This is a genomic window from Streptomyces sp. NPDC058685, assembly GCF_042714725.1.
Lineage (GTDB): Bacteria > Actinomycetota > Actinomycetes > Streptomycetales > Streptomycetaceae > Streptomyces.
This window is the reverse complement of the sequence record NZ_JBHXSL010000004.1, coordinates 57,672-113,589: the sequence shown is the minus strand read 5'-3', so window position 1 is coordinate 113,589 and position 55,918 is coordinate 57,672. Positions and strand designations below refer to the sequence as shown.

Genomic DNA, 55,918 nt, shown 5'->3' with positions numbered 1-55,918 from the left:
GTCCGCGCATACGGGGATGCTGGTGACCATCGGCAGCCTGAAGGGTCTGACCGTCGAGAACCAGGTTGTTGCCGACGGAGACGATGCGCACCTCTTCCTTGTGGCCCGACGGCTCGAAGTTCCAGAGCTGGTGCGGTTGGCCATGTGTTCCCCACAGGTGAGGATGGCTGCCGTCCGACCGTTCCAGAGCAGTGTCCAGCGCCAGTCCGCTGGTGACGGACAGGAGCAGGAAGGGCCCCGTGGAGCGGCGTTCGCGGCGCTTGAAGAACGCACCCACGTCATTGGTGCCGATCTTCAGGAAAGGCAACCCGATCTCGGCGCTGATCTGACGGTCTCGTGGAGGCATGCGCGCCATGCTAGAAGGGCAGAGCGGTGCTCCGGGTGGTGATGGCCAAGGTGCCGACGTCGGCTGCACCCCACCAGCATCTTCCTCAACAGGACTGGCCGGCAGCCTCAGTCACCGGCTCCTGACGAGCGATGCGGGGATGCCTCACCGCGGCCCCTCGCCTGGCTCCAGCAGACGACGCCCCCGGTTCTCGTCACTGTCCCACCCTCCCGTCGACGCACTCCCGCAGCAGGTCCGCGTGCCCGCAATGGCGGGCGTACTCCTCGATGCGGTGCACCAGCAGTTCGCGTACCGCGATGTCCTCCCTGCCCACGCGCGCGCCCAGGTCCGGGTGCTCGGCCAGGATCGCGTCCGTGGCGGCCTGTTCGCGTTCCAGGTCCGCGTACGCGCCGTCGACCACGGACTGATCCGCGACGGCTCCGGTGAAGTCCGCGTCCCGTTTGCCGTACAGCTTCGGTACCGGATCGCCGTCGGTGATCCAGTTGCGCCAGTCGCGTTCGACTTCGGCGAGGTGGCGGAGCAGGCCCAGCAGCGACATCGTCGAGGGCGGGACCGAACGGCGGGCCAGTTGTTCCGGGGTCAGGCCCTCGCACTTCATCCGCAGGGTCATGCGGTAGTTGGTCAGGAAGTCGTCCAGCGTCGCGAGCTCGCCGTCCGGGCTCGCGCCCTCGCTGTTGCGCGGGTCGTCGTTCGGGTCGGCCCACATGTCGGGGTAGACGGTTGCCTGGGTCCATCGTGCGGGTTGGTCGCTCATGCGCTCCCTGTTCGTCCGTGGGACCGCCCGAGCACGCGGGTGCCCCGAGTCTGCCGCCCAATGTGTCAGGGACGAACGCCCGGGCGCTCCTCAATTTCCGCGGGCGGAGGCGGAGGTCGGCTCGGCAGGGCCGGATCGCGTCGAGAAGCCCCGCTCCGCTCCGACGTCTCCTGTGAAAGGGCTGCCGGGGTACCCCGGGGTCACACCCTCGAATGCTCGTGGGGGAAACGGGCCGTGAGCCGTTCTTCGCGGGGGTGGCGTACGCCGAGCTGGAGCTCGTGGGGCACCGGGCCCTGGACGGGCGGGTGCTGCTGGTCGAGTACCGGCCGACCGGGCGCGGCATTCAGCGGGCCTGAGCGACCGGCGTCCGCGCCGGACACGGACCAGGGCCGGGCCCCTGTCAGGAGGGGTCCGGCCCTGGTGTCATACGGTGCGGCCCGGTTCAGGCCGGAGGTGCGCCGCGGCTATGCGGCTGTGCGCGGTGTCAGCGACGGTTCCACGACTTGCTGTCGACGACGTGGCCGCGTCGGTCCTTGAGGATGGCCTTGTCCTTGTTGTCCCAGACGTAGTTGCGGCGGTCCTGGAACACGTCGGTCCGGGTGTCGTGGCCGATGCCCGTGTGGACGCGGACCGTGGAGCGGCCGGCGAGGGTGAAGTGGCGGAACGTGTAGCGGTGGCCCGCCTTGTCGGTCAGGGTCCAGCCGTTCAGCTTGACCGGCTTGCGGGAGGTGTTCTTGATGTCCACCCACTCCGCGTTCCGGGACCGGTTGGAGTTGTCCTCGCGGCCGGGGCTGTCGTACTGGATGCGGCCCAGCTCGATCGCCGAGTTGGCGGATCCGCGGTCGTGCCCGCGGTCGTGTCCGCGGTCGGCCGCCACGGCCGGCATGGCCAGGGCGGTCACCACGGCGCCGGCGGCCATCGTGGTGGCGACGAGAGTGCGAGCGGTACGAGAAGCAGACAAGAGAAAGCCCCCTCGAATCAGGGGCACAACGGTCCGTTCGGCCCGTTGTGCTGTACGGGTTCTCGGCCGTCCCCGGGCCGAGGACCCAAACTCTGCGGCTCCGAGGCGCCGGTCCGCAGGTGCTCCGCTTCGTGTTACTGAATGCGGACATTTCCGTAACAGTTGATTGCGTCGTTCAACTAACCAGCGCTGTGATGTTCCGGACAAAACGTGCCTGTTGCACCAACCCGGACGGTCACTGACAGCAAGCCTTTACCGGCTCCGGCGCACCACCCCCCGCGCCACCCCGCTCGCCACCCAGGGCAAAGCTTCGCTCCAGGTAACGAAGCGAAGCGGCCGATCCTCGAACGGTCTGTCCCATGTCGCATGCAGGTGCGAGAAATCGCCGGTCGAACGGGCTCGCGTCGCATCCATGCGACCGGGTCACTAATTCGGATGCCGTCGCGAACGTCGGCGGGTAGCGTCACGTCCCGCGCCTTCCGATGCGCTGCGCCCCGGTTACTTCCTGAAAAGAACACCCACCGGTGCGCATATCCGATCTCGGAAGGCGCACACCGCCGAGTCCTCGACCCACGTCCTCGACCCGTGCCCCTCGAACCCTCACTCTCCGGTCCGACGACTGCCGTCCCGCGCCCGCGCACCGCAGTGGCCCAACGACGTGACCCACCTCTTCGACCCGTCGCTCCCCAGGGGGACTTCTGCATGACCCGGTTCAGCCGCCAGCGGACCAAGGCCGACGCCCGGGCGGAGATCCAGGCCGAAGTGCCGGGCCTGACCGCGCGCGGAGTGACCTCCCCGCTCTCCACCGACGGCCGGTGGGCCACACCGCCGCGGGGGGCGTCCGCGCCGGTGGTCGCCCCGTGGCTGCCGTGGATCACCAACCACCAGGGCGGTGCCGGATACGTCCGGGAGCCGAAGGACGCGCTCTTCCTGCTCGCCGTCTCCAACATGGTCGGGCGGCACACCTTCCACGAGAGCGCCGATTCACGCGACGACCGCTATCTGCGGCTGATCCGCGAACTCGCCCTCAGCGAACCGGTGTGGACCCTCGGGCTGCTCGGCTGGCTGCGGACCGACGCCCGGATGCGGACGGCCTCGCTGGTGGGCGCGGCCGAATTCGCCCGTGCGCGGCTGGAGGCCGGAGAAGCGGGATACAGCCGGCAGGCGATCAACGCCGTACTCCAACGTCCCGACGAGCCGGGTGAGTTGCTGGCGTACTGGATGTCCCGGTACGGCCGGAGGCTGCCCCAGCCCGTCAAGCGCGGGGTCGCCGACGCCGTACGCCGGCTCTACACCGGGCGGGCGCTGCTGAAGTACGACAGCGACTCCCGGGCCTACCGGTTCGGTGACGTGCTGGAGTTGACGCACCCCGCACCGGCCGCGGACCGGCCCTGGCAGGGAGAGCTGTTCCGGTACGCGCTGGACCGGCGGCACCGGCCCCACCGCGCCGTGCCGCCCGTCGGCGAAGCGCTGCTCGGCGCGCACCACGCGCTGATGGCCGTGCCGGTCGCCGAGCGGTACGCCCTGGTCACCGGGCCCGACGGGGCCGATCGGCTGGCGGCGGCAGGGATGACGTGGGAGGCGCTGGCCGGCTGGCTGCACGGGCCGCTCGACGCGGCGGTGTGGGAGGCCGTGATCCCGTCGATGGGGTCGATGGCCCTCGTCCGCAACCTGCGCAACTTCGACCTCGCGGGCGTCAGCGACGAGGTCGCCGCGCAGGTGGCGCGACGGATCTCGGATCCGGACGAGGTGGCCCGCTCACGGCAGTTCCCGTTCCGCTATCTGGCCGCCCACCGCAACGTGCCCTCGCCGCGCTGGGCACGGTCCCTGGAGACCGCCCTCAACCACTCGCTCGCCCATGTGCCCGCGCTGCCCGGCCGGACCCTCGTCCTGGTGGACCGCTCGGGCTCGATGTTCTGGCACACCAGCGAGGGGAACGACCTCACCCGGGCGGATGCCGCCGCCATTTTCGGGACCGCCCTGGCCACCCGGGCCGAACACGCCGACCTGGTCGAGTTCGGCACCGGCAGCCGCACGGTCGAGATCGGCCCGGGTGAGTCCGTCCTGGGGGCGGTCGACCGGTTCCACGACCTCGGCGGCACCAACACCGCCGCGGCGGTCAAGCAGCACTACCGCGGGCACTCCCGGGTGGTCGTCGTCACCGACGAGCAGGTGCAGTCGACCCACTGCAAGGACCCGCTCGCCGCGGTGCCCCGCGATGTTCCGGTCTACACCTGGAACCTGGAGGGGTACGCCACCGGGCACTCCGCCTCCGGGCCGCACCGCCACACCTTCGGCGGCCTCAGCGACGCCGCCTTCCGGCTGATCCCGCTCCTGGAGGCGGCGCGGGACGCGAAGTGGCCCTGGGAGCAGCCCGCCGACTCCCGTCTCTGATGTGCACCGCGTGTGCGGCAACACCGCACACCCGGTTCACGACGTCACCGATCGCGCTGCGACGCCGACGAGCCGCCGACCGTCAGCTCGTCACCACCACCGTCGTCGTCACCAGGACCGCCACCATCGCCGCCTCCATGTTCCAGATGGCGGTGCGCACGCTCTCCCCCGCCCACTGGCCGTTCGCGATCTCCTCCATCCGCGGTGCGACCTCCTTGCGCGGCAGGTCCGGGAAGGCGAGCCGGTGCAGCTTCGCCGCGTGGATCAGGGCGATCAGGCCCGCCGAGCGGTCGTCCGGAGTGGCGTTGTGCAGAACGAGGGCGGCGAGGCGGCTGCGCAGCTCACGCTCGGCCGAACCATCGGCCTCGGGGTAGCGGCGGACCGGGAACAGGCCGAGGACCTTGCGCTGTTCCTCGCTCACCAGGCCCCGGTCGCGCAGGCTGTCGATCGTGGCCGTGACGGCCTTGTCGTGGTCCCTGGTCAGCCAGTCGGTGATCTTGGGTGCCCTGCTCTTCTTCGACGCCCAGGCGTCGATCAGCGCGAGGCGCTCGTCGAGCAGCCGGGTGCCGGTGGGCGTCGTGTCCTTCACGGTCAGCCGCTCGCGGTCCACCGCTATGCGGCCCGCGAGGACGAGTTCGAGCACGATGCCGCCCGCGACGGCCCAGCCCGCGGCCTGCCGCTCCTTCGCCGCTCCGGACTCGTCGTCCAGCGACAGCAGCATGATCTCCTCGCCCAGCGTGACCGTCATGCGTCGGTTCCCTTCCGTCGTTCCCCCTGCTCTGTTCGACGCCCGGGGGCGGCGGCCAGTTCCCGCGCCGGTCCCCGCAGCGGCGAAAGGCGTGTGATCGCCACGCCGTCCGGTCATCTCGGCCGCCCCTATACGCTGGGAGATTCGCATTGACGAGTCGACGAGTTGCAGAGTTGCCGAGTTGACGAGTCATCCACGAGTTGGGGGGCCATCCATGGCACTGTTCGGGAACGCGCACACCATTGACCCGGCGGCGGCGCAGCAGGACTACGCGCGGCTGCTCGGGCAGGGCGAGCAGGTGCACGCCGCGTATCTGCTGATCCGCGACACCATCCTCTTCACCGACCGCCGGCTCCTGCTCATCGACAAACAGGGCATCACCGGCAAGAAGGTGGAGTACCACTCCGTGCCGTACCGGAGCATCACGCACTTCGCGGTGGAGACCGCCGGGACCTTCGATCTCGACGCCGAGCTCAAGATCTGGGTGTCGGGCACACCGGCCCCGATCCAGAAGACGTTCACCAAGGGCGTCGACATCTACGAGGTGCAGGCCATCCTGACGCAGTTCGTGGCGCGGTAGCCCGCCACCGCGCGTCCCCGGAACCACGCGACCGGGCCGGCTCCGCGCCGGAACGGGGACGCGCGGCCGGGAGGCCGCCGTGCGCCGAGGGGGGTCGGCGCGAGAGGGTTGGGACGTGTCCTCCTCCCTCGCACCCGCGGCCCAACAGCCCGTGCCCGCCGGGCAGATGATCGTCTGCGGTGACGACGCGCTGGCCACACGGCTCGCCGGTGAACTGCACAGCGTGTACGGCGAGCGGGTCACCCTCGTCGTACCGCCGGCGCGGTCGTCGGCGAGCAGCCCGGCGGCCGCCGTGCCGAACCGCATCGCCTCCGCGCTCTTCGGGCGGGTGAGCGCCGCGATGAACCGGCCGGGGACGGCGGACGCGACCGGCTCCAGCGGCGAAATCCTGTTGCCCGTACGCGAGATGGAGGCCGCCGAGCCGACCGAGGAGGCGCTGCGGCTGGCGGGTGCGGAACAGGCCGCCGCCGTCGCTCTCGTCCATGACGACGACGAGACCAACATCAGGGCCGCGCTCGCCGCGCGTCGGCTCAACCCGCGGTTGCGGCTGGTGATCCGGCTCTACAACCGCAAGCTGGGCCAATACCTGGAGGCGCTGCTCGACCAGGCCGCCGTGGTCGCGACGCCCGGGCTGGACGCGTCCGAGCTGGACGCGTCGACCACCGTGCTGTCCGACGCGGACACGGCCGCGCCCGCGCTGGCCGCGACCGCCGTGGCCGGTACGAGCAAGGTCGTCCAGGCCGACGGTCTGCTGCTGCGGGCCGTGGAACGGCCGCCGCACCGGCAGGGCGAGGCGCCCGACTCCGGTCTGTGCACCCTCGCGCTGCTGTCGTCCACCGGCCACGGCCCCTCCGGCACGGCCGGTTCGGACATCGGCGCGGACAGACCGCTGCTGCTGCCCGACGACGCGACCGTCGCCGCCTCGACCCGGAGGGGCACGGTGGTGCTGGAGGCCGTGTCGCACAGCGGGGCCGCGGTGCCGTCCCGCCAGCTGGCCGGACGGGGAGCGCCCCTCGGCGAGATCTTCTCGCGGCGGCTGCGCTGGGCGCTCGCCGGGATGGGGGCGGCCGTGCTCGCGCTGGCCGTCGCCTCCTGGCTGACGACCGGCGAACACCCGCTGCGGGCCGCGTATCTGACCCTGCTCGACCTGTTCGCCATCGGCGACCCGGCCGTCGGCGAGCCCACCGCCCGTCAGGTGCTCCAGCTGCTGTCGGGACTGGCCGGGCTGGCGCTGCTGCCGGTGCTGGTCGCGGGCGGGCTCGAGGCACTCGGCGCGTTCCGCGGGCCGGCGGCGCTGCGCCGTCCTCCGCGAGGCCTGTCGGGGCATGTCGTGCTGCTCGGGCTGGGCAAAGTCGGCACCCGCGTGCTGGTGCAACTGCGGGAGCTGGGCATCCCGGTGGTGTGCGTGGAGGAGGACCCTGATGCGCGCGGCATCCCCCTCGCGCGGCGGCTGCGCGTTCCCGTGGTGCTGGGCGATGTCACGCACGAGGGCGTCCTGGAGGCGGCGAAGATCCATCGCGCGTACGCGCTGCTGTCCCTGACCAGCGTCGACACCACCAACCTGGAGGCGACGCTGTACGCACGGACGGTCAAGGCGGATCTGCGGGTCGCCCTGCGGCTGTACGACGACGACTTCGCCACCGCCGTCTACCGCACCCTGCGCGTGGCTCATCCCGACGCGATGACCCGGAGCCGCAGCGTCTCCACGCTCGCCGCTCCCGCGTTCGCCGGCGCCATGATGGGCCGGCAGATCCTCGGCGCGATCCCGGTCGAGCGCAAGGTGCTGCTCTTCGCCGCGCTGGAGGTGGCCGGGCACCCGCAGTTCGAGGGGCGGACGGTCGCGGAGGCGTTCCGGCCCGGCGCGTGGCGGGTGATCGCCCTGGACACGGCGGAGCCCGACGACCGTCGCCCCGACCTCGCCACCGCCCGCCGCGACATCCGCCGCGAACACGCCGGCCGGCTGCTGTGGGACCTCCACCCCGGGTACGTCCTGCGGCCCGAGGACTGTGTCGTGGTGGCGGCCACCCGGAGAGGAATGGCCGAACTCCTGGGCCGGCAGCCCGAGTCGCGTACCGTGCGCGGCACGACCCGGACGGACGGGTGACCTGCGACGGGGCGTTTCCGTCCGGGCCGGCCGTGCGGTTCGACTGGGACCCGCACAGGTTCGTCCGCCATACTGCCTGCCGTGGAGCAGCGCATAGGTTCGATCATCCCGCCGACGGCCGCCGCCGGACTCGACCCGGCACACATCCCCGGGCTGGTGCCCCCGCGCCCCGCGGAGGGTGACGAGACGGACGCGGCCGTCCCCGAGCAGGCCACCGACGCGGAACAGGCCGACGAGGCACCGCCGGAGGATGCCGCGCCCGAGGGCGTGACGTCCGAGGACGAGGGCTCCGACGCGGAGGGGTCCGCCCCCGAGGATCCCGGGAAAGCGAGGCCGGTCGAGGACGAAGGGCCCGTCTTCGAGGCATCCGACCGCCGGGGCGCCATCGTCGCCGACGCGGAAGGCATCACGTTCCGTCTGGACGAGGAAGAAGCCCACTTCGGCTGGGACGAGATCGGGGCGGTGGAGATCGGCACCCCGCGGTTCGGCCGGCGGTTCGGTGTCACCGTCTACGTGTCCAGTCAGCGCTGGTTCGAGAACGACGTCGAAGCCTCGTCCAAGGCGGAGTTGAAGCAGTGGGCGGCGGAACTCGACGCGGTGCTGGACGCCCGGTTCGAGGACTCCGACGCGTAGGACCTGAACGCGTAGGACCTGACGCGCAGGTCCTGGCGCGCGGTTCACGTACTTGACGCCGACGGCCTCACACGGAGGACCCGACGTCCCGGTCACGCCCTAGCGTGTCCGACCTCAGCACAGAGCCCCGGGCCGCCGGCCCGGGGCTCGTTGCCGTCCACCGCCCTGTCACACCCCCGTCGGCACGACACTGCGACCGGTCTCGTGCGCGTACAGCGTCGCCCGGTCGTGCAGGGCCGCATGGACCGCCATCCGTGCGTCGCGGCGGCGCTGCGCCGGGCCGTCGGGCAGATGCAGGACTCCGGCGTTGCCGCGGGAGCCGCGCTGGATCTCCGCGGTGCGCGGAATGCGCAGCGACTCGTAGTGCGCGAGCCGGGATACGACCGATGTGCCGGAGCCTTCGGCCAGGCAGGCCGCCAGGTCCATCGCGTCCTCGATCGCCTGGTTCGCGCCCTGGGCCATGAACGGCAGCATCGGATGCGCGGCGTCACCGAGCAGCGTGATGTGGCTGCTGGACCAGGTGCGCAGCGGGGGCCGGTCGTGCAGCGCCCACTGGTGGGTGCTCTCCACGGCCCGGACGATGTCGCCGACCAGGCCGTTCCACGCCCCGAAGGCCCGTGTCAGGTCGTCCGGGTTCCCCGGTGCCGACCAGGACTCGGCCGGTGCCTCGGTCATCGGCACGGTCGCCGCGTAGCTGATGTACTCGCCCGACGCGACCGGGTAGCAGACGAAGTGCCCGCCCGGGCCCAGCCACAGACGCACCAGCGACTCGCGGGCCTCCGCGGGCAGACGGTCCACCGGAACGAGACCGCGGTAGATGCCGAGGCCGGCGAAGACCGGGGCGTCGCGGTGGAACGTCTCGCGGACCGTCGAGTGGATTCCGTCCGCGCCGACGACGACATCAGCCGGGCGGACGGTGCCGTCGTCGAAGGTGAGCCGTGCTCCCTCCGAGGTCTCCTGTGCGGCGCGCAGCCGACGGCCCAGGTGCAGGCTGTCGCTGTCCACCAGGGAGAGCAGGGCCTCGTGGAGATGGGCCCGGTGGATGGTCAGATAGGGCGCGCCGAACATGCGCTCGCAGTCCCCGCCGAGCGGGGTGCGGGCGATGGGGCGGCCGGTCCAGCCGCGTACCTCCATCGCCTCGATGCGTACCGCGTGCTTGCGCAGCGCGGGTTCGAGACCGAGGCGGACCAGGGGGCGGATCGCGTTCGGGGAGAGCTGGACGCCCGCCCCGACCTCGGCCAGCTGCCGGGTCTGCTCGAAGATCTCGTACGGTGTGCCGTTCGCGGACAGCGCGCCGGCGAGTGCCAGGCCCCCGATGCCCGCGCCGACCACGGTGATCCGCGGCCGTTCCACTTCGTCCACTTCCCCGAACTGCACGTCTGTGACCGCCTTCCGCGTCGCCGCACCTGTCGGCGGAGCGGCTGTCGCACCGGCCCCGCCCCATGAGAATGTGCGGCCGCCACCCCGGCGGCAACGCGGGTCACGCCCTCCCCTGACAACTGTCGCCGGTTCCATGACGTCCGTCACCGGCTCCCCTCCGCGCCCTCCTGGAAGCCCGTGGCCCGGTCCTAACGTCCTGAGTGCGCCCCGGAGTTCTGTCCGTGGGCGACCCACAACGCCGGGAGGAAAGACAGTGAAGGAACCGGAGGGACCGCGGTGACCGCGGTGGCCGTGGAGGGCCTGCGCAAGCGCTACGGAGACCACGAGGCCGTACGCGGTGTGGACTTCACCGTCTCGGAGGGCGAGATCTTCGCCCTGCTGGGTCCGAACGGCGCGGGCAAGACCACCACACTGGAGATTCTCGAGGGCTTCCGTGAACGCGACGGCGGCCGGGTCGAGGTGCTCGGGCGCGACCCGGGGAAGAAGGCGGACGGCAAGTGGCTGCGCGGCCGGATCGGTCTCGTGCTCCAGGACATCGCCGTCGAACCGTATCTGTCGGTACGGGAGACCATCGCGCGGAACGCGGGCTACTACCCGGCGCCGCGCGGCGTGGACGAGGTGATCGACCTCGTCGGTCTCCAGGAGAAGCGCGGCGCGAAGGTGAAGGACCTCTCAGGAGGGCAGAAGCGGCGTCTGGACCTGGCGTTGGGCGTCATCGGTGACCCGCAGCTGCTGTTCCTGGACGAGCCCACCACCGGTTTCGACCCGGGCGCCCGCCGCGGTGCCTGGGACGTGGTGCGCAATCTCCGGGACGCCGGCACCACGATCGTGCTGACCACCCACTACATGGACGAGGCCCAGGCGCTCGCCGACTCGGTCGTCGTCATCACCGGCGGTGAGATCGTCGCCACCGGCACACCGGAGACCCTCGGCGGCCGGGACAGCGCGCTGGCCCGCATCAGCTTCGCGCTGCCGCGCGGTGCCGTGCCGTCCGACATCCCGCTCTCCGTCACATCGGTGGCGGACGGTCTGGTGACGGCGGAGGCCGAGGAGCCGACCGCGGCCCTGCACAAGCTCACCGACTGGGCGCTGCGCCGCGGCACTCCGCTGGAGCGCCTCAGCGTGGTGCAGCCGACGCTGGAGGACGTCTACCTGGACCTCACCCGTGATTACGCGGACCTCACAGACAAGGAAGCACCCTCGCCGTCCTCGGGCCGAGGGCCGCGCCGACCGAGGCGGAGCCGCTCATGACCACCCTGACCCCGACCACGGCCACGCGCGCCGACCGTCCCGCGGTCCGCGGCGGACATGGCCAACTGTCCCTTCTCGTGCACCAGATCCGCTTCGAGCAGCTGTCGTTCTGGCGCAACCCGCAGTCGATGGTCTTCACCTTCGTCCTGCCGATCGTCATCATCGGGATCTTCGGTGCCGTCTTCAGCGGCGGCAGCGGCGAGACCTTCTTCTTCGGCCTCACGGGCATGCAGTACTACACGCCCACGATCGCCGCGGTGTCGGTGCTCGGCGCCTGTTACGGCCAGCTGGCGATCGTGCTGGCGATGCGCCGCCAGCAGGGCATCCTCAAGCGGCTGCACGCCACCCCGCTGCCCGCCTGGATCTACTTCGCCGGGCTGCTGGTCCACTGTGTGGTGGTCAGCGTCGTCGACGTCGCGCTGGTCATGGGGATCGGCTCGCTGTACGGCGTGACGCTGCCCTCCGCCTGGGGTCCCGTCGTGCTGACGCTGGTGCTGGGTGCGGCGAGCTTCTGCGCCCTGGGTGTGGGCGTCGCCTCGCTCATCAGGAACTCGGAGGCGGCCCCAGCCGTCGTGCAGTTCATCCAGTTCCCGCTGGTCTTCATCTCCGGCAGCTACTTTCCGATCCACGCCGACGTGTTGAACACGATCGCGGGTCTGCTGCCGGTGAAGCCGTTCAACGACGCCATGCTGGCGCCGTTCGCCAACGACGCCGGCTACCAGTGGAAGGAACTCGCCGTCCTGGCGGCCTGGGGTGTCATCGGCGCCCTGATCGCCGTGCGCCGCTTCCGCTGGGACCCGCGGCCGGAGTGAGGAATCCGCGCGACACCGCACCGCTCACGACAAGGGGGGCCTCCCGGGGAGGCCCCCCTCGGTGCGTCGGCGCTCAGCGCTCGCGGGTCGGCGGAAGCCGCGGGCGGCAAGGGACGTGGGAGAGGAAAGGCCCGTGGGCGCGCGAGAAGGCCCGGCCGGAGGGGGATCCGGCCGGGCCCTGTCGTCCCGCGGGGGGTCAGGCGGTCCGCGTCAGCTCCCCGGGACCGTGCGCACCCTCGGGGAGGGGGAAGACATGCGCGAGCCAGGCGTAGGTGCGCAGTTCGTCCAGCAGGCTCAGGCCGAGCCGGTTGTGGAGCATGTGCGCGTGCGAGAAGAGGATCATGCCCGGGTGGGTCGGAGACTTCTCCTCGATCAGCTCCTTCAGGGACACCAGCGCCGCGTGCCAGCCGGCGAAGGGGCCGTGGCCCGCCGGGTCGGCGTCCTTGGCGGAGCCGTCCCGGTTGACGGTGGTGATCCGGTCGAGCAGGTCGTCCGGGTAGCCGGCCTCCGTGGCCCAGGCGCGCCACGCGCCCAGGCCGTGCGCGTAGTAGTACGAGCGCTCCGCCGGATCGCCGAGGGCGCCTGCCGCGGCCATCGTGCCGCGCAGGGCGAGCATCGCGCGGTGTCCGTCGGTGGAGATGCGGGGGACGAATCCGAGGACGAGCTCACTGGCGAGCCGGAAGAGCCGCTCGGTGGCGGGCATCAGGGCCGCGCCGCCGTAGCGCTCGGTCTCCGGCTCGTAGACGGCCCGGTGGACGCCCGGCTCCCGCAGTTCCCGCACGAAACGGTTGTCGCCCGTCTCGCCCGCCGCGGCCAGCCGGCCCGCGCCGAGCCGGTAGGCGTCCGCGTCCAGCGGCTCCTCGCCGCCGGTGAGCCGGCCGGCTACGGCCAGCCGCTCGGTGAGGGCCTGCTCGACCCGGTCGTACGTCCGTGGGTCGAGATCGCCGATCCGCAGCCGGACGTGCGGTCCGGACTGCCAGTACCGCATGAAGAACCAGGGTCTGTCCGGGGCCAGTTCGCGCACCACCGGGCCCACGACCTCGGTCAGTACCCGGTCGTGGGCCGATCGTGCCGTGGTGGCGAGGTGCAGGTGCCACGCGTTCCAGTCCGTGGTCCCGCCGGGCGGGGTGGTGTGCCCGGTCGTGTCTCGCTGCGTCATGTGTGTCGCTCCTTCGCGCTCCGAGCCGTCAGACTCTGAGGTCGAGCAGCGCGCCACCGGTGTCCTGAGGGACCCCCACGACCGCCGACAGGACGATCGCCTCGTCCTCGTCGAGGCCGATGACGCGTTGCGTGGGTATCTCCTTGAACGCCCTGACGGGGCGTGCGAACAGGCCCGACGCGGCCGCGGACAGACACAGTCCGTGGACCGCCCAGCCGCAGGCGTGCTGGGCGGCGCTCCAGCCGGCGGGGCCGAGCCGGGCGAACAGCTCCCGAGGCCGGATCGAGAAGAAGACGGTCATCGGGGCGTGCCGGATGCGGCAGCCGTTGACGGGTGAGACCCCGTATCCGTAGTTCTCCTCCAGCGCCCCGGGCGCCGAGGTGTCGGCGCGCACCAGGCGGGCCGTGCCGTCCTCGATGCGGTGGACACCGTCGTCGTACCCGTCGATGCCCTGCACGACGGCGGTGACCTTCACCGCGTCGAAGGCGGCGGCGAGTTCGGGGCCCGGCGGCGGGACGGCGAGCCAGCTCATGGCGGTGTGCAGGGCCTCGGCGGGCAGCCGGGCGGGCCGGCCGCTCATGCCGTGCAGTCCGCGCGGCATCCGTCCCGAGTGGCGGCTCCACAGCAGCTCGGCCCAGTTCGGCGTCCGTCCGGAGGTCGGAAGGCCCGCGGGCACGGCGGTGGTCATGGGCACGGGTGAACCGCCGTACGTCTGGCTCCGGTTGACGCTCACCAGGTCGGCGAACGCGGGGTCGCCCGCGCCGATGCCGCCGGGTACGGGGTCCGGGCCGCCGGGCGTACGGGGAGTGGTGACCACAGGGGCGCCGGGCGTACGGGCCGCGGGGGCCGGGTCGCCGAGGTCGAGCACGAAGGGCAGCGACCACTCCCAGGCACGTTCCGGCCCGAGTTCGCCGATCAGCGCATGCGCGTCGGCGTCGGGCAGCCGCAGCCTGGCGGGCACCCCGAAGACCTCCAGACCGATGCCCAGGGCCCGCAGCACGATGCCCAGTTCGATGGCGACCAGCGAGCCGCGGAACCACTGGTAGGCGGCCGGAATCGCCGTATAGCGGCCGGTCAGCGCGATCCGCCGGATCTCCCCGGGGTCCGGCGCCCCGGTGAGGGCGTGCAGATCCGGTTCCAGCAGCCGCCAGGGGTCGCCGCCGCCTCCGTCCACGAAGGCGTGCACCGGGAACAGACAGCGCGGCGAGGCGTAGGTCCGGTGGTCGTTGTACGGGTTCTCCGGTTCACGCCGCTGCGGGCCGAACGCGGTGACCAGGGCCCGGCCGGGCCGTTCGGCGTCCGGCACCGCGAGGGCGGGCGGCCCGCACGGGACCGGACGGGCTGACGGGACCTGGGGGAACGCCATCCGCTCCAGCAGGCCCGCCGTGCCGAGCGGCAGGGTGGTGCGGGCGCCCGCGCCCGTCGGGGGCGCGGGCGCGACATGCGTGTCCGGGGGCGGGGTGGCGTCCCAGGTCCAGGACGGCGGCTCGGGCCGGTCGTCGCCGGCGCCGTACGCGTACCAGAGCGGTTCGCGCGCGATGCTGTTGTCCCCCTCGGGGCCGGGCAGATCGACGGGCGAGCGCCGCACCGGCGCGGCTTCTCCCGCCACCGGACCCTGCGCTGCCGAAGCGGCCTCGGCGACCGGGGCCGTCACGGGAACGGGTGGGGGTCGTAGGGAATCGCCCGGTGCTCCTGGCCGGTGCCGCGCAGGGCGGCCTCCAGCCGGGGCAGCCCCGCGAGGCGCTGCTGGGCATGGCCGAAGCACATCGGCAGAATGCCCGGCACGACGGCACGCGCGACCGAGATACCGGCGTCGGCGTGCTCGCGGCTGGTCTGGTCGACGAGGACGATCCTGTCGAGACCGGCGTCCGCGAACAGGCTGCGGACGAACTCCAGCGCTCCGCGGACATCGCCGCCGGACGCCTCCGCCAGGCGCCGGGGCCAGTCGGGGAAGGCCTCGTCCAGCGTGACCCGGGTGCCGCCGAGGGCCGCCGTGGCACGGGTGGCCGTCTCGGGCAGCGAGGAGAACCGGACGTGGTCCTCCAACTCCTGGACCAGCCATGGGTCATCGACCATCGGTTCCACCTGCTCGCGGGTCCAGTCCACCGGGTTGGTGACGAGCTGGGCCACCTCGCGCAGGGCTCCCCGGATCGCGGACTGCGGGTCGGCGCCGGACCCGGCGGACGAGAACGTCGCGGGGAAGGGGTTCAGCCGGTTCACCGCGAGCACCCACACCACGGGCAGCGCGATGTCCTGGGTGGCGACCAGCAGATGGACGTCGAAGCCGCGCGCCCTGATCAGTTCGATCATGCCGCGGCTCGTCGGGTCGGTGATGGACGCCTCGGGGATGTACGGCAGGGGCGCCGCCCGGTACCAGGAGGTGAGGAACGCGTCGCGCTCCGCCAGCTCGAACAGCGAGTGCAGCGCGGCCTCTTCGAGGCCGGAGCCGACCGCACAGCCGCTGGAGGACTCGTAGAAGTAGTGCTTGCGCTCCGTCGGACCGACCTCGCGCGCGGCCCGCCGGTCCCGGCGGAACGCGTACTCGTACTGGTAGAAGGCATGGTCGGCGGGGACGAGGAGAGCCCTGCCGTCCGCCAGGTCGTGGCCCCACACCCAGTCCATCGGTGTGTGTTCGTCCGACGGCGTCACCCGCGAGGTGGGGTGCGCGAGCTGCTCGGCCGTGTACCCGCCGAGCGTCGCGGGGTCCACGGCGTGATCGGCGATCTCCGTGTACGCACGGCCCGTGAGGACCGGAATGTCGTACGGGAAACCACCGAGGCGTTCGTACGCCTCCAGGACGGCGACGGGCTCGGTCTCGGCGAAGGTCTGCGCGCGGCCGTGGCCCATGGCCGGGGCGTCGGGCACCACGGCCATGCTCATCGCGAACGGGGCGTGGGACTCGCGCAGGATCGCGCGGACCGGGCCGTAGCGGTCGTCGACGAGCCGGTCGCGCAGCAGCCCGCGCTCCACGAGCCGGCTGTGCGCCGAGCGGGTGGGGTCGCCGGGCGAGGCGGGCCGGGCGCGCAGCGCGAGCGGCAACGGCACGGCCGTGCCGTCCAGTTCGGCCTTCGTCGGGCCGCACAGCGGGCAGTGGAAGCTGCGCGCGATGCGGTGCCGGCGCAGACCGCGCGGCGAGACGGCGTACAGCTCGCCGGGCCCCAGCGGCCGCTGTGCCAGATGCTCCAGGGTCGCCCGGAGCAGTTCGGGCAGCAGCGGCGCGCTCGGGGACGGGGCCGCGGTGGCATGGGTGAGGTCCCCCACGAGGGGGTGTTCGAGGACGGTGCGGTCGCGCACCTCGGCACAGCCCGCACATCCGGCGTCGCTGCCGGGCATCCACAGCGGGCCGACGAGGACCTCGTCGCCGTGCACCCGGACGGAGAGGTGGGAGCGGCCCCGGGCGGCGGCCTCGTCGAGGCGCCCGCGCTCGAAGGCGAGGTCCCAGCCGCGGTTCACGGCGACCGCGCCGTCGGTGGCCCCGGCCAGGGCGGCGAACGCGGTGTGCCATGCCTCGTCGTCGTACGGGGGTGAGAGCCCGGGGCCGTACGCCGGTGCGCCGGCCCGGCCCGCGGGGAGGTCAGTTCGCATCCTGGGTCTCCTGCGTGTCCTGGGTCTCCGGTGTGCGTGCGGACGACTCCACCGGCCCGTACCAGAGGGGGAGTTCGCCGAGGACGGCATCGGTCCGCACGGCCCGGCCGCGGTGGACGAGGCCCGATTCCCCGGCGTGGGCGGTGAGTTGCTTGCGCAGGGTGCCGAGGACGTCGGTACCGGTGAACAGCAGCGCGTCGGTGGACACGTCCGCGACCCGCTCCTCGCCGCCCTCGGTCGTCTGCAGACGGGCGAGGGCCGTGCACAGCGCGGTACGGGTGGCCTCCTGCGCGCTCGCGCCCCAGCCGAGGCCGAGCGTGTCCCCCGCCCCGGCCACGCGGGCGAGCCGCCAGTCGAGGCCGGGGACGTGCAGGAGTTCCAGGGTGGGCGCGGCGGGCAGCAGCGGGCGCACCGCGGCGAGGATCCGCGCGGCCTCCGGGTCGAGGTCGTCCGGCGTGACGTCCGCCAGGGGTGCGGCCGACGGCGTGAGCCCGCGCAGGGCTCCGTCCAGGAGCCAGTGCTCCTCGGTGAGACCGGCGGCGGGCGTGCCGCCCTCGGGCGACCTCGCGCGCAGGGCCTGGAGGGCGGCGGCGATCGTCGCCGTCTCCTGGTGTCCGGCCCAGCCGACGACGGCGCCGGTCCGGTCCGCGCGGTGCTCGGCCGGGCGCAGGGCGAGCGGCATCTGCGGCAGGTCCTCGCCGGTTCCGGAGGCGAACAGCCCGGTCCAGCGGCGGGTGAGGGCGCCCGCGGCGGCCAGCGCGTCCTCGGGTTCGGGCATCGGCTCCGCGGGGGCGTCCTCGAGGGAGCTCGGCCGGCCGGTCGCGGCCGCCATGTGAGCTCCCTCGACGGTGACCCGGTCGGCGACCAGGGCCGTCCCGTGCACGACATGGGCCTCGCCCATGTCCGCCGTGCCCGTCAGGGCGTCGAAGACAAGTTGTCCGGCGAGCGCGCCGGCAAGGGCGTCGGCGACCGGGCGGGCCGCCGGCTCGGTGTTCTCCGCGGCCGCCCAGCCGAGTGCGCGGTCCCGGAAGACCTGCCAGGTGCGGCCGCCGTCCGGGCCCGTCACGGCGGGCCCGACGACGGCGACGCGCTCGCCGAGCAGCACGGGGACCACCGGGACGCCGTCGGGGACACCGTCCGGGACCGCGGCGGTGACGCCCGCGCCGCAGACGACGACGGCGTCCACGGTCTTGGCCGAACCGCCGTACGCGGCCGGGGAGTCGGCGACCGTCACCTGCCCGACCCCGGCCCGGCGCAGGCCGCGTGCCGCAGGTCCGGTCGCCGTGGCCGGCCCGGTCAGCAGCACGGTCGCGGCACGCAACCGGGCGAACGCGGCATACGGATCGTCGAGCAGGGTCTCCAGCCGGGCGATCGCCTCGGGGTGGCGGGAGCGCACCTCGGCGTCCGGCGGGAGAACGGTGAACGCGGCCGGGTCGAGCAGCATGCGGTTGGCCCGCAGCCGGTCCACGAGATGGCGGACGGCGGGCCGGGCCCGCTCGGTGCCGATCGCGGTGACGAGCTCGTCCTCGGTGGCGCCCTGCTCCAGGAGGGGTACGCACCCCTCGGCGACGGCGAACAGCAGCTCCGATCCGCGCAGCACGAACTGCCCGTGCGTACCGCTGAAGTACACCCCGCCGGGCACCGGCGCGAAGTGCAGGTCCGGGCGTGCGACGAGCCTCATGACCGCTCCCCCGCGTCGTAGGTGAAGCTGCCACCGGGCTCGCGGCCGACCTCGACCACCCACTCGGTGGCGTGGGTGCCGTCCACGACGGCCGGCAGGGCCTCCTCCAGATAGCTCCCGCCGGTGTCCGCGCCACGGCGGTCCAGCATCCGGGGCAGTACCCGGGCGCTCAGGGCGCTGGTGAGGTCCACGTACTGCGGCTTCTGCTGGAGCCGCTTGGACTGGACGTCGGGTGCGCCGACCGAGAGGGGGCCCTCGTCCTCGGGCGTGGTCTTGATGACGACCTCCTCGGGGACACCGTGCCGGGCCCGCCAGGCGTTCAGCGCGAGCAGCCGGTCGAGTTCGTCGGGACCGGCGGCGACGGCGGTGGCCAGCTCCTCACCGCCGTACCAGCGGCGCCGACCGATCAGGACCTCGCCGACCGCCATCCGGGGTGCCGTCCTGGTGGTGCCGCGGTCCCAGGGGGTGGCGGCGTGCCAGCTGTTGGGCAGGGCGTTGAAGAGACGGCCGCTGATGACCAGGCCGGAGGCGACGGACAGCGGCGGCGGGAAGAGGCCGGGGTGACCGGTGCCCAGCGGCAGGACCCGAAGGGGTCTGCCGTCCGCGTCCTCGACCCTGAGGGTGTCGGTGTCCGGGTCGTGGGCGAGGCGCAGTCCGAACCAGTCCTCGGGCCGGAGCCCGCCGGGCAGGATCGGCGTGTGCGCGTTGACGTTGAGCCGGTGCAGGCCGAGGTCCTCGGTGACGCGGTGGCCGTCGGAGCCGTAGGCACGCTGGAGGTGGTCGGCGAGTAGCGGCAGGGCGCGGCCGCCGAGCCGCCGGTCGGCCTCCAGGAAGCGGGCGTAGAGCATGCCGTGGCCCGGCAGTCCGTCGTTGAGGATCAGCTGCTCGCCGGCCTGCTGGAGCAGGACGCCGTAGATGAGGCGGTCCTGGCGGAACCGGTCGGGCAGGGCCGCCGTGAGCTCCCGGACGTCCTCGGCCGTCAGGCGGAGGGTGTCCTCACCGGCGTCGACGGTCTTCGACAGCCGGGCGTGGACGGCCTCGGTCAGCTCGCGGCGCAGCAGGTACATGCGCTCCAGGGAGCCGTCGGCCGGGCCGATGCCGTCGAGGGCGGCGACGTCGCCGGTGCCGTCGGGGCCGTAGGCGGCGGCCATCGCGGCGGCGCGGCGGGAGACCTCGCCGACGACGAACGGCGCGTTGGCGGCGAGCGGGACATTGGCCCCGGCGCCGAACCGCTCGACGAACGCGGCGGTCATCAGGACGCGTACGTCGTGCAGCCAGTCGAAGACGGTGAGCAGTTCGACGGCCGGTCCGAGGTCGGCCAGGGGGCGGTGCCACCGCTCGGTCGCCACCGTCAGCGGCGGCATGACGTAGTCCTCCTCGACCGTGATCTGCGCGGGCCGCCCGGCGAGGTGGCTCAGCTTGCCGAGACTCCCGCGCAACTCGTCCAGCACGGCGCCGCGTTCGGATGCCGGCGCGGCGGCCAGCGCGGGCAGTCCCGCCCGGATCGCCGCGGTCAGGTCACCGGCGCGCGGATCGTCCGGCGTCAGCAGGTCGTCGTAGTCGGCGGAGCCGTCCTCGGCCTCGTGGAAGCTGCACAGCACGCCCTGTCCGAGGGCGTGGCGTACGCGCCGCTCGGCGTCGTCGGCGGAGCAGCCCGCGCGTTCGGCGACGTGCGCCACGACGGACGGGTAGGGCCGCGGTCCCATGGACACCGCGTCGAGCAGGTCGCCGACGGGCCCGTCCAGGGGCACCGCGAGACGGCGCATGCCCGTCTCGCCGAGCTTGAGGAAGAACAGCTTGCCGGCCGCCTCGTCGGGGGCCGAGGTGGGCGGCAACCCGATCCACAGTTCGCGGAGTTCCGCGTCGCCGGGGTCGGGCAGCCCGCCGAGGACATAGCCGAGCATGACGCGGTCCAGGCCGGGGAAGGCGGTCGCGCCGTCGAACGGCACATCGCTCGGGTCGACGCCGTCCGGGTCCGGCTCGGCGATGCCGACGGCCGTGAACCGGGACAGCGGGCTGGTGCGCACCATGGCCCGGGTGACGTACTGGATGAGTCCGCGCTCGGACTTGCGGGTACGGGCGGTGATCTTGCCGGGGCCGAGGACGGCCGCGCGGTAGCGCACGGCCTCCTGGTGGACCTCGGGTGCGATCAGCGCCAGGGAGCGCAGCAGGTCGTCGTCGCCCAACAGAGCGGCCAGACCCTCGCGTTCACGGTCGGCCGCCGCCGCGTAACCGGCGGATATCTCGGCGCGCAGCCGCTCCCTGCCGTCCCGCGTCTCGAGCCACCGGGTCACGGCGGGGGTGGCGGGGTCGGGCGCCTTCTTCGGGGCCCGGCCGTTGTGGATGGAGCGGCGCAGCGCGATGAGGTCGCGCCGCTCGGTGTCGTCGGTGGCGGCGGCGATGCGGTGGTAGAGCTCCTCGGAGCATTCCTCGGCGGCGGCCGTCAGCGTCTTCTCGACGGCGGCGAGTTCGTCGAGGAGACGGCGCTGGGCCGGATCGCTCAGCCGGTTGCGGCGCAGCGGATTGACGCGCAGGAACCACAGGGGTTCGCGGGCGGGTGCGGTCGTGGTCATCGCGGGGCTCCCGTGGTGTCGGCTGTCGTGGCGGCGGTCATCCGGTCCCGCTGGGCGTTCAGCCGGTCCTGCCAGGACACGCCGAGGACCTCGTCGACCGTTTCGGCGATCGCGAAGCACATGTAGTAGCGCTGCATGGGAGAGACGGTGAGCAGCGGCAGTTGCTCGTAGAAGAGGTTCGTCAGCAGCCGGAAGGCGGCGAACCACCGTGAGGGGCTGGCCACCACCCCCGACGCTCCGACGGCCCGGTGGAAGTCGGTGTCGGGCTGGTCGCCCTGCGGCACGGTGCGGGTCGCTCCGGGCGGGCCCATCTCGCTGCGGTCGACGCCGTCGGTGACGGAGTCGAGCAGGTCGAGCGTGAGGGTGCCGGAGGCGACCGCGCTCTCCAGGGTCCCGGAGCTGTAGGCGAAGGCGGTGCGCCACTCGGCCGCGGCCGGCGACACCTCGCCGCTCAGGCGCTGTTCGACCACGGCGCGCAGCCGGGGTACGTCCCGGGTGAGCCGCTCCTGGAACAGCGGCCTGACGTCCTTGGTCGGGGCGGCCCACGCGAGGAACGCCTCCACGTGCGAGCGCGGCGAGAACACTCCGTGCGCCGGGCCGAGGAGATGGGTGTCGGCGAGTGCGGCGAACGCCTCGGCCAGGCGGACGGCCGCGGTGGCCGGCTCGGCCGTGATCCCCTCGATCGTGCGCAGCAGCGGCTTGGTGAGGGCGCCGAGGACCACGGTGCGGAAGCGGTCGAGCCGCGGTTCGCGGGAGGCGGTGTCGGCGGGCCCGAGGCGGGCGACGGCGCCGTGCTCGCGCAGCGGAAGGTACGGGGGCTGGACGGCTTCGAGGCGGCCGAACTCCCGTGCCTGCTGGAGGTATGCCTCCTCGGTGAGCGCTCGGGGCGGGTCGAGCGGTCCCGCGTCGAGCGCGGCCGCCGTCGCGTCCCAGTCGGCGCCGCCGGGCATGCCCGGGACGTCGAGGGCGAGGATGTCGACGTGCGGACCGTGCAGCCAGCCGCGGCGCAGCTGGACGGCGGGTGCTCCCTGCTCGCCGAGGGCGCGGGCGACCGGCACGATGCGCTGGGTCAGCCACGCCGGTGTCACCGGCATCCGGGTGTGGAGCCGTACTCCCGTCAGGCCGGCGGAGTCCGGCTTCACGGCAGTGCGCTCCGGCGCTTCAATCCCCATGCTTTCGCACCTTCCGAGAAATCGAAAACAAACGTCTGAGAGGAATCTTCTGGCGATTCGTCCGGCCCGAGAAGGGAATGCGAAGGGGCCGCTTACATACGTCACGGTTTCCGTGACACCGGTACGCGGCCCGGTGCCGGGGCAGCCGATTGCGCCCTCTCGGGGGTTGGCCGAAACCCGTCAGAATGAACGGAATGGCGTTGTACTCTCGCGCAATGACTACGGAGCCGGAGTGTCAGACACTCACGCAGAATCTGCGCCGCCGCGGCGCGATCGTTCTGGCGGTGTTCGCCCTTGTTTGGGCATTCGCCGGCGGGTCGGGGATAGAAGCGGTGCCGCTGTCGGTCGCCGTCGGCGTGGTGGCCGCCGCGCTGAGCGTCGCAGGTGTGGTGCTGGCTTTCCGCGGGGCCGCGGGTCCGGCGGTCCGCAGCGTGCGCCTGCCCGAGAAGTGGAACCGCGGCGTGGGCATCGTCAACGCGGCGGAGGTGGTGGCCGTCTTCGCGGTGATCGCCGCGTCGAACGCGACCGGCCGGCCGGAGCTGATCCCGCCGGGCATCTGCCTCGTGGTGGGGCTGCACTTCTTCCCGCTCGCGCGCCTCTTCGACCAGTGGCAGTACACCTGGACGGCCGTCGCGCTGAGCGTCGTCGCGGTGGTGGGGTTCGTGGCGCTCGCTGCCGGCACGACCGGCGAGACGGCGCGCGTCGTGGTCGGCCTGGGGGCCGCGGTGGTGCTGTGGCTCTCGTCGTTCCACGTCGCGGTGCGGGGCTGAACCGCCGGGATACGGAATCCGGCCCGCGGCCGCGGGCCGCACCTGGCCCGGCGACGGGACTCGCGGCGGAGAACCCGTCCGGACACAAGGATGTACCCATCCAACCGGCCGGCTGGATGGGCGCATCCTTTGGTGCAACTTCCGATCAGCAACCCGAGCAGGTCGACGACGAGGACGAGGTCCCGATCGAGCCCGTCGAAGCGCCCATCTCGGGAAGCGCGACGCCTTGCGCGACTTCGAGGGTCTCGAGTTCTTCGACGTCGAAGCTCTCGAATGCCGCCGCCACGTCTTCCCCGTACTCCCAGTCGTTCCTGCTCATTCCAGGTTCCTTCCGGTGATCCGCGGAGCGGGTTCTCAGCAGGCGGAGCAGGTGGAGGACGAGGACGACGAGGTGCCGATCGAACCGCTGGAGGCGCCCATCTCCGGGAGAGCCACACCCTGCTCGACCTCAAGGGTCTCCAGCTCGTCCGCGTCGAAGCCCTCGAACGCCTTGGCCGCGTCGTCGCCGTTCTTGATGTCGTTGATGCTCATTTTGAATTCCCTTCCGGATTCTTTAGCCGCCGTGTTCGGCTGCTGAATTAATAATGCGCTCACCGCCCATCCGTGGCTAGTGTTCCCGACTCCGTCCTGACATTTATCACGGCGGATATAACCGCTGTCATGCCGATGCAGCCGCCCACCGAATACAAAAGCGCCGCCGCACGGGGAGGAAAAGCGGCGCTTTCACGCAGGTCGGGGCCGGGCGGGCCGTTCTCATCGCCTACGAGTCCGCCGGGAGCGACCACTCCGGGCTGTTGAGCAGCCGCCAGCCCTCCTCCGGCTCGCCGGCCACCGAGTCGCCGGGGCTGCGGCTGCCGAGCAGGAAGTCGCCCACGGAGGACTCCCGCAGATAGTCCAGGCCGAGCACCCGCGCCGACATGTCGGCGTCGCCGTTGCCGAGCCCGCACGGCGCCAGGCCGAGCGCCGTCGCCACCAGATACATCGTCTGGTAGAGGACGCCGGTGTGCCGCAGCGTCGTCGCGTAGGCGATGGCGCGGTACTTCCACGACATGCGCTGGAAGCGTGCCGTGACGGTGACGAGCACGTCGGGACGCGCCTCCATACCGGTGGCGCGGGACGCCACATGGAACAGCGACTCGCGGTCCACGGCATCGCTGTTGACGAGGACGAGCCGGTGACCGACGGGGTCGTAGTAGTAGATGCCGGCAGCAAGGTCCGCGCAGCGCCGCACCGTCACATACAGCTCCAGCTCGTAGCCCTGTCCGCCGCTGGGGTAGGGACGGGAGACGACCTCGTCGCGGTCGCTGCCGTCGCCGGGCGTGAAGTGGGCGCGGACCCGGGCGACGCGGTAGAGGAACTCGCCGAGCTCCGCGGCCGTCAGCTCCCGCTCACCGTAGGAACGGATGGAGCGGCGCGTCTCCAGCGCGGTGGTGAGCAGCGGGTCGCGGCTCTCGATCTCCTCCAGCGTCGGCCGGTACAGCTCGGTCACCGGGCCGTCCGGGACGGGCTTCACGGCCGGCTGCGGCTCGATCTCCCCCCGGTGGGGATAGACGGCGCCGAACAGCTCGTCGTAGCGCCCTGAGCGGATACGGGAGTGGAACAGCAGGTCGTGGAAGTCCCACTGGCGCAGCGTCGGGTCGCTGTCGGAGGCGAACGCGCCGTCGGGGTCCGCCGGTTCGACGAAGCCGGCGCCCGTCAGATGGCCGAGCACGTCCAGCACCTCGTCACCGCCCAGGGCGACGCGCTGCGCGAGACGCGCCACGGTGGTCGGGGTCCCGAGCTCGGCCACCAGGTCGCGCGCGGCGCCGTCCACCAGGACGGCGCGGTACTTCACCAGAGGTGACTCCAGCACCAGGGCTCCGCTTCGGGAGCGGCAGAACGCGAACCGGGACAGCCGCACGGTCGCATCGGGCCCGAGCGTCGCGACCCGGTGCTCACCGTCCCGTGCGACCGCTTCCAGACGGACGAGTTCACGCCGCTTCGCGCCCTCGTCCCGGCTGAGGACGCCGTGCGCGAGCAGATGACCGGCCCGGTCCAGGAACCGCCGCACCTGGACCTGTTCGGCGGGCAGCAGCCCGTCGAAGAGCTCGTCCAGCGGCGCGGGACCCTCGGTGAGCCGGACCAGCGCGGTGCGGATGCCGCCGCGCACCGGGCGCAGCGTGAACGAGGTGACCGGGCTGGTCAGCGTGGCCGACTCACCGTCGAACGCGACCCGTACGTCCTCGCGGAAAACCGGTGCGCTACGGGGCGGTGGAGCCTTCTCTGTCGTCATTCGGATCTCCGGGGTACGCAGGGAACAGACGTCGAAAAACACTCTGACGCCGCGCGGGAGTGGTGGTGACGGCCGCCGGAGAACCGGTGACAGAGACCATGTCCGGCCATGACAACCGTCACCCGGAAAGGCCCGTTCCGCTGAGGTGATCGAGGTCATGAATGACGTGACAGATGACAGCAGCAGAACCCTTTCGCTCGGACATTCACCGGTTCCGCCGCATGCTCGTGGCACGAATTCACCTCGCCACTAAGGAAATCTCGTGCTCACTCGTCGTCATGCAATACGACTCGGTCTCACCACGGGTGCCGTCGGCGCGGTCGGCGCGGCCGGCGGGGTGTTCCGGACCCTCACCACCCCCAGCGGCGCCGCGAAGGCGGCAACGGCGGCCGGCGCCCCGGTCGTTACCCCCTTCGCGGTGCCGCTCCCCCTGCCCAAGGTCCTGAAGCCCTATCTGCGGACGGGGACCGCCGACTTCTACGCGGTCACCATGAGCCGCACCAGCCACGAGATCCTGCCCGGCCGGCGTACGGACGTCCTCACCTACAACGGGTCGTTCCCCGGCCCCACCATCAGGGCCCGTTCCGGGCGCACGGCGGTGGTCAAGCAGATCAACGCGCTGGAGATGCCGACCTCGGTGCATCTGCACGGCGGCAACAACCCCGTCGCGCACGACGGCGGCATGATGGACACGATCGCCCCCGGGCGCAGCAGGACGTACGTCTATGCCAACAAGCAGCCCGGCGCGACCCTGTGGACCCACGACCACGCCCACCACATGGAGTCCGAGCACGTCTACCGCGGGCTGTCCGGCCTCTACCTCCTCGGCGACGCGGCCGAGGACCGATTGGGGCTTCCGTCCGGTGCGTACGAGGTGCCGCTGATCCTGCGGGACGCGCAGTTCGACGACGCGGGCGCGATGGTCTACACGATGGACGACGCGTTCAACCGCACCACGATCATGGTGAACGGCCGGCCCTGGCCGTACATGAAGGTCCAGGGACGCAAGTACCGCTTCCGGATGCTCAACTCCTCCAACCTGCGCATCTTCATCCTGCGGCTGTCCGACGGCAGCCAGATGACCCAGATCGGCTCCGACGGCGGACTGCTGCCGGCCCCCGCGCCGGCCCCGGTGCTCGTCCTGTCCCCCGGTGAACGCGCCGACTTCGTCATCGACTTCGCGCAGTACGCCCCCGGCACCCAGCTGGTCCTGGAGAACCTGATCGGCCCCGGCCCGGTCGAGCAGGTCGGCAAGGTGATGCGCTTCGACGTGGGCGAGAAGGTGGCCGACCCCAGCCGCGTCCCCGACGTCCTCACCACCCTGCCCGCCCTGGCGAAGCCGACCGTGGAGCGCGCCTTCGAGCTCCAGATGGACGAGCCGGAGACCGGAGGCCACCAGGCGTACATCAACGGGAAAACGTTCGACGCGAAACGCATCGACACCGAGATCCGGTGGGGCACCACGGAACTGTGGACCGTCACCAACAAGAGCGCGACCATTCCGCACAACTTCCATACGCATCTGGTGCAGTTCCGCATTCTCGAACGCGACGGACAGCCGGTCTATCCCGCCGAGGCCGGATGGAAGGACACGGTGCTGCTCTTCCCCGGTCAGACGGTGAAACTCCAGCTCACCTTCGATTCGCACCGCGGGGTCTTTCCCTATCACTGCCACATGATCGACCACAGCGCCATGGGAATGATGGCGCAAATGAAGATCACCTGACCGGCCCGCATTTCCGGGTCCGTCACCGACATCCCTCATCCGACCTGTGATGTACCGACTTTGAAGATTGGAGGGTCATGGCCACCCGTGACAGCACCTATGCGCAACGGATTCTGAACGCACTGGAACGGGATCCGGCCCGTGCCGTCGTGCACGGGCCGGGCACCACCGTCGCGGCGGGTGAACTGGGCGACTCCGTCCTCGGCACGACAGCCGTACTGCACGCCCGCGGCATCGGACACGGCGACGCGGTGGGCGTGCTCACCGGGCCGAACCACCCCCTGATGCTCAGCGCCCGCTATGCCGTCCACCTCCTGGGGGCCACGTCCGTCTACATCCGGTCGATGAACCCGCGGACCGACACCGAGACGTTCTCCCTGGCCACCCAGACCGAACTGCTGCGGGACATCGGAGCGTTCCTGCTCCTGGTGGACGAGGAGAGCGCCCAGCGCGGGCGCTGGCTGGCCAGACGGCTGCCCGGGCTGACCGTGCTGCCGATCCCCCGGGAGGCGCCGGCGCGCGCCGCCCTGCCCACGCACTTCCCGCCCGTACGGCCGGAGGCGCTCGCCTCCGTCGAGTTCACCAGCGGCAGCACGGGCCGCCCCAAGATGGTGGCCCAGCGCTACGGCACCCGTGAGGAACTCGTCGACCGCCTCGCCCATGGCCTCGATCCCCGGGGACCCGCGACGCTGTTGTCCGTCACACCCATCAGCCACACCACCGCGCCGATGGCGGACGCGGTGCTGTCCACGGGCGGCACGGTGGTCCTGCACGACGGCTTCGAGACCGAGGCCGTGCTGCGTGCCTTCACCGACCACCGGGTCACCGACGTCTATCTCGCGGTGCCCCACCTCTACCGGCTGCTCGACCACCCGGGCATCACCACGGCCGACCTCACCTCGCTCCGCCGCATCACCTACAGCGGGACCCCCGCGGCCCCGGCCCGGGTCGCGCGGGCGGTCGAGATCTTCGGCGACGTCCTCATCCAGGTCTACGGCTCCACCGAGGCGGGCGGCATCGCCTGTCTGACCCCGCTGGACCACCGCGAACCCGAGCTGCTCGGCACCGTCGGCCGGCCCTTCCCGTGGGTGGCGGTGGAGATCCGGGTGGCCGGCGGCCCGGTCCCGGCCGAGCGCGGGCAGACCGGCGAGATCTGGGTGAAGTCGCCGACCGTGACGGCCGGTTACCTCGACGACGAGGAACTCACCGGCGCCACCCTCAAGGACGGCTGGCTGCGCACCGGCGACCTCGGGCACTGGGACCGCTACGGCTATCTACGTCTCGACGGCCGCGTCGGCGACGTGATCAAGCACGGCGGTCTCAAGCTCGACCCGGCGGCGATCGAGGACGCCCTGCTGCGGCATCCGCAGGTCCGCCAGGCCACCGTCTTCGGGGTCCGCGACAGCGACCTCGTCGAGCAGGTGCACGCCGCCGTCGAGCTGCGCAACGGCGCCCCGCGCACCTCCTGCGACCTCCGGGGATTCGTGGCCGCGACGCTCACCCCGGAGCACACCCCGGTCCGGATCTCGGTGTGGCCCCAGCTTCCGCTCACCCCCTCGGGCAAACCCGACCGCGCCTATCTGCGCGCCATGACCACCCCGGCCCACGACACCCGGACGCCGCCTCGCGCCCGGTCCGACCACGGAGGTGCACCACGACGGAACGAGCAGCCGACCTCAGGAACACCGCCCACGATCACGCCCACCCGCGAACAAGAAAGGGCGCTTCATGACCACATTCGGCCATTTCGCCCGGTCACTGCGGCTGCGACGGCTCTATCGCCACAGCACGGCCGGCCTGATGATCACCCCTCTCGACCACTCGATCCATGACGGCCCGGTCGTGCCGAAGGGCACCACCCTCGACCAGCTCGCCGGCCGGCTCGCGGCCGGCGGTTCGGACGCCGTCGTCGTGCACAAGGGCAGTGTGCGGCACATCAGTCCGGAGCGGTTCGCCGCGATGTCGCTGATCATCCACCTCAACGCGAGCACCAGTCAGGCACTCGATCCCACCGCGAAGTACATCGTGGCCGGGGTCGAGGAGGCGCTGCGGCTCGGCGCGGACGCGGTCAGCGTCCACGTCAACCTCGGCTCCGACGACGAGCGCCAGCAGATCGGCGACCTCGGGCGGATAGCGGACGCCTGCGACCGCTGGAACCTCCCGCTGCTGGCCATGGTGTACCCGCGCGGCCCCCGCATCACCGACCCCCGGGACCCGGCGACCGTCGCGCACGCCGTGACGATCGCCGCCGACCTGGGGGCCGACCTCGTCAAGACCGTCTTCCTCGGGTCGACGGCGGAGATGCTCGATCTCACCGCCGCCTGCCCGGTACCGGTTCTCGTCGCGGGCGGCCCTGCCCTCGCGCGGGAGGAGGACGTCCTCGCGTACGTCCGGGACGCTCTCGCCGGCGGCGCGGGCGGGGTGGCGATGGGCCGCAACATCTTCCAGGCGTCCGACCCGCGCCGGCTGGCCGCCAAGGTCGCCCGGCTCGTCCACCACTTCCCCGAACAGCACTTCCACCCGGGTCCGTTCGTGGCCGGGCAGCTCGACGACGAGCGGCTCGCCGACGAACGGCTGACCCCCGACCACCTCGACGACACCGAGATCCACCACACGACAGGAGGGCCCCACCATGACGGACGCCAAACTGTGCTGGCTTGACATCCGCAACGCCGGCACCGCCACCGCGGCAGTACTCGAAGAAGCCCTGCACCAGCGCATCGACGGCATCGTCGCCGCCGACCCTGCCGCCTTCGCCGGCCTGCCCCCGACGGTCCGCAAGATCCTGCTCTTCGAGGACGGTGTGGTCCCGGACGACCTCAGCGGCGCCGACCTCGTGATCGTCCCCGGTGGCCGGGACGCCCGCGCCGGGCTCGCCGCCGCCCACCCGGACGTCGAGTTCGGCCGGTACGTCGAGATCGTGGACGCGGACACCCTCGAGGACGCCTGCCTCGCGGCCCGCCTGGAGAACTGGAGCATCCTCAACTTCCGCGACCCCACGAAGATCCCGCTGGAGATCGTCATCGCGGCCGCCACCGGCGCCCCGGGCTCGATCGTCACCACGGCGTCCAACCCCGAGGAGGCCGAGATCATCTTCGGCGTGCTCGAACTCGGCTCGGACGGCGTCCTGATGCAGGGGCTGACCGTCGGCGACGCCACCGCGCTGCGCACAGCGGCCACTTCCCGCACGGGGAAGATCGAGCTGGTGGAGCTCACGGTCACCGCGGCCAGTCACATCGGCATGGGCGAGCGCGCCTGCGTCGACACCACGACGTACTTCCGCAAGGACGAGGGCATCCTCGTCGGGTCGCACTCCAAGGGCATGGTGCTGTGCGTCAGCGAAACCCATCCGCTGCCGTACATGCCCACGCGCCCGTTCCGGGTCAACGCCGGCGCCCTGCACTCGTACACGGTCTCGCAGAACGGCCGGACCCACTATCTGAGCGAACTCCACGCCGGCAGCACCGTGCTGGCCGTCGACGTCAAGGGCCAGACGCGTCCGGTCAGCGTCGGCCGGGTCAAGATAGAGACCCGTCCGCTCATCTCGATCGACGCGGTCGCGCCCAACGGCCAGGCCGTCAACCTGATCCTCCAGGACGACTGGCACGTCCGGGTCCTCGGCCCGGGCGCAGCGGTCCTCAACAGCACCGAACTGAAGCCGGGCGACACGATCCTCGGTCACCTTCCGACGGCCGACCGCCATGTCGGCTACCCGATCAACGAGTTCTGCCTGGAGCAGTAGCAGCAGTCCGTGCAGACGGACGAACAGCTCCCGGACGCCCCGCCCCGGCACGCCTGGTGCCGGGGCCGGCGCGTGTCCGGAGGTCTCCCGCCGCCTCACAGCCACCCCTGTTCCACGGCGATGCGCGCGGCGTCGAAGCGGTTGCGCCCGCCGAGTTTCTTGATGGCCGCCGAGGTCAGATTGCGTACCGTCCCCGAAGCCAGATAGAGCTCTCCCGCTATCTCCTTGACGGTGGCTCCGCCCGCCGTCAGCCGCAGCACGTCCAGCTCGCGGATGCTGAGCGAGGTGTCGCCGGTCACCGGCGGCCGGATGAGGGCCGGGTCGACGGTGAGACAGCCGCCCGCGACGCCTATCAGCGTGGTGATCAGCTGGGGCAGCCGGCCGTTCTTCGGCACGATGCCGAGGGCGCCCGCCGCCACCGCGCGGTCCACCACGGCGGGAGTCGCCGTGCCGACCATCAACGCGACGCCGCAGCCCGGGTGGTGGGAGCGGACGTCGGTCGCGATCCGCAGCGCCTTGCCGCCCATGGTGCTCTCGCCGAGCAGGAGAACGGTCGGCCTGCACCGTTCGACGGTGGGCAGTACGGCCTCGAAGGTGGTCGCGAGGCCCACCACCTCCAGACCGTCCGTTCCGTTGAGTGTCTCGGCGAACGCTTCCAGCACGAGCTGGTGATCACCGGCGACGACGACGCGTATCGACATGCTGTGCCCCCACAATCAGTGTGCTGTGACCGGTGGCCCGGCGGACGGCAGTGCGTCCGGCGGGCAGTCCGCTCCGCTGAGAAGCTGTTCGACCACGCGGCGGGCCAGTTCTTCGTCCTGGCCGGGGCCGGCGGCGGTGTCCGATGCGAGTGCGATGTGCCGGGCTCCCTCGGGGAGGGCCTCGGCGATCACCCGGGACGCGGCGCGGAACCTTTCCGCGAGCCGGTCCGTTTCCGAGCCGGACGGAATGACGACGACCGAGGCCGAGACCGGCCCGAGGTCGGCGGCGATCTGCGCCGGCAGCTCGCGCACCATGTCGAGGTCGTCGATGTCCGTCCGGTACGGCAGCGCCACCAGATCGATGTCCGCGAGTTCCTTGCACAGGAAAGCCGCTTTGGTGGCCGCGTCGTCGCCCCGGCCGGGGTGTCCGGCTCCGACGACGGCGACCGCGGCACCGGCCGCACACAGTCGTGCGGTCACGATCCGGCCGACGCCCGTGGTGGCGTCGACGACGAGCACGATGCAGCCGTCGAGCGGCGCGGGAGGGTGGGGCCCGGCGAACGGCATGAGGACTCCTGGGGTCTGTGCGCGGGCAGAACCCGGCGGCAGTCGTAGATCCCTTTTGATGGGTACGACGAGCAGGTAACGTGCCAAATGTGTGAACAGATGGAGCCCGCCCGTGAAGCCGACTTGCTCGCGCGGGAACCAGGTGCACGTCCGCGTGCGTGCCCTTGTTTCGCAGTGAAGTTCCGTTCAACCGTGGTTCAAGGGGGAAATGCCACGTGGACGAGGTTTCGTCATTGGATCAACAGACCCTTGGCGTCTATCGCGCGATCCTGTTCCACAAGGAACACGACCCCGTGCAGCTCGCCAAGCTTCTGGACAGCACTCCGGAGGAGGTGGAGGCCGCACTCGGCCGGCTGTCCAAGCTCTCTCTGCTGGCACCGTCCCGGGACAGTCCCGGCCGGCTGCGGGCCGTCAACCCGGCACTCGGTCTCAAGGTCCTGCTCCAGCGGGAGCAGGACGAACTGGCCTGGCGCCAACAGCAGATCGAGCAGAACCGCGCCGCCCTCGCCGCTCTCGCCGCCGAATACACCGCGTCCGGAGGGACCGAGTCTCTCGGCGGCACGGAACACCTCGACAACGTCGACGACATCCGGATCCGCCTCGAAGCACTGGCCGAGTCCTGTGTGGCGGAGTCCCTCGCCTTCCACCCCGTCAACGCACTGACGGAGGAGTCGATCGAGGCCGGCCGGCCGCTCAACGAACGAGCCCTCGCCCGGGGCGTACGGTTCCGGTCCATCTATCTCGACAGCGTCGCCAACGACAGGGTGACCCGGGCCCACGCTCAGTGGATGGCCGAGCGCCGGAGCGAGATACGCACCTCGCCGACCCTGCCGATGCGGCTGCTCATCGTCGACACGACGGCCGCGGTGGTCGCCGGTCTGCCGGGCCAGGCACAGCCCTCCGCGCTGCTGTTCAGCAACCCGCCCGTGGTGCACGCCATGCGCGCCCTGTTCGAGGCGTACTGGGAGCACGCCAGCCCCCTGAACACCCCGGCGGACTCGCAGCCCGGCGGACTGACCGCGCAGGAGCGCAAGTTGCTCCAGCTGCTGGCCACGGGTCTCACCGACGACGCGGTGGCGCGTGCTCTGGGTATCGGTGTCAGGACCGAACGCCGCATCGTGGCCGAGCTGATGGACCGGCTGGGCGCGTCGAGCCGGTTCGAGGCCGGCGTGCAGGCGACGCGGCGGGAGTGGATCTGACGGAACTGCTGCGCTGACAACGTAGTCACCTCTTCGGCGGGGTCGGCCAGGTGAAGTCGTCCGGGATTCCGGGGAGGCCCGGGAGGTCCGGGAGTTCACCCAGGATCGGCCAGACGAAGTCGTCCGGGACGCCCGGCTCGCCCTGGGGCTGCGGCCAGACGAAGTCGTCCTTGCCGTCCTCGGACGCCGTCCGGTCCGCGCCGCGGGCGCTCTGCGCGCCGTCCGTGCCGGGCTCGGTCTTCGGCTGCGGCCAGACGAAGTCGTCCTCGCCACTGGGCGTCTGGGAGATCTGCACCGACGCGGCCGGCCCTTGCTGCGCGGCGGCCTGCGCCGGCGAGGAGAAGAGCAGCGAGCCGAGAACGGTGGCGGCTATGACGGAAGCGGCGGCGGTACAGCGGGTTACACGTGACATTGATCGTCTCCATTCGTGCGGTGGATACGAATGCGGCAGTGTTTCCATTCGGAAGAAGTTGTCCGGCGGCCGTTCGACCCGAGGGCCTTTCGACTGCGTGACTAGAGGAAATCACCGACCCGGTGCCGTTGTCTGCTTTCGGCCAGACCAGGAACCTGCCTGGCATGAAGGTGCCTGCCGCGGAGGTGGCCGGTTCATGCCGGGCAGCGGCGCCAACTCCGGCTTCTTCGGAAAGAATCAGCAGGTCGGAGCGGTGACCGCTCTCCGGCTGCGGCGGGGGACGGGTGTGCGCGGTGGCCGGGTGTGCCGGGCCCCGACGGCGCGCAAGCGGTGATCATCTGCCATTCCCCGGCGGAATGCTTGCCACCGGTAAGGAGCCGTCCGCTTCTGCCGCCGCCATTTCAGGAATTCCTGAAACGCGGGGCGTCCCGCCGGGCCGGTCCGAGCGATGAGAAGCACATCGGGGGTACGCGGCCGTCCTCGGATGCCGTCTGGTGGCGCGCCGGTTCCGACCATAGGTTCGGTCCGGACAGGATCGCGTCGAGGAGGCACACGCAGTGGGGAAGTTCGACGGCAAGGTCGCGTTGATCACCGGTGGCGCGCGGGGGCAGGGGCGGGCGCACGCCGTGGCCCTGGCGCGTGAAGGCGCCGACATCGTGACGTGCGACATCGCCGGGGAGCTGGAAAGCGTTCCCTATCCGCTGGGCAGCGAGGCCGAACTGGCCCGCACGGTCGACCTGGTGGAGTCCACCGGCCGTCGCTGTATCGCCCTGATGGGCGATGTCCGCAGTCTCCAGGAGATGGAGAGCGTCACGGCACGAGCCCTGGAGGAGTTCGGCCGTATCGACTTCCTGCTGGCCAACGCCGGGATCGCGTCCGCCTCCCCCCTCGTCTCGATGGACGCCCTCCAGTGGCAGGAGATGATCGACGTCAATCTGACCGGCGTCTTCCACTCGTTCCGCGCGGTCGTGCCGCACATGATCGAGCAGGGCTACGGACGGATCGTCGCCACCTCCTCCGTCGTCGCCCGGATGGGCGCGAAGAACAGCGCGCACTACGCGGCGGCCAAGTGGGGCGTGATCGGGCTGGTGAAGTCGCTGGCGCTGGAGGTGGCCGAGCACGGCATCACCGTGAACGCGGTACTGCCCGCCGGGGTGAACACGACGATGATCCACAACCGGGCCACGTACCGGCTGCTGCGTCCCGACCTGGACGATCCGGCGCGGGAGGACGTCATGGCGGTGCTGGAGGGTCAGGGGCCCGGGCTGATGGAACCCGAGGACGTCACCGCGGCGGTGCTCCTTCTGCTCGCGGACACCGGCGGATTCCTCAACGGCGAGACCATGACACTGTCCGCCGGTCTCAGCGCCTCCAACGCCGGCTGACCGGCGGGGTTCGGGTCACCGGCTGAACGGCCGGGTCATACGGGAGCGAGCTCCGCGGCCCCGAAGGAGACGTCGAAACGGTCGCACCAGATGCTCACGCTGCTGTAGTCGGCCGGATCGACGTCTCGCGGCAGCGCGTAGTTCTGGTCGCCCTTGTTGCCCTTCAGCCTGCCGAGCGCCGTGTGCTTGCCGTCGTCGAAGACACGCCACCCGGCCGTACCCTCCTCGACCGGAGCGTCGGCCAGCAGGACGCGCAGATCGGGCCCGTTGCTGGTGTCGAGATTCTCCAGCCGGAGCACGTGCGAGCCGTCGGCCAGCCGCACGAGCTTCACCATGCCGGTCGTCCGGTGCTCGTGGCTGATCAGTTCGCCGGTGGCCAGCGTGCGGGGCTCGGCCTGCTGCGGGGCGCCGGTGGCGGCGTCCTGCTCCGGCACGCCTGCGGGAGCCGCCGCCGGCAGGTCCTCGCGTACGGTCCGGTCCACCCACAGCTTCCACGGCTGGAACCACACGGCACCGACGGCGCCCGCGGCCAGCCCCAGAAGCAGCAGTCCGACGACCACCGGCCGTCGCAGCATCGCCCGCATGTGATCCACTCCCCGTCGCGTGTCCGGCGTCGTCCCCCGTCGGGATCCGCTCGGCCCTCGACGCATTCAACGGCAGCGGGAGCCGCGACGGTGGCCATGGGCCGGTGACGAAAGTCTTACGTCCCGCGCGCGGGCCTCGAACACGCGGAGAAGCCCTCGAACACGCGGAGAACAGGACGCCGGGCGACCGCCCCGCCACCGAAGCTCCCACCTGCGCCGACGACAGCGGACAGGGTCGGGTGGCACACTGACCGGCGGTCGTTCGAAGGAGCTCCGCCGTGCCGATGATCCGCACCCTGCGCCGTGCCGTGCGGCGTGCGCACCAACCCCGCGTCGACCTCAGCCACCCGGCGAGGTCGCCGCTCGGCAGCTCGGTCGTCAACTGCGTGGTCTACGAGGACGGGACGCGCCTGTCCGGCCACGCCTCCGCCGAGGACGCCCTGCGCCAGGTCCGCAAGCACGAGGGCCGCTTCGTCTGGATCGGGCTCCACGAGCCCACGGAGGCCGAGTTCGCCGGACTCGCCGAGCTCTTCGCGCTGCACCCGCTGGCCGTGGCGGACGCGGTGCACGCGCACCAGCGGCCCAAGCTCCAGCGGTACGAGGGGGACGGCACCCGCAACGGCACGCTGTTCGCCGTCTTCAAGACCTGCCGCTACGTCGAGCACGAGGAACTCACGTGCTCCAGCGAGGTCGTGGACACCGGCGAGCTCATGGTCTTCACCGGGACGAACTTCGTCATCACCGTCAGGCACGGCAGGCACGGCTCGCTCGGTCCGCTCCGCGAAGCCCTCGAAGAGGACACCGAGCAGTTGTCCAAGGGACCGGCCGCCGTGCTGCACGCGATAGCCGACCGGATCGTCGACGACTACCTCGTCGTCGCCGAGGCCGTGCGGACCGATGTCGACGACGTCGAGAGCACCGTCTTCGACGCGTCGGCGGGGCGGGCCGACCCCGGGCGGATCTACCAGCTCAAGCGCGAACTGCTGGAACTCAAGCGCGCCGTCGCGCCGCTGGACAGGCCGATGTGGACCCTGGCGACCACACCGCTGCCGCCGGTCGGACCGGAGATACAGCCGTACTTCCGCGACCTGGTCGACCATCTGGCGCGGATCAACGAGCAGATCATCTCCTACGACGCCCTGCTCGACTCGATCCTCCAGGCGCACCTGGCGCAGGTGACCGTCACCCAGAACGAGGACATGCGGAAGATCACCGCGTGGGCGGCGATCGTGGCCGTGCCGACGATGGTGTGCGGTGCGTACGGAATGAACTTCGAGCACATGCCGGGGCTGCGCTCGCCCTTCGGCTATCCGGTGGTGATGGCCGTCATGGTGGTCGCCTGTCTGGTGATCCACCGCAGTTTCCGCCGCAACGGCTGGCTGTGAGCGGCCCCGGTCAGGAGCCGCTCACAGGAGCGTGACGAACATCCCGAGGGTCGCGACGGCGACGGCACAGCCGTACAGCGCGAGCGTCACGGCACGCGCCTCGTCGGAGGGATCGCCCCGGCCGGCGCGTACCAGGCCGAGGGCCGAGGTGACCAGCAGGGCGAGTGCGCCGGCCGTGCAGCCGGCGACCATGGCGACGATCAGGGCTTCCATCACCCGGCGACCGTCTCACGGCCCGTCAGCTCCCGCACGCCGGACTGCTCCGTCCTCGGCAGGCCACCCCCGTAGCCCTGCCGAGAACGGAGCCCGTCCGGTCCGCCTGATCGCGATTCTCATCGGACGGGTCCCGCCGGCGCGAGCTTTTCGATGAGAGTCGAAAGGTCGCACCTTCGTGCGACGGGAGTTCGACACGCTGCGACGAGCTTCGGCGGTCTTCGACGGCTTCCCGAGGGCTTTCCGACGGCTTTCCGACGGCTTTCGACGAGCACGGGCGGCCGGGGGCGGGCCGCGGGTCCCGGCCGGGACCTGCCGGGCTCAGGGCGTGGTGGGGAGCGCCGCCAGGGTCTCGGTGAGCCACTTCGTCCAGAACGACTCCAGCTCGATGCCCCCGCGCAGCACCATGTGCCGCAGCGCGTCCTGCTCCGTGACCGTCCGCTCCGGAGCGAAGTCGCGCTCCTCGATCTCGCGGTACTGCTCCAACTGCCGTCGGTGCAGGGCGAGATGCCGCTCCAGCTCCTCACGCAGCCCGGTGCCGCCCACCACGCCCGCGGCCCGCAGCCGCAGCAGCAGCGGATCGCGGACCGGCCTCGGGTCCTCCGGCCGCGCCACCCAGGAGGCCAGCTCGGCGCGGCCCGCGGGCAGCACCTCGTACTCCTTCTTCTGACCCCGCGTCGGCTGCGCGGACGGCAGCGCCCGGATCTGGCCCGCCTGCTCCAGCTTGCCCAGTTCGCGGTAGATCTGCTGATGGGTGGCCGACCAGAAGTAGCCGATCGACTTGTCGAAGCGGCGGGTCAGCTCCAGGCCCGACGAGGGCTTTTCGAGCAGGGCCGTGAGGATGGCGTGCGGGAGCGACATGGCCCGATCCTAGGGAGTGTCCGGAAAGCGCCGTCACCCGCCCGAGGGCCGCAGCGGAACGGGCGGAACAGGCAGGACGCAGCGGGCACCGCCCGGGAAGCTGCGCGTGAGCGGGCGACGGGATGTCACAGCGCGGCCGCCAGGCGGGTGCCCTGGTCGATGGCGCGCTTCGCGTCCAGCTCGGCCGCCACGTCGGCGCCGCCGATCAGATGGACCGAGCGGCCGGCCGCGGCCAGTTCGTCGAACAGTCCGCGCTGTGGCTCCTGGCCCGCGCACAGCACCACGGTGTCGACCGGCAGGACGGTGGCCGTACCGTCGACCGTGAGGTGCAGTCCCTCGTCGTCGATGCGCTCGTACGTCGCGCCGGGGGTCATCGTCACCCCGCGGTGCTTGAGCTCCGTGCGGTGGATCCAGCCCGTCGTCTTGCCGAGGCCGGCGCCGACCTTGCCGGTCTTGCGCTGGAGCAGATGCACGGCCCGGGCGGGCGCGGTGCGCTTCGCCTCCGTGAGCCCGCCGCGACCCTCGTACGCGGTGTCGACGCCCCACTGGCGGAAGTACGTCCCGGCGTCCAGGCTCGCTCCCTCACCGTCGTCGGTGAGGAACTCCGCCACGTCGAAGCCGATGCCGCCGGCGCCGATGACCGCGACGCGCTCGCCGACGGGTGCCCCGTCGCGCAGGACGTCGAGGTAGCTGACGACACTCGGATGGTCGACGCCCGGGATCTCGGGGGTCCTCGGCGTCACTCCCGTGGCGACGACGATCTCGTCGTACTCGTCCGCCGCGAAGGTGTCGGCACTGACACGGGCGCCGAGGCGGACCTCCACGCCGTGCGTCTCCAGCTGGTTGCGGAAGTAGCGCAGCGTCTCGTCGAACTCCTCCTTGCCCGGGATCCGCTTGGCGACGTTCAGCTGTCCGCCGATCTCGTCGGCGCCGTCGAAGAGCGTGACGGTGTGCCCGCGTTCGGCGGCCGAGACCGCGCACGCGAGGCCGGCGGGCCCGGCGCCCACGACGGCGACGCGCTTGCGCAGCCGGGTGGGGAAGAGCACCAGCTCGGTCTCGTGGCAGGCACGCGGATTGACCAGGCAGGAGGTGAGCTTCCCGCTGAACGTGTGGTCCAGGCAGGCCTGGTTGCAGCCGATGCAGGTGTTGATCGACTCCGCGCGGCCGGCCTGCGCCTTGGCCACGAACTCGGGGTCGGCGAGGAAGGGCCGCGCCAGCGACACCATGTCCGCGCGGCCCTCGGCGAGCAGCTGCTCGGCGACCTCGGGGGTGTTGATGCGGTTGCTGGTGATGAGCGGCACGGACACGGACCCCATCAGCCGGCTCGTGACCCAGCTGTAGGCGCCGCGCGGCACGGAGGTCGCGATGGTGGGGATACGGGCCTCGTGCCAGCCGATACCGGTGTTGATGATGGTCACGCCGGCCGCCTCGATCTGCTGGGCGAGCGTGACGACCTCCTCCAGCGTGGAGCCGCCGGGGACGAGGTCGAGCATCGAGAGCCGGTAGATCAGGATGAAGTCGGGTCCGACCCGCTCGCGGGTACGACGAACGATCTCCAGCGGCAGCCGGATGCGGTTCTCGTACGAGCCGCCCCAGCGGTCGGTGCGGTGGTTGGTGGCGCTCGCGATGAACTCGTTGATGAAGTAGCCCTCGGAGCCCATGATCTCGACGCCGTCGTAGCCGGCGGACCGCGCGAGCGCGGCGGTCCGCACGAAGTCCTCGATCGTCTCCTCGATCTCCTCGTCGGTGAGGGCGTGCGGCACGAACGGGCTGATGGGGGCCTGGAGCGCGCTGGGGGCGACGAGGTCTGCGTGGTACGCGTACCGGCCGAAGTGCAGGATCTGGAGCGCGATCCGGCCGCCCTCGGCGTGCACCGCGTCGGTGACGGTGCGGTGCTGCGCCGCTTCGGCCTCGGTGGTGAGCTTGGCGCCGCCCTCGTACGGCCGGCCGCGGTCGTTGGGCGCGATGCCGCCGGTGACGATGAGCCCCACGCCGCCGCGGGCGCGGGCCGCGTAGAAGGCGGCCATGCGCTCGAAGCCGTTCTCCGCCTCTTCGAGGCCCACATGCATCGAGCCCATCAGCACGCGGTTGGGGAGCGTGGTGAACCCGAGGTCGAGCGGGCTCAGGAGATGGGGGTACGGGCCGGTGCTGGGCTGGCTCATCGGGGCCTCCACGGGACGGGTCGTGGCTTTCAGTTCTAGCCGCCGGAGCCTTGTTTTGCAACAAGGTGCAAAACCTTGTGGGCACCGTCACGGAGACGTCGGTACGACAACCGGATGATTCACCTATCCGTGTGAAAGTGGTCCCCTCTGCCCTGCCTTCACCCATAACGTGCCGATGTGGCGGGATGGGAGCAGTTGAGTGCACTGGGGATCGTTGCGATTCTCGGCTCGCAGGGGATCGGGGCAGTAGCGGCAGGAGTGACGGACGAGCCGGTTCCGGTCGCGTCCGTCTCCAGGGCCGAGGCCGAACCGGCCACGGGGGATTCCGACCCGGCCGAACCGCGGCCCGGTCCTGCCCCGCCGGATCAGGAGCCGAGGCCGGAGGCGAGCCCGGCGTCCCGAGCGGATGCGGAACCCGATACGGGACCCGAGCCCGGCCCGGTCCGCGAGGCCGACAGCGAGGCCGACGGCGACGGCGAGGGCGGTGCGCCGCCGGGCCGTGAGAGCGAGGACAAGGGGCCGGCCCGGGAGGACGCGGGCGCGGTCCCGGCCGAGCGGGACACGACCCCGGCGCCTCGGGCGCACGACCCGGCCCCGGACGCAGTCGCGGGTGCGGGTGCGGGTGCGGGCGCGGGCGCGGGCGCGAGTGAAGGCGCAGTCGCGGGTGCGGGTGCGGGCGCGAGCGCGAGCGCGGGTTTCGACGCAGGCGCGAGCACGGCTGGTGGCGCACCTACGAGCGCGGCCGCGGGCGACTCCGGTCACGACCGGCCGCGCCCCGCTCCGGCGGCACTCATCGGCCCGGTCCTCCCGGACCACGGCTCCGTCGTCCCCTCCTTCGGCGCCCTCTTCGCCGGCACCGTGAGCGTGACGCCCCTGCTCCCGCACGGCACATGGGCCCTCCATCTGCCCGGTCTCGTGTGTGCCTCGGTCCAGGTGTCGATCGGCGGCCGGCCCGGAGGCGGCGACCTCCTGGTGGACGTGTCGGTCGACGTGGACGTGTCCGTGGACCTCTTCACGCACTGCCCGCCACCGCCACCCGAGCCCTGTCCGCCCGAGCCGCCGCCCACCGAGCCGCCGCCCACCGAGCCGCCGCCGACCGAGCCCCCGAGCCCGCCGCCGCCCAGCAGCCCGCCGCCGGCGCCGGAACCGCCCGCGCCGACCACTCCCGCGCCGCCGCAGCCGCGGCCGACGCCGCCTCCTCCGGCGCCCGAACCCTCACCCGTACCGCCGACTCCGCAGCCGCCCGCGCCGGTCGTTCCCGAGACCGAGCCGGCCGTCGTACCGCCGCCTCCCGCGGCCGGTCCGCCCGCCGCTCCGCCTCAGGCCGTGACCGTACGCAACCACCGGCCGTTGCCCGGTAGGCCGGAGCGCGAGGGGATGCCCCTCGTCGTCCTGGTACTCGTCACCACGACACCGGCTGTGCTCGCCGCGGCCCTGCTGCGGCCGGGGCGCGGCCGCGCCTGAGCGACACCCACCGACCGCACCACCACATCTTTCGGAGTGAGCCCATGTCGGAATGGCTGGTCCTGGCCATCGCGATGGCCGCCGCCTGCGCCGTCGTCCTCATCGCCACCCTCCTTCTCCAGCGCCGGCGGCACGACGCCGAGGAAACGGGCGTGGAGCCCGCCGAGACCCCCGACGTCCTCGAGTACATGACGATGATGGTCGGCGTCGTGTACGCGATCGTGCTGGGCCTCGCCATCGCCGGTGTGTGGGAGGCCCGCAGCGCCGCGCAGGACGACGTACGCCGTGAGGCGCAGGCCCTGTACGAGGTCACCCAGCGCGCCGAGGTCTACCCGCCCGACGTTCAGCGGCAGCTCCACTCGGACATCGACCGGTACGTCGCGCACGTCGTCCACCAGGAGTGGCCGAGGATGATCGACGGCCAGGAGCTGACCGGGCGGGGCGGCGAACTGCTCGACGTGGTGCGCTCGGACATCGCCAGGCGTGTGCCCGTGGGCGAGCTGGAGGCCCAGGCGTACCAGCCGATGCTCGACCAGGTGGCGGTCGCCGACGACGCGCGCAACGCCCGGGAGCAGAACGCCGGCGCGACCCTGCCGGGCGTGGTGTGGTTCGGCCTCATCACCGGTGCCCTGGTGACGGTCGGGCTGATCTTCACCATGCAGATCGGCCGGTCCTACCGCGAGCTGCTGCTCGCCGGTCTGTTCAGCGCGCTGATCGCGTTCCTGCTCTTCCTGGTGTGGGACTTCGACGCGCCGTTCGGTCGCTCGGGCTCGGAGTCCGCCGACGCCTTCCGCCAGCTGTTCCCCGGAGCCGCGGGCCTGGGCTGAGGCACCCCCGGCGACCCGGAATACGGAGGACGGGGCCCCCGTTGTAGGGTTTGGTTCAACATTCAACCAACCGGACCCGAGAGGTGGGCTCACATGCAGTTCGGCATCTTCACCGTCGGCGATGTCACGACCGACCCGACCAACGGCCGTACGCCGAGCGAGCACGAGCGGATCAAGGCCACGGTCGCCATCGCCCTCAAGGCGGAGGAGGTCGGCCTCGACGTCTTCGCCACCGGCGAGCACCACAACCCGCCCTTCGTCCCGTCCTCCCCCACGACCCTCCTCGGGCACATCGCGGCCCGCACCGAGAACCTGATCCTGTCCACCTCGACCACGCTGATCACCACCAACGACCCGGTGAAGATCGCCGAGGACTACGCGTACCTCCAGCACCTCGCGGACGGCCGGGTCGACCTGATGATGGGCCGCGGCAACACCGGGCCGGTCTACCCCTGGTTCGGCAAGGACATCCGCCAGGGCATACCGCTCGCCGTGGAGAACTACGCGCTCCTCCACAGGCTGTGGAGGGAGGACGTGGTCGACTGGGAGGGGAAGTTCCGCACTCCGCTCCAGTCGTTCACGGCCACCCCGCGCCCGCTGGACGGCGTACCGCCGTTCGTCTGGCACGGCTCCATCCGCTCCCCCGAGATCGCCGAACAGGCCGCGTACTACGGCGACGGCTTCTTCCACAACAACATCTTCTGGCCGATGTCCCACACCAAGAAGATGGTCGGCCTCTACCGGCAGCGCTACGCCCACTACGGCCACGGCACGGCCGAGCAGGCCATCGTCGGGCTCGGCGGCCAGGTGTTCATGCGGAAGAACTCGCAGGACGCGGTCAGGGAGTTCCGGCCCTACTTCGACAACGCGCCGGTCTACGGACACGGGCCCTCGCTGGAGGACTTCACCGAGCAGACCCCGCTGACCGTCGGATCGCCGCAGCAGGTCATCGAGCGCACGCTCGGCTTCCGGGACGCGGTCGGTGACTACCAGCGCCAGCTGTTCCTGATGGACCACGCGGGTCTGCCGCTGAAGACGGTCCTCGAACAGCTCGACATCCTCGGCGAGGAGGTCGTCCCGGTGCTGCGCAAGGAGTTCGCCGCGCTGCGGCCGGCCGGTGTGCCGGAGAGCGCCCCGCTGCACCCGGCGGTCGCCGCCGCCCGCAGCGAGGCCGCGACGACGGAGAACACCAACGAGACCGCGAAGGAGGCGGCATGAGCGGGCAGGCGCTGAAACTGGTGGCCGTCTCCGCGGGGCTGAGTGTGCCCTCGTCGACCCGGCTCCTCGCCGACCGCCTCACCGACGCCGTCCGCGCATCCCTCGGTGAGCGGGACGGCGACCGGGAGCTGGAGGTGCGCGTGGTCGAGCTGCGCGAGCTGGCCGTTCCGATCGCCAACCACCTGGTGACGGGCTTCCCTTCGCCCGCCCTCGGCGAGGCACTCGACGCGGTGACGGAGGCGGACGGCCTGATCGTCGTCTCCCCCGTCTTCGCCGCCTCCTACAGCGGACTCTTCAAGTCGTTCTTCGACCTCGTCGAGGTCGGAGCGCTGGCCGGCAAGCCGGTACTGATCGGGGCGACCGGCGGCACGTCGCGCCACTCGCTGGTGCCGGAGCACGCGATGCGTCCGCTCTTCGCCCATCTGCGGGCGCTGGTCGTGCCGACGGCCGTGTACGCGGCCTCGGAGGACTGGGGCGGCACGGGCGACGCGCTCACGGACACGCTGCCCGAGCGGATCGGACGCGCGGGACGGGACCTGGCGGAGTTCATGGCCACGGCGTCGGGAAGGACGGCCGGGCAGAAGACCGAACCGGTGCCGGCGCTGCCGTTCGCCTGAGGACGGCCGGCCCGAGCGGTGCCGTGCCGCCGGGCCGGTCCGGCGGCGGCCCGGGGCGGGGGCTGGGACCGGGGCCGGGAGCGGGCCCCGGGGAGGCGCCGGGGCCGCGGCCGGTCGAGCGCGGACGGGTGAGGCCCGGCACGAGGCCCGCCCGGCCGGGACGACCCGGACGCCGTCGGGCGTGCGGGTTGTCAGTGTCGCCTCCTATGGTTTCGGCATGACCCCTGCTCTCATCGGGCGCGACCACCCCGCAGGCGTCCTCCGGTCGGAGATCGGCCGGGCGACGGACAGCCACGGGGGCCTGGTGCTGGTCACCGGTGAGGCCGGCATCGGCAAGACGTCGCTGGTCACCGATGCCGCCGACGAAGCACGACGGCGGGGCGCCCTGGTGCTGGGCGGTTCCTGCTGGGACTCGGACAGCGCCCCCGGGTACTGGCCATGGGTCCAGGTCATACGCGGTCTGCGGCGCGGCGTCGACGAGGCGGAGTGGGCCGAGGCCGGGAAGGCGGCGGGCGGGCGGCTCGCCGTCCTGCTCGGCGAGGAGCCCGGCGAGGGCGACGGCGGCGAGAGCTTCCAGCTGTACGACGCGGTGACGACCGCCCTGGTCACCGTCTCGCAGAAGCGGCCGCTGGTGGTCGTGCTCGACGATCTGCACTGGGCCGACCCGGCCTCGCTGAGACTGCTCGAATTCGCCGCCCAGCACGCCTGGTTCGAGCGGCTGCTGCTGATCGGCACATATCGCGACGTCGAGGTGGAGACGCCCGACCACCCGCTGCGTCAGCTCATCGCCCCGCTGGCCGCGCGCGCCGCCGCGACCGTGACCCTCACCGGCCTCCGGCGCGACGAGGTGGGCGCGCTCATCGCGCTGACCGCCGGTGTGGAGCCGGAGCCGGACCTCGTCGAGGAGGTCCACCGCCGTACCGGCGGGAACCCCTTCTTCGTCGAGCAGACCGCCCGGATCTGGCACAGCGGCAGCCCGGTCACCACCGTCGCCCCCGGTGTGCGTGAGGCGGTGCGGCGGCGGCTGGCGCTGCTGCCGGAACCGGTGAGCGGGCTGCTGGACACCGCGGCCGTGCTGGGCCGTGAGTTCCACCGCCAGGTGCTCGCGGCGGCCGCCTCCTCGCCCGTCCCGCACGTGGACCGGCTGCTGGACCGCGCGGTCACGGCCCGTCTGGTGAGCGTGCGCAGCGGCGGCCGGTTCGCCTTCGCCCACGACCTCGTCCGCGAGACGCTGTACGAGGCGCTCGACGAGCAGGAGACCCGGGAGCGGCACGCCGACGTCGTACGGGCCCTGGACCGCACCCCCGGACTCAGCGAGAAGGTCTTCCCCGCCGATCTGGCGCGGCACGCCTATCTGGCCGGCGACGAGCTGGAGCGGGAGCGTCGGGTGGATCTGCTGCTCGCGGCGGCGCGCGACGCCTCCAGCCGGCTCTCCGGCGAGGAGGCCGTCGGGCACTACCGACGGGCCCTGGAGGCCGCCGGCGACGACCGGCGCAGGGCCGCCCTGGTCGCCCTCGACCTCGGCGGCGAACTGCGGCACTACGGCGACGACGCCGAGGGCCGGCGCTTCCTCGACCTCGCCGTCGAGCTGGCCCGCGCGGTGGACGATCCCGAGGTGCTGGCCCGCGTCGCCATCACCCTCCACCAGCACGGGGGCGTGCTGGGCCAGGAGCCGGCGGGCGCCGAGCTGCTGCGCGAGGCGCACCGCGCTCTGGCCGGCGGCAGCGGCGAGGAACTGGCCGGCCTGACGCCGGAGCGGATCGCCCAGGACCTCGCCGTGCGGACCACGGCGCTGGCCCGGCGCGGCGAGGACGACGAGGCGCTCGCGTTCTCCCTGTGGGCGCGGCACGACTCGATCTGGGGGCTCGGAACCTCCGAGGAACGCCTCGTGCTCACCGCGGAGATGGGCGAGGTCGCCCGCCGCACGGGCAACCGCGACATGGAGATGCACGCGGCCGCGATGCGCTGGGTGACGCTCCTGGAGCTCGGCGACCCGCGCTATCTGGACCAGTTGCGCACCTTCACCACCCTGGCCGAGCGGGCGGGGCTGCGCCGGTTCGAGCTGGGCGTGGCCATCGACCAGTCCCTCGTCGCGGCGCTGGCCGGGCGGTTCACGGAAGCGGCCGATCTGCTCTCGGCCGCGATCGGGCTCCAGCACGAGCATCCGCCGTTCGCCTTCATGGCCGCCCATATGCACTGGGCGCTGTTCCTGCTCCAGGGCCGGTTCGACGAGGCGGAGGCCGTGGTCGGCACGCTCACCGACCAGGGGCATCCGCATCCACCGCTGCTGGCGGGGCTGACCGCGGTCGAGCAGGGCCGTACGGCGGTGGCGCTGCGGTTCGTGGACGAGATCGCCGCCCGGCCCGAGCCGGTGCCCCGGATCTTCGCACCGCTGTGGATGCGGCTGCGCGCCCACGCGGCGGCGGCCTCCGGCGACCCGGCCCGGATCGACGAGGCCCGGGCCGCGCTCGCGCCGTACGCGGGCCAGTGGGTCGTCTCGCTGTACGGCTGCGACATCAGCGGGCCGGTCGACCTCTGGCTGGGGATGCTCGACGCGGCGCGTGGGCGCCGGGAGGAGGCGGTGGCCGCGCTGACCGCCGCGTACCTCTCGGCGGACCGGCTGCGGGCGAGACCCTGGTCGGTGCGGGCGCGGGCGGCGCTGCTGGATCTGCTGGGCCCGGGCGGTGACATGGCGGAGCTCGCCGCGTCGACCCGTCGCGAGGCCGAGGAGCTGGGCCTCACCCATGTGCTGGACGGGCTCCCGCCGCGCGCGGCCGCGCCCACCGATGGCGCGGACGAACCGACCGCGTACGGCCGGGCGGCCGACGCCTACGCCGGAGTGAGCGCGGGGTCCGTCTCCCCCGGACTCGCCGCCCGGGCCCTCCAGCCCCACGCCGCCCGGCAGCGCTTCCGCCGCGACGGAGCCGTGTGGGCCCTCGACTTCGCCGGCCGTGGTGTCCATGTCCCCGACGCCAAGGGGCTGCGCGATCTGCACACCCTGATGACGCATGCGGGCGACGACCTGTCCGCCGTGGTCCTGCTCGACCCCGAGGGCGGTGACGCGGTGGTCGCCGCCCGCCGCTTCGGCGGGGACCCGGTGCTCGACGAGGAGGCCAGGATCCGTTACCGGAGACGGCTGGAGCGCCTCGACGAGGAGATCGACCGGGCGGCGGAGCTGGGCGACGACCGCAGGGCCGAGGAGTTCGGCCGCGAACGGGCCGCGCTGCTGGACGAGTTGCGCAGGGCGGCGGGTCTGGGCGGCCGGACCCGACGCCTGGGGGACGAGGCGGAACGCGCCCGCAAGACGGTCACGGCCCGCATCCGCGACACCCTCCGCAAACTGGACGCCCTCCACCCCGAACTGGCCGCGCACCTGCGGGAGTCGGTCACGACGGGTTCGTACTGCTCCTACCGCCCGGGGCGTCCCGTCGACTGGCTGCTCTGAGGCCCGGGGGACCGGCGCGGGCCGCGCGGGCGAGGCGGTGCCCGCCCGCCTCACCCTCCAGGCACCGGGCTCGCATCCGATGCAGGGTCAGGTGCGGCGTGGGATCCGCCGGCGTCACAGCGGCACCACATCGGCGACCACACAGGCGATGTTGTCCGGGCCCCCCGCACGTCGGGCGCGGGCGATCAGTTCGCCGACCGCGCCGTCCGGGGACGCGACGGTGGCGAGTGTGTGCCGTACGTCCTCGTCGGCCACCACCGTGAACAGGCCGTCCGAGCACAGCAGATACCGGTCGCCGGGCCGCGCCTCGTGCAGCCGCAGATCCGCCCGGCCGGACTCCTCGCCGCCGTCGAGTGCCCTCAGCAGCATCGCCCGCCCGGGATGTGTCACCGCCTCCTCGGAAGTGAGACTGCCGTTGTCGATCATCGACTGCACCACCGTGTGGTCGTGCGTGATCCGGAAGAACTCCCCGTCCCGCAGCAGACAGGCCCGGGTGTCGCCGATGTGCACGAGCGCGAGCCGCGAGCCCGTCCACACCATCGCGGTGAGGGTCGTGCCGGAGCCGTCGAAGCCGCTCACGGCGGAGTTGGCCCGCTCGACGGCGTCCTCCAGAGCATTGAGCAGATCGCCGATGCGCGCCGAACCGGCCGCCCCGGCGTCGTCCAGGTCCTTGAGCGCGTCGATCGCCGCCGCTCCGGCGGGTGCACCCTGACCGCCGAACCCGTCGGCGACGGCGAGCAGATGGGGACCCGCGTAGGCGGAGTCCTGGTCGGTCTCGCGGACGAGGCCCCGGTCCGTGCGCGCGGCATAGCGGATTTCCAGGGGTGCGGTGAGCTGAGACATGGTGCCGGTGTCCTTCCCTGACAGCTGGTCGGCGAGGAAGGCCGCCAGATCGCGGCGGGCGGCGGTCTCCGCCTCCACCCCGGCCCAGTAGGCCCGGATGTCGCGGGCCGCCGCGGCCGGATCGGACGCGTACAGGTCGCAGACGGCGCGGACACGCGCCAGCGGCATCCCGATCCGCCGCAGCCATGCGACCAGCCGGGCCCGCTCCACCTGCGCCTCGTCGTAGTACCGGTAGCCGGTGAACGTGTCGACGTGGGCCGGCGGCAGCAGCTCCAGCTCGTCGTAACGGCGCAGCGCCTTCGCGGACAGCCTGGATGCGCGGGCGAACGCGCCGATCGTCAGCAGGCCCATGCGTACCTCCTCGCGCCGGGCGCCTCGCCCGGCCCCGCCGATGCTGGTGCTTCCCCCCGGGTGAAGGTCAACGGCGGCCCTCTGCAGCCGCACACAGCGCGGCGGGCGCCCCCGGTGACCCGGGAACGCCCGCCGCACGGTGCAGCCCGCTACTTGCGGTTGTAGAGCCGCATCGTCACAGAGCCGAAGACCACCACGAACAGCGCGGCCCAGCCCAGCGACCAGGCGATGTCCGCCGCCGGCCAGTTGCCCGCCATCAACTCCCGTACGGCGGTCGCCACATGGGTCACCGGGCTGTTGTTCACGAACGCCTGGAGCCAGCCCGGCATCGTCTTCGGGTCGACGAAGACATTGCTCAGGAACGTCAGCGGGAAGATCACCATCATGCTGACGCCCATGACCGACTTCTCGGTCCGCAGCAGCAGCCCGAACATCGTCCAGATCCAGGAGAAGGCGAACGAGAAGACCATCAGCAGGGCCACGCCCATGAGGATGCCCATCACCCCGCCGTCGGCGCGGTAGCCGATGATCATGCCGACGGTCAGCATCACCACGGAGGCGAGGAAGTAGCGCACGACGTCACCGAGCAGATAGCCCACCATCGGGGCCGGCCGCCAGATCGGCAGCGTGCGGAACCGGTCGAAGACGCCCTTGGTGATGTCGGTGTTGACCGCGACGCCCGTGTACATCGTGATCATCACGACGCTCATCGTCAGGATGCCCGGCAGCAGGAACTGGATGTACTGCGAGGCCGAGCCGGCCAGCGCCCCTCCGAAGAGGTACGTGTACATCAGCACCATCATGATCGGGAACGCCGTCACATCGAACAGCTGCTCCGGCACGTGCTTGATCTTCAGCATCGCCCGCCAGCCGAACGTCAGCGACGCGGAGAGCGCGCTCGGCCTCGGTGGGCGCTCCTTGCCCACCAGCAGCGCTGCCAGATCCTCGGCCTTCGGTGCTTCGAGTGCCAGGTCCTCGGCGTCCTTCACGGACTTCGTCGTCATCGCGGTGCTCATGCCGCCGCCCCCTTCTTGTCGGTCAGGGCGAGGAAGACCTCGTCCAGGCTGGGCTGTCCCAGCGCGAAGTTGTCCACGGTGATCCCGGTGCGGGCCAGCTCCGCCAGCGCCCGCGCGGCCTGCTCGGCGGCGCCCTGCTGGGTGCCGTGCCCGTTCACCCGGGCGGTGAGCGCGAGCGGATCGGCGTCCAGCAGGACCTCCGCCCCCAGCGCCGCCGCCAGCACCCGCTCGGCATCCGGCCGCTGCTCCGCGTCCCGCAGCCGCAGATGGACCGCGCCCGAGCCGACCGATGCCTTGAGCTCGCCCTTCGTGCCCTCCGCGATCACCTTGCCGTGGTCGATCACGGCGATACGGGAGGCCAGATGGTCCGCCTCGTCCAGATACTGCGTGGTCAGCAGCACCGTCGTGCCCTGGGCGACCACCGCACGCACGATGTCCCACACCTGGTTGCGGCTGCGCGGGTCGAGACCGGTGGTCGGCTCGTCGAGGAACAGCAGGTCCGGGGTGTTCAGGATGGAGGCGGCGATGTCGATACGGCGCCGCATACCGCCCGAGTAGTTCTTCACCTGCTTGTCGGCCGCCTCGGACAGACCGAAGGCGTCGAGCAGCTGGCCGGCGCGCTCCTTCGCGGCCGGCTTGGCGTGACCCAGCAGCCGTGCCAGCAGCACGAGATTCTCGGTACCGGTGAGGTCCTCGTCGACCGAGGCGTACTGCCCGGTGAGACTGACCCTGCTGCGCACGGCGTCCGCGTCCTTCTGCACGTCCTTGCCGAAGACGCGGGCCTCGCCGCCGTCCGGCCGCAGCAGGGTGGCCAGCATTTTCACCGTCGTCGTCTTGCCGGCGCCGTTCGGCCCGAGTACGCCGTAGACGGTGCCGGCCGGCACGGACAGATCGACCCCGTCCACCGCCCGGTTCTCACCGAAGACCTTCACCAGGCCCGCGGTCTCGATTGCCAGTTCTGTGCTCATCGTCGTTCCTTCGCATGGTCGGCGGTGGGTCGGGTGAGGTCGTCGGAAGTCCAGGAGGTTGACCGGAGCGGCCACCGGAAGTCATCGGTGGCGGCACTAGGAGACGTAGGGCCGGGCGGCACGCGCCTCGCGCAGCGCGAGCCCCCACCACCCCAGCTGGTCCAGCATCAGCGCGGCCGCACGGTCGCGGTCCTCGCCCGCGTCGTCGAGCAGGTTGATGCTCACGCCGTTGCGCAGGGTCACGGTGTGCAGTTCGGTGAAGACCGAGCGCAACTGCTCCACGGCGTACAGACCGCGGGACCCGTGGCCGTAGCTGACGAACGCGACCGGCTTGGTCCGCCACTCGTCGTACGCGTAGTCGATGGCCTGCTTGAGGGAGGCGGGGAAGGACCGGTTGTACTCGGGGGTGACGACCACGAAGGCGTCGGCGCGGCCGATCTCCGAGACGAAGTCCCGCATCCGAGCCGTCGCACGGTCCGGGTAGTGGGCCGGGAAGTCGAACTCGATCAGATCGACGACGCAGAGCTCCACATCCGCCCGCTCGGCGGCACGCTCCGTGAACCAGCGTCCGACCTTCTCGCCGACGCGGCCCTCACGGGTGCTGCCGATGATGACCGCGACGCGCAGCGGTGTCTCCTGCACGGTGCGCCTCCCTCCTGCGGTTGCTCCTCACCCAGCAGGCGCGAGACGGCGGCGCGCGGCCGCCAGATGCGATCCGGCGGCCGCGCGAGGAGGTAGAAGTCGCAGGTCGGAGAGCTAGTCCTCCCTCATGTAGAACACATAGAACGCGACGGCGAACATCACGGCGGCGAAGATGAGCCCCATCCCCGCAGCCCGCAGGACGCTGGTCCCCGTCAGGCTGTGCAGGAAGCCGATGGACATGCCGCACACCACCGCATAGGCGCCCGCGCGGACCTCGCGCGGCAGGGCGTTCTGGATGTGGCCGAGACCGTAGGCGACCGCCGTGAAGATCAATCCGGCGACCACCCCGTAGAGAACGTCCCACCAGCTGACGGCCTCACCGGTGCGACGGAGGAACCCCGCGTAGAAACCGAAGAGCGTGCCCAGCCCCACGGGCATGGCCCAGCTGAGAGATCCGTGGTGCCGTACGGGCATCGTTGCGTGAGCAGCCATGACGGAGAGCTCCTTCCCTCGTCCTCACTTCAGAGCACACCCGCGCCGCCCCGCGGGCAAGTCGGAGCGACCGGCCATCAGCCCGGTCGGCGGCCCACGGCTCGCGCGCCCGGCGGGGCCCGCGTTCCCTGGAGGAGTGCGGAGCGTTCTGACGGCGGTGCTCATCGTGCTCGTGGCTCTTCTGACGCCGCTGAGCGCGCTGGCCGTGTGGGCGGACCGCGAGATCGGCGACACCGACAGCTACGTCACGGCGATGGAGCCGCTCGCGGCCGACCCCGCCGTGCAGAACGCGGTGGCGGACCGCATCACCGCGGAGGTCATGAAGAAGATCGACGCGGGGCCGCTCCAGCAGGGTGTGGAGAACCTGGTGCACGAGGCGGTGATCTCGTTCGCCGGGACCGACGCGTACCGGATCGCCTGGAACACGGTGAACCGCGCGGCCCACACCGCGGTCGAACAGGCGCTGACGAGCGACGACGTGGACACCGCGAGCATCGACCTGGCGCCGGTGATCGAGCAGGTGAAGCGGCAGCTGAACGACGAGGGGGTGCCGTTCGCCGACCAGGTGCCGGCGGGGAACACGAGGATCACGATCCTGGAGGCGGACAAACTCGGGGCCGCACGCGAGATCTTCGCGGACCTCCAGTTCTGGGGCGTACGGCTCCCGGTGGTCACCCTGCTCCTCGCGGCGGCGGCGGTCGTCCTCGCCCAGCGCCGCCTGAACGCCGTCGCGCTCCTGGGCGCGGCCCTGGTGATCGGCGGCGCACTCCTGCGCCTGGCCCTGACCATCGGCCGCGGCCTGGCCCTCGACGACCTCCCGCCGGACGTGGACCGCCCGGCGGCGGAGGCGGTGTTCGAAGCACTGACGGCGACACTGCGGGTGACGTCGTGGTGGCTCCTGGGGGCGGGGGCGCTCCTTGCCCTGGCCTTCGGCGCGTGGTCCTGGCACGCGCGGTCGGGCAGTCACGCGGAGCCTGCGCCCCACGCCCACTAGCCGCGCCGGGGCTGTCGGGCTGCGCCCCACACTCCCTCACCTGCGGCAGCTTCGCACCGCATCCCATCCGCCGCCCGAACGGGCTCGGGTTCGCTTCCGGGTGGGCATCAACGGGTCGCGTCCTCGACCGCTCGGGAGGGGGCGTGCAGGGTCGTCCCCGCAGGGGATCGGCGGCAACACCCGGGTGCTCAAGACAACGCAGCTGTACGCCGCCGACCCCGAGGAGCCGAGCCCGGAGGGCCCCCGGACCCGCCGCCGCACAAGGGCCCGAGGCTCAAGCACCCAGGCCCCGCCCCAGGAAACCCGACGCCGCACAACGACGCCAAGGCCCAAGCACCCGGCCCGCCCCGCCCCAGGGACCCGCACCGCACAAGTACCCGCACCCCGTACCCCAACCGCCCCCCGCTACCGTCCCCCCATGCCCCTCCTCCTCGCCCCCCACCCCCTCACCAGCACCGCCACCCTCCTCACCCACGCCGCCCGCCACCGCGGCATCGATGTCGTCGCCTCCACCCAGGGGCACCAAGAGCGCGACGTCCACTGGTACGGCGGCCCCCTCGCCGCCGACCGGATCGTCCGTCCCCTCCGCGTCGGGCTTCTCGAGCCGCCCGACGACTGGCTCACCACCCTCGGCCCCGAACTCACCCACCGCCGCATCGAGTTGACCACCCTCGACCACGCCCGCCGGCTCGACGGACCCCTCTTCGTCAAGCCGCCGTCCGACAAGTCCGTGCCCGCCGCGGTGTACGCCACCGGGCGCGACCTCCCGCTCGGCGGGGAGCGCATCGGGCCGCAGACACCCGTACTCGTCAGCGACGTCGTCGAGTTCGCCGCCGAGTACCGGCTCTTCGTCCTCGACGGCCAGGTCCTCACCGGCAGCCGCTACGCCGTCTTCGGCCGCCTCGACTCCGCCCCGCTCACCCCGGATGCCGAACGCTTCGGCCAGGAGGTGCTGGACGCCTGTGCCCCCACCCTCCCGAGCGCCGTCGTCCTCGACGTCGGACAGCTGGTCGGCGGCCGGTGGGCCGTCGTCGAGGCCAACATGGCCTGGTTCGCGCAGAGCTACGCCGCCGACCCCGACCTCGTCCTCGACGTCGTCCTGCGGTCGTCCGGCCCGCGTCGGCTCGTCACCGCAAGGGACGCACCCTTTCTGAGGTGAGCTGGGAGAACTCGTACGCGTCGTGCGAGGAGAAGATTCTGATCACCCGCGGGTCCACCCTCCGCAGCGCCCGCAGCCGGTCCAGCTGGGTCATGCGCTGGTCGTGGTTGTCGGCCATCAGACGCTGGTGGAGCGCCAGGGAGCGCGGGCAGCGCGGCCGGCGGAGGTCCATCTCGCCGTGGAAGAAGTACGCGTCGCCGGCGTGCAGCAGCCACCTCTCCGGCTGCTGCACCGCCACCGCGCAGTGCCCGCGGCTGTGCCCGGGCATCGGGATCATCAGGACGTCGGGCGAGCGCACCACCGGGCTCGCGGCGAATCCGTGCCAGGTGGAGTCGGCGGTGTCGTGGATGATCCAGCGCGGCCCGTGGCCCCACTGCGCGGTGACGTAACGGGACGTGTCCAGGCGGGAGTCGCGCCGCATCGCCGCCCGGTACTCGTCGGCCATCACATGCACCCGCGCGTCGGGGAAGTCCGCGAGGCCGCCCGCGTGGTCGAGGTCGAGATGCGTGAGCACGATGTCCTGGACGTCACGCGGGTCGTACCCGAGCTCACGGATCTGGTGGACCGCGGTGAAGGCCGGTTCGAGACGGGGGCGGGCGGTCCGCCGGAAGACCGCGCCGAGCCGGCGCGGGTTGGCGATGTCGCCGGTGCCGAAGCCGGTGTCGACGAGGAGCAGTCCGCTGCCGGTGACCACGAGCAGGCAGTGGGCGACCAGCGGGGAGCCGCCGAGGGGGTGCATCGGGGCGCAGTCGAGGTGGTGGACGGTGGGCCAGGACATGCGTGCCTCCGGCGACGCGGCGAGAACAGAGCGAGGCGCAACAAAGACGGCGCACTGCTTCCGCGACCCCAGGGCCGCAGGAATACTGGCACCGCCACTTACACCGTAAGTCGGCACCGAGAGAAGCACCTACGCTGTAAACCGTCAAGGATGTGGGCGAAACCGGGGAGCGGCCGGATGTGTGCCGAAGCGTCAGGTCAACAGCTGCGCGAGGGTGAGGCGTCGGCTTCGCCTGCCACCGTCCCCACGGGCTCGCCCGGCACGGTGCCCGCCATCTCGCAGGACAGTCCGCAGGACACCCCGCAAGCCACCGCCCGTGGTGCCGCGCGCGAGCCGCTGTCCCGTGAGCGGATCATCGAGTCCGCTCTGCGGATCATCGACGACGAGGGCGTCGAAGCGCTGTCGATGCGCCGTATCGCCGCCGCACTCGGCGTCCAGGCGATGTCGCTCTACAACCACGTCGGGGGCAAGGCCGACGTACTCGACGGCGTCACCGAGTTCATCACCACGGACATGCACATCACCAGGCACTCGCGCGACAGCTGGGAGGACGGCATCCGCTCGGTCGCGCACGCCTTCCGGCGCGCCTCCCTGCGGCACCCGCGCGCCGGTGAACTGGTCCTCACCCGCCAGTTGAACTCACCCGGCGTGCTGCCCACCATCGACTGTTCGCTCAAGGTGCTCCTGGAGCACGGCTTCGAGGAGGCGAACGCCGTGCACGCGCTGCGGCTGCTCGTCGCCTTCCAGGTCGGCTCGCTGATGCGGGAGTTCCACTCACCGGCGTTCCGGGGTGAGGACGAGTCGGCGGTACGCGAGCGCGAGGAGACGCTCGCCGGCTCGGGCTTCGCGGCGGTGGCGAAGCTCGCGCCGAAACTCGCGGTGATCGACCACGACGCCGAGTTCACGTTCGGCCTGGAACGCCTCATCGACGCCCTGCGCCCGTACGCCCCGGGAAGACCGGCCGACGCCTGATCCGCGGCCGCGGCAACCAG

Annotated in this window: 51 protein-coding genes (1 of these 51 running past the window's edge); 24 read left to right on the top strand and 27 right to left on the bottom strand. The window is 72.0% G+C overall.

Annotation, left to right across the window (positions count from 1 at the left end; translation table 11 throughout):
- Together ACFWU3_RS05050 and ACFWU3_RS05045 are read right to left on the bottom strand one after the other, a co-directional pair.
- Positions 1–355: the 5' portion of an RICIN domain-containing protein gene (locus ACFWU3_RS05050; protein WP_384431288.1), read on the bottom strand. It extends 215 nt beyond the left edge of the window; 355 of the gene's 570 nt are visible here — the first part of the coding sequence; the start codon lies at positions 353–355; the stop codon falls past the left edge of the window.
- Between the two features lie 184 nt (positions 356–539).
- Positions 540–1,100 carry a DinB family protein gene (locus tag ACFWU3_RS05045; protein ID WP_384431285.1) on the bottom strand — a complete coding sequence of 187 codons (561 nt, stop codon included), beginning with the start codon at positions 1,098–1,100 and terminating at the stop codon, positions 540–542.
- 218 nt (positions 1,101–1,318) lie between these two features.
- On the opposite strand from ACFWU3_RS05045, the gene ACFWU3_RS05040 reads away from it, so the two are divergent.
- Positions 1,319–1,456 carry a hypothetical protein gene (locus ACFWU3_RS05040; protein WP_384431282.1) on the top strand — a complete coding sequence of 46 codons (138 nt, stop codon included), beginning with the start codon at positions 1,319–1,321 and terminating at the stop codon, positions 1,454–1,456.
- 128 nt (positions 1,457–1,584) lie between these two features.
- Here the strand turns inward: ACFWU3_RS05040 and ACFWU3_RS05035 are convergent, their stop codons facing one another.
- A complete protein-coding gene (locus tag ACFWU3_RS05035; protein ID WP_384431279.1) occupies positions 1,585–2,061 on the bottom strand; it encodes a lamin tail domain-containing protein in 477 nt (158 codons plus the stop codon).
- A 702-nt stretch (positions 2,062–2,763) separates the two neighbouring features.
- On the opposite strand from ACFWU3_RS05035, the gene ACFWU3_RS05030 reads away from it, so the two are divergent.
- The gene (locus ACFWU3_RS05030; RefSeq protein ID WP_384431276.1) at positions 2,764–4,455 is read left to right on the top strand and encodes a TROVE domain-containing protein; all 1,692 of its coding nucleotides are present in this window, start codon (positions 2,764–2,766) and stop codon (positions 4,453–4,455) included.
- 82 nt (positions 4,456–4,537) lie between these two features.
- Here ACFWU3_RS05030 and ACFWU3_RS05025 read toward each other — a convergent pair whose 3' ends face one another.
- Positions 4,538–5,203 carry a GPP34 family phosphoprotein gene (locus ACFWU3_RS05025; protein ID WP_384431273.1) on the bottom strand — a complete coding sequence of 222 codons (666 nt, stop codon included), beginning with the start codon at positions 5,201–5,203 and terminating at the stop codon, positions 4,538–4,540.
- Between the two features lie 214 nt (positions 5,204–5,417).
- On the opposite strand from ACFWU3_RS05025, the gene ACFWU3_RS05020 reads away from it, so the two are divergent.
- The 3 genes from ACFWU3_RS05020 to ACFWU3_RS05010 all read left to right on the top strand — a co-directional run bounded on the left by ACFWU3_RS05020 (position 5,418) and on the right by ACFWU3_RS05010 (position 8,520).
- A complete protein-coding gene (locus ACFWU3_RS05020; RefSeq protein WP_313945166.1) occupies positions 5,418–5,783 on the top strand; it encodes a PH domain-containing protein in 366 nt (121 codons plus the stop codon).
- Between the two features lie 166 nt (positions 5,784–5,949).
- Positions 5,950–7,887 carry an NAD-binding protein gene (locus tag ACFWU3_RS05015; protein ID WP_384431705.1) on the top strand — a complete coding sequence of 646 codons (1,938 nt, stop codon included), beginning with the start codon at positions 5,950–5,952 and terminating at the stop codon, positions 7,885–7,887.
- Positions 7,888–7,968: 81 nt separating this feature from the next.
- Positions 7,969–8,520: a hypothetical protein gene (locus ACFWU3_RS05010; RefSeq protein ID WP_384431270.1), complete on the top strand. Its 552-nt coding sequence runs from the start codon at positions 7,969–7,971 to the stop codon at positions 8,518–8,520.
- Positions 8,521–8,688: 168 nt separating this feature from the next.
- On the opposite strand, the gene ACFWU3_RS05005 is transcribed toward ACFWU3_RS05010, so the two are convergent.
- Positions 8,689–9,897 (bottom strand): FAD-dependent monooxygenase, encoded by a 1,209-nt coding sequence (locus ACFWU3_RS05005; protein WP_384431267.1) that lies wholly within the window; start codon positions 9,895–9,897, stop codon positions 8,689–8,691.
- Between the two features lie 279 nt (positions 9,898–10,176).
- Between ACFWU3_RS05005 and ACFWU3_RS05000 the strand changes: the two genes are divergently transcribed.
- Entirely contained in the window at positions 10,177–11,151 is a 975-nt protein-coding gene (locus ACFWU3_RS05000) for an ABC transporter ATP-binding protein (protein WP_384431264.1), read from the top strand.
- Entirely contained in the window at positions 11,148–11,963 is an 816-nt protein-coding gene (locus tag ACFWU3_RS04995) for an ABC transporter permease (protein ID WP_328861225.1), read from the top strand. Before ACFWU3_RS05000 ends, ACFWU3_RS04995 begins: the two co-directional genes overlap by 4 nt.
- 196 nt (positions 11,964–12,159) lie before the next feature.
- Here ACFWU3_RS04995 and ACFWU3_RS04990 read toward each other — a convergent pair whose 3' ends face one another.
- The 6 genes from ACFWU3_RS04990 to ACFWU3_RS04965 form a co-directional block, all read right to left on the bottom strand.
- The gene (locus tag ACFWU3_RS04990; protein WP_384431260.1) at positions 12,160–13,122 is read right to left on the bottom strand and encodes a thiopeptide-type bacteriocin biosynthesis protein; all 963 of its coding nucleotides are present in this window, start codon (positions 13,120–13,122) and stop codon (positions 12,160–12,162) included.
- 28 nt (positions 13,123–13,150) lie between these two features.
- Positions 13,151–14,710: a hypothetical protein gene (locus ACFWU3_RS04985; RefSeq protein ID WP_384431257.1), complete on the bottom strand. Its 1,560-nt coding sequence runs from the start codon at positions 14,708–14,710 to the stop codon at positions 13,151–13,153.
- A gap of 62 nt (positions 14,711–14,772) precedes the next feature.
- A complete protein-coding gene (locus ACFWU3_RS04980) occupies positions 14,773–16,707 on the bottom strand; it encodes a TOMM precursor leader peptide-binding protein (RefSeq protein WP_384431255.1) in 1,935 nt (644 codons plus the stop codon).
- Positions 16,697–18,388, bottom strand: coding sequence for a hypothetical protein (locus ACFWU3_RS04975; RefSeq protein ID WP_384431252.1), 1,692 nt, complete (start codon positions 18,386–18,388; stop codon positions 16,697–16,699). Before ACFWU3_RS04975 ends, ACFWU3_RS04980 begins: the two co-directional genes overlap by 11 nt.
- Positions 18,385–20,961 (bottom strand): hypothetical protein, encoded by a 2,577-nt coding sequence (locus tag ACFWU3_RS04970; RefSeq protein WP_384431249.1) that lies wholly within the window; start codon positions 20,959–20,961, stop codon positions 18,385–18,387. Before ACFWU3_RS04970 ends, ACFWU3_RS04975 begins: the two co-directional genes overlap by 4 nt.
- The gene (locus ACFWU3_RS04965; RefSeq protein ID WP_384431246.1) at positions 20,958–22,133 is read right to left on the bottom strand and encodes a hypothetical protein; all 1,176 of its coding nucleotides are present in this window, start codon (positions 22,131–22,133) and stop codon (positions 20,958–20,960) included. Before ACFWU3_RS04965 ends, ACFWU3_RS04970 begins: the two co-directional genes overlap by 4 nt.
- A gap of 215 nt (positions 22,134–22,348) precedes the next feature.
- Between ACFWU3_RS04965 and ACFWU3_RS04960 the strand changes: the two genes are divergently transcribed.
- Positions 22,349–22,903, top strand: coding sequence for a hypothetical protein (locus ACFWU3_RS04960; RefSeq protein ID WP_384431243.1), 555 nt, complete (start codon positions 22,349–22,351; stop codon positions 22,901–22,903).
- Between the two features lie 145 nt (positions 22,904–23,048).
- On the opposite strand, the gene ACFWU3_RS04955 is transcribed toward ACFWU3_RS04960, so the two are convergent.
- The 3 genes from ACFWU3_RS04955 to ACFWU3_RS04945 form a co-directional block, all read right to left on the bottom strand.
- Positions 23,049–23,222 (bottom strand): thiazolylpeptide-type bacteriocin, encoded by a 174-nt coding sequence (locus ACFWU3_RS04955; RefSeq protein WP_340474257.1) that lies wholly within the window; start codon positions 23,220–23,222, stop codon positions 23,049–23,051.
- A gap of 35 nt (positions 23,223–23,257) precedes the next feature.
- On the bottom strand, positions 23,258–23,434 hold the full coding sequence (locus ACFWU3_RS04950; protein ID WP_313945179.1) for a thiazolylpeptide-type bacteriocin: 177 nt from the start codon (positions 23,432–23,434) through the stop codon (positions 23,258–23,260).
- 229 nt (positions 23,435–23,663) lie between these two features.
- A complete protein-coding gene (locus ACFWU3_RS04945) occupies positions 23,664–25,175 on the bottom strand; it encodes a SagB family peptide dehydrogenase (RefSeq protein WP_384431240.1) in 1,512 nt (503 codons plus the stop codon).
- Positions 25,176–25,437: 262 nt separating this feature from the next.
- Between ACFWU3_RS04945 and ACFWU3_RS04940 the strand changes: the two genes are divergently transcribed.
- The 4 genes from ACFWU3_RS04940 (at position 25,438) to ACFWU3_RS04925 (ending at position 30,643) form a co-directional block, all read left to right on the top strand.
- Entirely contained in the window at positions 25,438–26,901 is a 1,464-nt protein-coding gene (locus ACFWU3_RS04940) for a multicopper oxidase family protein (RefSeq protein WP_384431237.1), read from the top strand.
- Positions 26,902–26,978: 77 nt separating this feature from the next.
- Positions 26,979–28,733 (top strand): class I adenylate-forming enzyme family protein, encoded by a 1,755-nt coding sequence (locus ACFWU3_RS04935; protein WP_384431234.1) that lies wholly within the window; start codon positions 26,979–26,981, stop codon positions 28,731–28,733.
- A complete protein-coding gene (locus ACFWU3_RS04930; RefSeq protein ID WP_327682162.1) occupies positions 28,630–29,562 on the top strand; it encodes a 2-amino-3,7-dideoxy-D-threo-hept-6-ulosonate synthase in 933 nt (310 codons plus the stop codon). Before ACFWU3_RS04935 ends, ACFWU3_RS04930 begins: the two co-directional genes overlap by 104 nt.
- Entirely contained in the window at positions 29,534–30,643 is a 1,110-nt protein-coding gene (locus tag ACFWU3_RS04925) for a 3-dehydroquinate synthase II (RefSeq protein WP_313945185.1), read from the top strand. The genes ACFWU3_RS04930 and ACFWU3_RS04925 overlap by 29 nt, the downstream gene beginning before the upstream one ends.
- 95 nt (positions 30,644–30,738) lie before the next feature.
- On the opposite strand, the gene ACFWU3_RS04920 is transcribed toward ACFWU3_RS04925, so the two are convergent.
- Positions 30,739–31,344, bottom strand: coding sequence for a response regulator transcription factor (locus ACFWU3_RS04920; RefSeq protein ID WP_313945186.1), 606 nt, complete (start codon positions 31,342–31,344; stop codon positions 30,739–30,741).
- Between the two features lie 15 nt (positions 31,345–31,359).
- A complete protein-coding gene (locus ACFWU3_RS04915; RefSeq protein ID WP_384431230.1) occupies positions 31,360–31,911 on the bottom strand; it encodes a hypothetical protein in 552 nt (183 codons plus the stop codon).
- Positions 31,912–32,144: 233 nt separating this feature from the next.
- Between ACFWU3_RS04915 and ACFWU3_RS04910 the strand changes: the two genes are divergently transcribed.
- On the top strand, positions 32,145–33,110 hold the full coding sequence (locus ACFWU3_RS04910; protein ID WP_384431227.1) for a LuxR C-terminal-related transcriptional regulator: 966 nt from the start codon (positions 32,145–32,147) through the stop codon (positions 33,108–33,110).
- 25 nt (positions 33,111–33,135) lie between these two features.
- Here the strand turns inward: ACFWU3_RS04910 and ACFWU3_RS04905 are convergent, their stop codons facing one another.
- Positions 33,136–33,522, bottom strand: a complete 387-nt coding sequence (locus ACFWU3_RS04905) for a hypothetical protein (RefSeq protein WP_384431224.1) — start codon at positions 33,520–33,522, stop codon at positions 33,136–33,138.
- Positions 33,523–33,718: 196 nt separating this feature from the next.
- Here ACFWU3_RS04905 and ACFWU3_RS04900 point away from each other — a divergent pair, with 196 nt between their 5' ends.
- Both ACFWU3_RS04900 and ACFWU3_RS04895 read left to right on the top strand, forming a co-directional pair.
- Complete coding sequence (locus ACFWU3_RS04900; protein WP_384431221.1) at positions 33,719–33,856, top strand: hypothetical protein; 138 nt, start codon at positions 33,719–33,721, stop codon at positions 33,854–33,856.
- A gap of 223 nt (positions 33,857–34,079) precedes the next feature.
- The gene (locus tag ACFWU3_RS04895; protein WP_384431218.1) at positions 34,080–34,907 is read left to right on the top strand and encodes a mycofactocin-coupled SDR family oxidoreductase; all 828 of its coding nucleotides are present in this window, start codon (positions 34,080–34,082) and stop codon (positions 34,905–34,907) included.
- Positions 34,908–34,942: 35 nt separating this feature from the next.
- On the opposite strand, the gene ACFWU3_RS04890 is transcribed toward ACFWU3_RS04895, so the two are convergent.
- Entirely contained in the window at positions 34,943–35,482 is a 540-nt protein-coding gene (locus ACFWU3_RS04890) for a DM13 domain-containing protein (protein WP_384431702.1), read from the bottom strand.
- 293 nt (positions 35,483–35,775) lie between these two features.
- Between ACFWU3_RS04890 and ACFWU3_RS04885 the strand changes: the two genes are divergently transcribed.
- Positions 35,776–36,876 (top strand): magnesium and cobalt transport protein CorA, encoded by a 1,101-nt coding sequence (locus ACFWU3_RS04885; protein WP_384431699.1) that lies wholly within the window; start codon positions 35,776–35,778, stop codon positions 36,874–36,876.
- Positions 36,877–36,897: 21 nt separating this feature from the next.
- Here ACFWU3_RS04885 and ACFWU3_RS04880 read toward each other — a convergent pair whose 3' ends face one another.
- The 3 genes from ACFWU3_RS04880 to ACFWU3_RS04870 form a co-directional block, all read right to left on the bottom strand.
- Positions 36,898–37,089 carry a hypothetical protein gene (locus ACFWU3_RS04880; protein WP_384431696.1) on the bottom strand — a complete coding sequence of 64 codons (192 nt, stop codon included), beginning with the start codon at positions 37,087–37,089 and terminating at the stop codon, positions 36,898–36,900.
- 321 nt (positions 37,090–37,410) lie between these two features.
- The gene (locus ACFWU3_RS04875) at positions 37,411–37,950 is read right to left on the bottom strand and encodes a PadR family transcriptional regulator (protein WP_384431215.1); all 540 of its coding nucleotides are present in this window, start codon (positions 37,948–37,950) and stop codon (positions 37,411–37,413) included.
- Between the two features lie 125 nt (positions 37,951–38,075).
- The gene (locus tag ACFWU3_RS04870; protein ID WP_384431212.1) at positions 38,076–40,112 is read right to left on the bottom strand and encodes an FAD-dependent oxidoreductase; all 2,037 of its coding nucleotides are present in this window, start codon (positions 40,110–40,112) and stop codon (positions 38,076–38,078) included.
- A 177-nt stretch (positions 40,113–40,289) separates the two neighbouring features.
- Between ACFWU3_RS04870 and ACFWU3_RS04865 the strand changes: the two genes are divergently transcribed.
- From ACFWU3_RS04865 to ACFWU3_RS04845, 5 genes are all read left to right on the top strand, one after another.
- Positions 40,290–41,576, top strand: a complete 1,287-nt coding sequence (locus ACFWU3_RS04865; RefSeq protein ID WP_384431209.1) for a hypothetical protein — start codon at positions 40,290–40,292, stop codon at positions 41,574–41,576.
- Between the two features lie 44 nt (positions 41,577–41,620).
- On the top strand, positions 41,621–42,403 hold the full coding sequence (locus ACFWU3_RS04860; RefSeq protein ID WP_384431206.1) for a hypothetical protein: 783 nt from the start codon (positions 41,621–41,623) through the stop codon (positions 42,401–42,403).
- A gap of 93 nt (positions 42,404–42,496) precedes the next feature.
- Positions 42,497–43,621: an LLM class flavin-dependent oxidoreductase gene (locus tag ACFWU3_RS04855; RefSeq protein ID WP_384431203.1), complete on the top strand. Its 1,125-nt coding sequence runs from the start codon at positions 42,497–42,499 to the stop codon at positions 43,619–43,621.
- Entirely contained in the window at positions 43,618–44,238 is a 621-nt protein-coding gene (locus ACFWU3_RS04850; RefSeq protein ID WP_384431199.1) for an FMN reductase, read from the top strand. The genes ACFWU3_RS04855 and ACFWU3_RS04850 overlap by 4 nt, the downstream gene beginning before the upstream one ends.
- A 217-nt stretch (positions 44,239–44,455) precedes the next feature.
- Entirely contained in the window at positions 44,456–47,683 is a 3,228-nt protein-coding gene (locus tag ACFWU3_RS04845) for an ATP-binding protein (protein WP_384431196.1), read from the top strand.
- A gap of 114 nt (positions 47,684–47,797) precedes the next feature.
- Here ACFWU3_RS04845 and ACFWU3_RS04840 read toward each other — a convergent pair whose 3' ends face one another.
- From ACFWU3_RS04840 to ACFWU3_RS04820, 5 genes are all read right to left on the bottom strand, one after another.
- A complete protein-coding gene (locus tag ACFWU3_RS04840; RefSeq protein ID WP_384431193.1) occupies positions 47,798–48,877 on the bottom strand; it encodes a MerR family transcriptional regulator in 1,080 nt (359 codons plus the stop codon).
- A 149-nt stretch (positions 48,878–49,026) separates the two neighbouring features.
- Entirely contained in the window at positions 49,027–49,881 is an 855-nt protein-coding gene (locus ACFWU3_RS04835) for an ABC transporter permease (protein ID WP_384431693.1), read from the bottom strand.
- A gap of 8 nt (positions 49,882–49,889) precedes the next feature.
- Positions 49,890–50,861 carry an ATP-binding cassette domain-containing protein gene (locus ACFWU3_RS04830; RefSeq protein WP_384431190.1) on the bottom strand — a complete coding sequence of 324 codons (972 nt, stop codon included), beginning with the start codon at positions 50,859–50,861 and terminating at the stop codon, positions 49,890–49,892.
- 96 nt (positions 50,862–50,957) lie between these two features.
- Positions 50,958–51,503 carry an NADPH-dependent FMN reductase gene (locus ACFWU3_RS04825; RefSeq protein ID WP_384431187.1) on the bottom strand — a complete coding sequence of 182 codons (546 nt, stop codon included), beginning with the start codon at positions 51,501–51,503 and terminating at the stop codon, positions 50,958–50,960.
- 114 nt (positions 51,504–51,617) lie between these two features.
- Positions 51,618–51,995: a hypothetical protein gene (locus tag ACFWU3_RS04820; protein WP_384431184.1), complete on the bottom strand. Its 378-nt coding sequence runs from the start codon at positions 51,993–51,995 to the stop codon at positions 51,618–51,620.
- A 136-nt stretch (positions 51,996–52,131) separates the two neighbouring features.
- Between ACFWU3_RS04820 and ACFWU3_RS04815 the strand changes: the two genes are divergently transcribed.
- Positions 52,132–52,989 carry a hypothetical protein gene (locus tag ACFWU3_RS04815; RefSeq protein ID WP_384431181.1) on the top strand — a complete coding sequence of 286 codons (858 nt, stop codon included), beginning with the start codon at positions 52,132–52,134 and terminating at the stop codon, positions 52,987–52,989.
- A 418-nt stretch (positions 52,990–53,407) separates the two neighbouring features.
- Positions 53,408–54,148: an ATP-grasp domain-containing protein gene (locus ACFWU3_RS04810; RefSeq protein WP_384431178.1), complete on the top strand. Its 741-nt coding sequence runs from the start codon at positions 53,408–53,410 to the stop codon at positions 54,146–54,148.
- Here ACFWU3_RS04810 and ACFWU3_RS04805 read toward each other — a convergent pair.
- Positions 54,117–54,926, bottom strand: coding sequence for an MBL fold metallo-hydrolase (locus ACFWU3_RS04805; protein ID WP_384431175.1), 810 nt, complete (start codon positions 54,924–54,926; stop codon positions 54,117–54,119). The genes ACFWU3_RS04810 and ACFWU3_RS04805 overlap by 32 nt on opposite strands.
- A 177-nt stretch (positions 54,927–55,103) precedes the next feature.
- Between ACFWU3_RS04805 and ACFWU3_RS04800 the strand changes: the two genes are divergently transcribed.
- Entirely contained in the window at positions 55,104–55,898 is a 795-nt protein-coding gene (locus ACFWU3_RS04800) for a TetR/AcrR family transcriptional regulator C-terminal domain-containing protein (protein WP_384431172.1), read from the top strand.
- The last annotated feature ends 20 nt before the right edge of the window (positions 55,899–55,918 follow it).

Excerpts from the sequence above, each read along its gene's own strand:
- ACFWU3_RS04955 (WP_340474257.1), bottom strand. The coding sequence starts at position 23,222 with ATGAGCAGGAACGACTGGGAGTACGGGGAAGACGTGGCGGCGGCATTC.
- ACFWU3_RS04890 (WP_384431702.1), bottom strand. The coding sequence starts at position 35,482 with ATGCTGCGACGGCCGGTGGTCGTCGGACTGCTGCTTCTGGGGCTGGCC.
- ACFWU3_RS04995 (WP_328861225.1), top strand. The coding sequence starts at position 11,148 with ATGACCACCCTGACCCCGACCACGGCCACGCGCGCCGACCGTCCCGCG.
- ACFWU3_RS05020 (WP_313945166.1), top strand. The coding sequence starts at position 5,418 with ATGGCACTGTTCGGGAACGCGCACACCATTGACCCGGCGGCGGCGCAG.
- ACFWU3_RS04900 (WP_384431221.1), top strand. The coding sequence starts at position 33,719 with ATGCCGGGCAGCGGCGCCAACTCCGGCTTCTTCGGAAAGAATCAGCAG.
- ACFWU3_RS04975 (WP_384431252.1), bottom strand. The coding sequence starts at position 18,388 with ATGAGGCTCGTCGCACGCCCGGACCTGCACTTCGCGCCGGTGCCCGGC.
- ACFWU3_RS04805 (WP_384431175.1), bottom strand. The coding sequence starts at position 54,926 with ATGTCCTGGCCCACCGTCCACCACCTCGACTGCGCCCCGATGCACCCC.
- ACFWU3_RS05045 (WP_384431285.1), bottom strand. The coding sequence starts at position 1,100 with ATGAGCGACCAACCCGCACGATGGACCCAGGCAACCGTCTACCCCGAC.
- ACFWU3_RS04885 (WP_384431699.1), top strand. The coding sequence starts at position 35,776 with ATGATCCGCACCCTGCGCCGTGCCGTGCGGCGTGCGCACCAACCCCGC.
- ACFWU3_RS04930 (WP_327682162.1), top strand. The coding sequence starts at position 28,630 with ATGACCACATTCGGCCATTTCGCCCGGTCACTGCGGCTGCGACGGCTC.
- ACFWU3_RS04950 (WP_313945179.1), bottom strand. The coding sequence starts at position 23,434 with ATGAGCATCAACGACATCAAGAACGGCGACGACGCGGCCAAGGCGTTC.
- ACFWU3_RS04935 (WP_384431234.1), top strand. The coding sequence starts at position 26,979 with ATGGCCACCCGTGACAGCACCTATGCGCAACGGATTCTGAACGCACTG.
- ACFWU3_RS04905 (WP_384431224.1), bottom strand. The coding sequence starts at position 33,522 with ATGTCACGTGTAACCCGCTGTACCGCCGCCGCTTCCGTCATAGCCGCC.
- ACFWU3_RS04855 (WP_384431203.1), top strand. The coding sequence starts at position 42,497 with ATGCAGTTCGGCATCTTCACCGTCGGCGATGTCACGACCGACCCGACC.
- ACFWU3_RS05030 (WP_384431276.1), top strand. The coding sequence starts at position 2,764 with ATGACCCGGTTCAGCCGCCAGCGGACCAAGGCCGACGCCCGGGCGGAG.
- ACFWU3_RS04860 (WP_384431206.1), top strand. The coding sequence starts at position 41,621 with ATGTCGGAATGGCTGGTCCTGGCCATCGCGATGGCCGCCGCCTGCGCC.
- ACFWU3_RS04990 (WP_384431260.1), bottom strand. The coding sequence starts at position 13,122 with ATGACGCAGCGAGACACGACCGGGCACACCACCCCGCCCGGCGGGACC.
- ACFWU3_RS04920 (WP_313945186.1), bottom strand. The coding sequence starts at position 31,344 with ATGTCGATACGCGTCGTCGTCGCCGGTGATCACCAGCTCGTGCTGGAA.
- ACFWU3_RS05025 (WP_384431273.1), bottom strand. The coding sequence starts at position 5,203 with ATGACGGTCACGCTGGGCGAGGAGATCATGCTGCTGTCGCTGGACGAC.
- ACFWU3_RS04840 (WP_384431193.1), bottom strand. The coding sequence starts at position 48,877 with ATGGGCCTGCTGACGATCGGCGCGTTCGCCCGCGCATCCAGGCTGTCC.
- ACFWU3_RS04965 (WP_384431246.1), bottom strand. The coding sequence starts at position 22,133 with ATGGGGATTGAAGCGCCGGAGCGCACTGCCGTGAAGCCGGACTCCGCC.
- ACFWU3_RS04960 (WP_384431243.1), top strand. The coding sequence starts at position 22,349 with ATGACTACGGAGCCGGAGTGTCAGACACTCACGCAGAATCTGCGCCGC.
- ACFWU3_RS04845 (WP_384431196.1), top strand. The coding sequence starts at position 44,456 with ATGACCCCTGCTCTCATCGGGCGCGACCACCCCGCAGGCGTCCTCCGG.
- ACFWU3_RS04830 (WP_384431190.1), bottom strand. The coding sequence starts at position 50,861 with ATGAGCACAGAACTGGCAATCGAGACCGCGGGCCTGGTGAAGGTCTTC.
- ACFWU3_RS04970 (WP_384431249.1), bottom strand. The coding sequence starts at position 20,961 with ATGACCACGACCGCACCCGCCCGCGAACCCCTGTGGTTCCTGCGCGTC.
- ACFWU3_RS04925 (WP_313945185.1), top strand. The coding sequence starts at position 29,534 with ATGACGGACGCCAAACTGTGCTGGCTTGACATCCGCAACGCCGGCACC.
- ACFWU3_RS05015 (WP_384431705.1), top strand. The coding sequence starts at position 5,950 with ATGATCGTCTGCGGTGACGACGCGCTGGCCACACGGCTCGCCGGTGAA.
- ACFWU3_RS04880 (WP_384431696.1), bottom strand. The coding sequence starts at position 37,089 with ATGGAAGCCCTGATCGTCGCCATGGTCGCCGGCTGCACGGCCGGCGCA.
- ACFWU3_RS04945 (WP_384431240.1), bottom strand. The coding sequence starts at position 25,175 with ATGACGACAGAGAAGGCTCCACCGCCCCGTAGCGCACCGGTTTTCCGC.
- ACFWU3_RS04835 (WP_384431693.1), bottom strand. The coding sequence starts at position 49,881 with ATGACGACGAAGTCCGTGAAGGACGCCGAGGACCTGGCACTCGAAGCA.
- ACFWU3_RS04850 (WP_384431199.1), top strand. The coding sequence starts at position 43,618 with ATGAGCGGGCAGGCGCTGAAACTGGTGGCCGTCTCCGCGGGGCTGAGT.
- ACFWU3_RS04810 (WP_384431178.1), top strand. The coding sequence starts at position 53,408 with ATGCCCCTCCTCCTCGCCCCCCACCCCCTCACCAGCACCGCCACCCTC.
- ACFWU3_RS04820 (WP_384431184.1), bottom strand. The coding sequence starts at position 51,995 with ATGGCTGCTCACGCAACGATGCCCGTACGGCACCACGGATCTCTCAGC.
- ACFWU3_RS04870 (WP_384431212.1), bottom strand. The coding sequence starts at position 40,112 with ATGAGCCAGCCCAGCACCGGCCCGTACCCCCATCTCCTGAGCCCGCTC.
- ACFWU3_RS04915 (WP_384431230.1), bottom strand. The coding sequence starts at position 31,911 with ATGCCGTTCGCCGGGCCCCACCCTCCCGCGCCGCTCGACGGCTGCATC.
- ACFWU3_RS04800 (WP_384431172.1), top strand. The coding sequence starts at position 55,104 with ATGTGTGCCGAAGCGTCAGGTCAACAGCTGCGCGAGGGTGAGGCGTCG.
- ACFWU3_RS04875 (WP_384431215.1), bottom strand. The coding sequence starts at position 37,950 with ATGTCGCTCCCGCACGCCATCCTCACGGCCCTGCTCGAAAAGCCCTCG.
- ACFWU3_RS04980 (WP_384431255.1), bottom strand. The coding sequence starts at position 16,707 with ATGCGAACTGACCTCCCCGCGGGCCGGGCCGGCGCACCGGCGTACGGC.